General features: G+C 72.0%; 38 protein-coding genes and 5 tRNA genes. 34 read left to right on the top strand and 9 right to left on the bottom strand.

Going from position 1 to position 41,430, the window contains the following annotated elements; genetic code table 11:
• Positions 1-155 precede the first annotated feature (155 nt).
• From ACFY3N_RS34525 to ACFY3N_RS34500, 6 genes are all read left to right on the top strand, one after another.
• Positions 156-890 (top strand): HAD family hydrolase, encoded by a 735-nt coding sequence (locus ACFY3N_RS34525; RefSeq protein ID WP_390820753.1) that lies wholly within the window; start codon positions 156-158, stop codon positions 888-890.
• Between the two features lie 90 nt (positions 891-980).
• Positions 981-1,052: transfer RNA gene (locus tag ACFY3N_RS34520), tRNA-Gln, on the top strand.
• Between the two features lie 39 nt (positions 1,053-1,091).
• Positions 1,092-1,164, top strand: a tRNA-Glu gene (locus ACFY3N_RS34515).
• Positions 1,165-1,193: 29 nt separating this feature from the next.
• A tRNA-Glu gene (locus ACFY3N_RS34510) sits at positions 1,194-1,266 on the top strand.
• Between the two features lie 20 nt (positions 1,267-1,286).
• Positions 1,287-1,358 (top strand) — tRNA-Gln (locus tag ACFY3N_RS34505).
• A 27-nt stretch (positions 1,359-1,385) separates the two neighbouring features.
• A tRNA-Glu gene (locus ACFY3N_RS34500) sits at positions 1,386-1,458 on the top strand.
• 125 nt (positions 1,459-1,583) lie between these two features.
• Here the strand turns inward: ACFY3N_RS34500 and ndgR are convergent.
• Positions 1,584-2,297, bottom strand: coding sequence for an IclR family transcriptional regulator NdgR (gene ndgR, locus ACFY3N_RS34495; protein WP_030866220.1), 714 nt, complete (start codon positions 2,295-2,297; stop codon positions 1,584-1,586).
• Positions 2,298-2,492: 195 nt separating this feature from the next.
• Between ndgR and leuC the strand changes: the two genes are divergently transcribed.
• From leuC to ACFY3N_RS34475, 4 genes are all read left to right on the top strand, one after another.
• Complete coding sequence (gene leuC / locus ACFY3N_RS34490; protein WP_390820752.1) at positions 2,493-3,923, top strand: 3-isopropylmalate dehydratase large subunit; 1,431 nt, start codon at positions 2,493-2,495, stop codon at positions 3,921-3,923.
• Between the two features lie 6 nt (positions 3,924-3,929).
• The gene (leuD, locus tag ACFY3N_RS34485) at positions 3,930-4,523 is read left to right on the top strand and encodes a 3-isopropylmalate dehydratase small subunit (RefSeq protein WP_390820751.1); all 594 of its coding nucleotides are present in this window, start codon (positions 3,930-3,932) and stop codon (positions 4,521-4,523) included.
• 278 nt (positions 4,524-4,801) lie between these two features.
• Positions 4,802-5,032 (top strand): hypothetical protein, encoded by a 231-nt coding sequence (locus tag ACFY3N_RS34480; protein ID WP_390820750.1) that lies wholly within the window; start codon positions 4,802-4,804, stop codon positions 5,030-5,032.
• Positions 5,033-5,168: 136 nt separating this feature from the next.
• Entirely contained in the window at positions 5,169-5,813 is a 645-nt protein-coding gene (locus ACFY3N_RS34475; protein ID WP_390820749.1) for an HU family DNA-binding protein, read from the top strand.
• 101 nt (positions 5,814-5,914) lie between these two features.
• Here ACFY3N_RS34475 and ACFY3N_RS34470 read toward each other — a convergent pair whose 3' ends face one another.
• Positions 5,915-6,118, bottom strand: a complete 204-nt coding sequence (locus tag ACFY3N_RS34470; protein ID WP_390820748.1) for a hypothetical protein — start codon at positions 6,116-6,118, stop codon at positions 5,915-5,917.
• Positions 6,119-6,127: 9 nt separating this feature from the next.
• On the bottom strand, positions 6,128-6,766 hold the full coding sequence (cofC, locus tag ACFY3N_RS34465; RefSeq protein ID WP_390820747.1) for a 2-phospho-L-lactate guanylyltransferase: 639 nt from the start codon (positions 6,764-6,766) through the stop codon (positions 6,128-6,130).
• Between the two features lie 174 nt (positions 6,767-6,940).
• Between cofC and ACFY3N_RS34460 the strand changes: the two genes are divergently transcribed.
• The 3 genes from ACFY3N_RS34460 (at position 6,941) to ACFY3N_RS34450 (ending at position 9,997) form a co-directional block, all read left to right on the top strand.
• A complete protein-coding gene (locus ACFY3N_RS34460) occupies positions 6,941-7,750 on the top strand; it encodes a lysophospholipid acyltransferase family protein (RefSeq protein ID WP_390820746.1) in 810 nt (269 codons plus the stop codon).
• Positions 7,747-8,757, top strand: coding sequence for an NAD(P)H-dependent glycerol-3-phosphate dehydrogenase (locus ACFY3N_RS34455; protein ID WP_390820745.1), 1,011 nt, complete (start codon positions 7,747-7,749; stop codon positions 8,755-8,757). The genes ACFY3N_RS34460 and ACFY3N_RS34455 overlap by 4 nt, the downstream gene beginning before the upstream one ends.
• An 82-nt stretch (positions 8,758-8,839) precedes the next feature.
• A complete protein-coding gene (locus ACFY3N_RS34450) occupies positions 8,840-9,997 on the top strand; it encodes a D-alanine--D-alanine ligase family protein (RefSeq protein WP_390820744.1) in 1,158 nt (385 codons plus the stop codon).
• A gap of 16 nt (positions 9,998-10,013) precedes the next feature.
• Here ACFY3N_RS34450 and ACFY3N_RS34445 read toward each other — a convergent pair whose 3' ends face one another.
• Both ACFY3N_RS34445 and ACFY3N_RS34440 read right to left on the bottom strand, forming a co-directional pair.
• Complete coding sequence (locus ACFY3N_RS34445; RefSeq protein WP_390820743.1) at positions 10,014-10,511, bottom strand: DUF3515 domain-containing protein; 498 nt, start codon at positions 10,509-10,511, stop codon at positions 10,014-10,016.
• A 20-nt stretch (positions 10,512-10,531) separates the two neighbouring features.
• On the bottom strand, positions 10,532-10,765 hold the full coding sequence (locus tag ACFY3N_RS34440) for an Lrp/AsnC ligand binding domain-containing protein (RefSeq protein WP_326754920.1): 234 nt from the start codon (positions 10,763-10,765) through the stop codon (positions 10,532-10,534).
• A gap of 206 nt (positions 10,766-10,971) precedes the next feature.
• Here ACFY3N_RS34440 and ACFY3N_RS34435 point away from each other — a divergent pair, with 206 nt between their 5' ends.
• Together ACFY3N_RS34435 and thiD are read left to right on the top strand one after the other, a co-directional pair.
• Positions 10,972-11,937, top strand: a complete 966-nt coding sequence (locus tag ACFY3N_RS34435; RefSeq protein ID WP_390820742.1) for a thiamine-phosphate kinase — start codon at positions 10,972-10,974, stop codon at positions 11,935-11,937.
• Positions 11,934-12,731 carry a bifunctional hydroxymethylpyrimidine kinase/phosphomethylpyrimidine kinase gene (gene thiD / locus ACFY3N_RS34430; RefSeq protein WP_390820741.1) on the top strand — a complete coding sequence of 266 codons (798 nt, stop codon included), beginning with the start codon at positions 11,934-11,936 and terminating at the stop codon, positions 12,729-12,731. Before ACFY3N_RS34435 ends, thiD begins: the two co-directional genes overlap by 4 nt.
• Before the next feature lie 229 nt (positions 12,732-12,960).
• Here thiD and rpmB read toward each other — a convergent pair whose 3' ends face one another.
• A complete protein-coding gene (gene rpmB / locus ACFY3N_RS34425; RefSeq protein ID WP_004924906.1) occupies positions 12,961-13,146 on the bottom strand; it encodes a 50S ribosomal protein L28 in 186 nt (61 codons plus the stop codon).
• A gap of 267 nt (positions 13,147-13,413) precedes the next feature.
• Between rpmB and ACFY3N_RS34420 the strand changes: the two genes are divergently transcribed.
• The 9 genes from ACFY3N_RS34420 (at position 13,414) to mutM (ending at position 22,478) form a co-directional block, all read left to right on the top strand.
• Complete coding sequence (locus tag ACFY3N_RS34420; RefSeq protein ID WP_390820740.1) at positions 13,414-15,150, top strand: DAK2 domain-containing protein; 1,737 nt, start codon at positions 13,414-13,416, stop codon at positions 15,148-15,150.
• Positions 15,151-15,216: 66 nt separating this feature from the next.
• Complete coding sequence (recG, locus tag ACFY3N_RS34415) at positions 15,217-17,424, top strand: ATP-dependent DNA helicase RecG (protein WP_390820739.1); 2,208 nt, start codon at positions 15,217-15,219, stop codon at positions 17,422-17,424.
• A 49-nt stretch (positions 17,425-17,473) separates the two neighbouring features.
• The gene (gene rsmD, locus ACFY3N_RS34410; RefSeq protein ID WP_390820738.1) at positions 17,474-18,061 is read left to right on the top strand and encodes a 16S rRNA (guanine(966)-N(2))-methyltransferase RsmD; all 588 of its coding nucleotides are present in this window, start codon (positions 17,474-17,476) and stop codon (positions 18,059-18,061) included.
• 26 nt (positions 18,062-18,087) lie between these two features.
• Entirely contained in the window at positions 18,088-18,567 is a 480-nt protein-coding gene (gene coaD, locus ACFY3N_RS34405; protein ID WP_384706985.1) for a pantetheine-phosphate adenylyltransferase, read from the top strand.
• Positions 18,568-18,665: 98 nt separating this feature from the next.
• On the top strand, positions 18,666-19,751 hold the full coding sequence (locus ACFY3N_RS34400; protein WP_390820737.1) for an ATP synthase F0 subunit B: 1,086 nt from the start codon (positions 18,666-18,668) through the stop codon (positions 19,749-19,751).
• Between the two features lie 128 nt (positions 19,752-19,879).
• Entirely contained in the window at positions 19,880-20,524 is a 645-nt protein-coding gene (locus ACFY3N_RS34395; protein WP_390820736.1) for a YceD family protein, read from the top strand.
• 2 nt (positions 20,525-20,526) lie between these two features.
• On the top strand, positions 20,527-20,700 hold the full coding sequence (gene rpmF, locus ACFY3N_RS34390) for a 50S ribosomal protein L32 (protein ID WP_003951102.1): 174 nt from the start codon (positions 20,527-20,529) through the stop codon (positions 20,698-20,700).
• 19 nt (positions 20,701-20,719) lie between these two features.
• A complete protein-coding gene (gene rnc, locus ACFY3N_RS34385) occupies positions 20,720-21,538 on the top strand; it encodes a ribonuclease III (protein WP_390820755.1) in 819 nt (272 codons plus the stop codon).
• A gap of 79 nt (positions 21,539-21,617) precedes the next feature.
• Positions 21,618-22,478, top strand: a complete 861-nt coding sequence (gene mutM, locus ACFY3N_RS34380; protein ID WP_390820735.1) for a bifunctional DNA-formamidopyrimidine glycosylase/DNA-(apurinic or apyrimidinic site) lyase — start codon at positions 21,618-21,620, stop codon at positions 22,476-22,478.
• Here mutM and ACFY3N_RS34375 read toward each other — a convergent pair.
• Entirely contained in the window at positions 22,451-22,849 is a 399-nt protein-coding gene (locus ACFY3N_RS34375) for a winged helix-turn-helix transcriptional regulator (protein ID WP_390820734.1), read from the bottom strand. The two genes, mutM and ACFY3N_RS34375, sit on opposite strands and share 28 nt — an antisense overlap.
• Before the next feature lie 70 nt (positions 22,850-22,919).
• Positions 22,920-24,101: a CAP domain-containing protein gene (locus tag ACFY3N_RS34370; protein ID WP_390820733.1), complete on the bottom strand. Its 1,182-nt coding sequence runs from the start codon at positions 24,099-24,101 to the stop codon at positions 22,920-22,922.
• A 176-nt stretch (positions 24,102-24,277) separates the two neighbouring features.
• Between ACFY3N_RS34370 and ACFY3N_RS34365 the strand changes: the two genes are divergently transcribed.
• The 5 genes from ACFY3N_RS34365 to ftsY all read left to right on the top strand — a co-directional run bounded on the left by ACFY3N_RS34365 (position 24,278) and on the right by ftsY (position 32,221).
• A complete protein-coding gene (locus ACFY3N_RS34365) occupies positions 24,278-24,559 on the top strand; it encodes an acylphosphatase (protein WP_390820732.1) in 282 nt (93 codons plus the stop codon).
• A gap of 377 nt (positions 24,560-24,936) precedes the next feature.
• Positions 24,937-25,140: a hypothetical protein gene (locus ACFY3N_RS34360; protein WP_030824772.1), complete on the top strand. Its 204-nt coding sequence runs from the start codon at positions 24,937-24,939 to the stop codon at positions 25,138-25,140.
• A 287-nt stretch (positions 25,141-25,427) separates the two neighbouring features.
• Positions 25,428-29,072 (top strand): AAA family ATPase, encoded by a 3,645-nt coding sequence (locus tag ACFY3N_RS34355; protein ID WP_390820731.1) that lies wholly within the window; start codon positions 25,428-25,430, stop codon positions 29,070-29,072.
• 193 nt (positions 29,073-29,265) lie between these two features.
• Positions 29,266-30,684 (top strand): sugar porter family MFS transporter, encoded by a 1,419-nt coding sequence (locus tag ACFY3N_RS34350; RefSeq protein WP_390820730.1) that lies wholly within the window; start codon positions 29,266-29,268, stop codon positions 30,682-30,684.
• Positions 30,685-31,015: 331 nt separating this feature from the next.
• Entirely contained in the window at positions 31,016-32,221 is a 1,206-nt protein-coding gene (gene ftsY, locus ACFY3N_RS34345) for a signal recognition particle-docking protein FtsY (RefSeq protein WP_390820729.1), read from the top strand.
• 174 nt (positions 32,222-32,395) lie between these two features.
• Here the strand turns inward: ftsY and ACFY3N_RS34340 are convergent, their stop codons facing one another.
• Complete coding sequence (locus ACFY3N_RS34340) at positions 32,396-33,064, bottom strand: bifunctional DNA primase/polymerase (protein ID WP_390820728.1); 669 nt, start codon at positions 33,062-33,064, stop codon at positions 32,396-32,398.
• 447 nt (positions 33,065-33,511) lie between these two features.
• On the opposite strand from ACFY3N_RS34340, the gene ACFY3N_RS34335 reads away from it, so the two are divergent.
• From ACFY3N_RS34335 to ffh, 5 genes are all read left to right on the top strand, one after another.
• Positions 33,512-35,008, top strand: coding sequence for a hypothetical protein (locus ACFY3N_RS34335; RefSeq protein ID WP_390820727.1), 1,497 nt, complete (start codon positions 33,512-33,514; stop codon positions 35,006-35,008).
• 347 nt (positions 35,009-35,355) lie between these two features.
• Entirely contained in the window at positions 35,356-36,696 is a 1,341-nt protein-coding gene (locus ACFY3N_RS34330) for an ammonium transporter (protein ID WP_390820726.1), read from the top strand.
• On the top strand, positions 36,693-37,031 hold the full coding sequence (locus tag ACFY3N_RS34325) for a P-II family nitrogen regulator (protein ID WP_030231663.1): 339 nt from the start codon (positions 36,693-36,695) through the stop codon (positions 37,029-37,031). Before ACFY3N_RS34330 ends, ACFY3N_RS34325 begins: the two co-directional genes overlap by 4 nt.
• A gap of 43 nt (positions 37,032-37,074) precedes the next feature.
• Entirely contained in the window at positions 37,075-39,504 is a 2,430-nt protein-coding gene (locus ACFY3N_RS34320; RefSeq protein WP_390820754.1) for a [protein-PII] uridylyltransferase, read from the top strand.
• Between the two features lie 223 nt (positions 39,505-39,727).
• On the top strand, positions 39,728-41,278 hold the full coding sequence (gene ffh / locus ACFY3N_RS34315; RefSeq protein ID WP_390820725.1) for a signal recognition particle protein: 1,551 nt from the start codon (positions 39,728-39,730) through the stop codon (positions 41,276-41,278).
• Positions 41,279-41,430 lie beyond the last annotated feature (152 nt).

Raw genomic sequence — 41,430 nt, 5'->3', positions numbered from 1 at the left:
ACACTGCGTTCTTCGGGGGCAACCCCCGAGCCCCCGGCCGGTCCGGCTGTACCGTCGGTGGCATGGCGATCCGAGCAGTTGTCTGGGACGTGGACACTGCGTTCTTCGGGGGCAACCCCCGAGCCCCCGGCCGGTCCGGCTGTACCGTCGGTGGCATGGCGATCCGAGCAGTTGTCTGGGACGTGGACGACACACTCTTCGACTACACCACCGCCGACCGCGAGGGCATGCGGGCGCACCTGCTGGCCGAGGGGCTGCTGGACGGGTACGCCTCCGCGGAGGAGGCGCTGGAGCGCTGGCGGGAGATCACCGAGCAGCAGTGGGCGCGGTTCGCGGCGCGGGAGGTGGACTTCGAGACGCAGCGGCGCGACCGCACCCGGGTCTTCCTGGGCCGGCCGGAGCTGACGGACACCGAGGCCGACGACTGGTTCCGGCGGTACGTCACGCACTACGAGTCCGCCTGGAGCCTCTTCCCCGACGTGCTGCCCGTCCTCGACGCCCTCGCCACCAGCCACCGCCACGCGGTGCTCTCCAACTCCAGCCTCCACGTCCAGGACCGCAAGCTGCGCGCCCTCGGCGTCCACGACCGCTTCGAGGCCATCCTGTGCGCCGCCGAGCTGGGGGTCTCCAAGCCCGAGGCCGGCGCGTTCCTCGCCGCCTGCGACGCGCTGGCGCTGCCCCCGGACCAGGTGGCGTACGTCGGTGACCACCCGGAGATCGACGGCCGGGGCGCCGCGGAGGCGGGGCTGCTGTCGGTGTGGATCGACCGCGGGAAGGCGTGGGTGGCCGTCGAACCGCCCGTGGGGCAGCGCCGTATCGCTTCCCTCGCCGAACTCCCCGCGATCCTCGCCGCCGATACTCGTTTTGGAGCCCCGTCCACCTTCGGGTAATGTTCTTCCTGCGCCGCGGGGAGCGGGCCGGAAGGCCGGAGCCCCAAGCGTAGAACTAGAACAAGAACCCCCCAGGGGCTTGCGTTCCAGTGGCCTATGGTGTAATTGGCAGCACGACTGATTCTGGTTCAGTTAGTCTTGGTTCGAGTCCAGGTAGGCCAGCTCGCAGAGCTCATCTGCACCCGCGGATCACATCCGCGAGCCCCCGTTGTGTAGCGGCCTAGCACGCTGCCCTCTCAAGGCAGTAGCGCCGGTTCGAATCCGGTCGGGGGTACTGGTTCCGATCATCTCGGGACTGCTAGGGCCCCCGTTGTGTAGCGGCCTAGCACGCCGCCCTCTCAAGGCGGTAGCGCCGGTTCGAATCCGGTCGGGGGTACGACTGGTCTAAACCATCATTGGTCTATGGTGTAATTGGCAGCACGACTGATTCTGGTTCAGTTAGTCTTGGTTCGAGTCCAGGTAGACCAGCAGGATCTGCGGAAACGTGTGATCCATGCCCCCGTTGTGTAGCGGCCTAGCACGCCGCCCTCTCAAGGCGGTAGCGCCGGTTCGAATCCGGTCGGGGGTACATGGTGAGAGCCCTCCACCTCGGTGGAGGGCTCTCGGCGTTCCAGGACGCGTCGCCGGGGGCCGGGGGAGGGCCCGCCGCGGCGTTGGGGCGGGCTCGTTCCCACGGGGTGGTGCGGACGGGTTTCAGGAGCGGCGCAGTGCCTCCGAGAGGCGGCCGGCGGCGTCGATGACGGCCTGGGCGTGCATCCGGCCCGGGTGGCGGGACAGGCGCTCGATGGGGCCGGAGACCGAGACGGCGGCCACCACCCGGTTCGACGGCCCGCGCACCGGCGCAGAGACGGACGCCACACCCGGCTCGCGCTCACCGATCGACTGGGCCCAGCCCCGGCGCCGTACGCCCGAGAGGGCGGTCGCCGTGAACCGGGCGCCCTGCAGGCCCCGGTGCAGCCGCTCGGGCTCCTCCCAGGCCATCAGGATCTGTGCCGAGGAACCGGCCTTCATCGTGAGCGTGGAACCCACCGGCACCGTGTCCCGCAGTCCGGAGAGGCGCTCCGCCGCGGCGACGCAGATGCGCATGTCGCCCTGGCGGCGGTAGAGCTGGGCGCTCTCGCCGGTCACGTCGCGGAGATGCGTCAGCACCGGACCCGCCGTGGCGAGCAGCCGGTCCTCGCCCGCCGCCGCGGCCAGTTCGGCCAGGCGCGGGCCGAGAATGAAACGTCCCTGCATGTCGCGCGCCACCATGCGGTGGTGCTCCAGCGCCACGGCCAGGCGGTGGGCCGTGGGTCGTGCCAGTCCGGTCGCCCCGACCAACCCCGCGAGGGTGGCCGGACCGGACTCCAGAGCGCTCAGGACGAGGGCCGCCTTGTCCAGAACGCCGACGCCGCTACTGTTGTCCATGCAACGATACTTGCGTCTCACTCTGTGAAACGCAAGTTCAATTTTCCGTGGAACCCGCCACTCTGGAAGCACGGAAGCAACGCGGCCCGTGGACCACCGGGCCTGGCGGCGGACGCCCGGAAGCAGGGGTGCGGGCGCCGTCTCCCCACAGATCTAGTTGGACCGGCGCACCATGTGCCGGCCGGAGGGACAGCGATGGGTAGGACACTCGCGGAGAAGGTCTGGGACGACCACGTCGTCCGGCGCGCCGAGGGCGAGCCCGACCTCCTCTTCATCGATCTGCACCTGCTGCACGAGGTGACCAGCCCCCAGGCCTTCGACGGCCTCCGCAAGAACGGCCGCCAGGTGCGCCGTCTCGACCTCACCATCGCCACCGAGGACCACAACACCCCCACCCTCGACATCGACAAGCCCATCGCCGACCCGGTCTCCCGGGTCCAGCTGGAGACGCTGCGCAAGAACTGCGCCGAGTTCGGCGTCCGGCTGCACCCGCTGGGCGACGTCGAGCAGGGCGTCGTGCACGTCGTGGGCCCGCAGCTGGGGCTGACCCAGCCCGGCATGACCGTCGTCTGCGGCGACTCGCACACCTCCACGCACGGCGCCTTCGGCGGGCTCGCGTTCGGCATCGGCACCTCCCAGGTCGAGCACGTCCTGGCCACCCAGACGCTGCCGATGGCCCGCCCGAAGACCATGGCGATCACGGTCGACGGCGAACTGCCCGAGGGCGTCACGGCCAAGGACCTGATCCTGGCGATCATCGCGAAGATCGGTACGGGCGGCGGCCAGGGCTACGTCCTGGAGTACCGCGGCGAGGCCATCGAGAAGCTCTCGATGGAGGCCCGGATGACCATCTGCAACATGTCGATCGAGGCCGGCGCCCGTGCGGGCATGATCGCCCCCGACGAGACGACGTTCGCCTACCTCGAGGGCCGCCCGCACGCCCCGAAGGGCGAGGACTGGGACGCGGCCGTCGCCTACTGGAAGACGCTCAGGTCCGACGAGGACGCCGAGTTCGACGCCGAGGTGGTCATCGAGGCCGCCGAACTGTCGCCGTTCGTCACCTGGGGCACCAACCCGGGCCAGGGCGCCCCGCTTTCGTCCTCCGTCCCCGACCCGGCTTCGTACGAAGACGCCTCGGAGCGGCTCGCCGCCGAAAAGGCCCTGGAGTACATGGGGTTGGAGGCCGGCCAGGAGCTGCGCTCCATCGACGTGGACACCGTCTTCGTAGGTTCCTGCACCAACGGCCGCATCGAGGACCTGCGCGCCGCCGCGGACATCATCAAGGGCCGCAAAGTCGCCGACGGCGTGCGGATGCTGGTCGTCCCGGGCTCCGCGCGGGTGGGGCTGCAGGCGGTCTCCGAGGGCCTGGACGTGGTCTTCAAGGAGGCCGGCGCCGAATGGCGGCACGCGGGCTGCTCGATGTGCCTGGGCATGAACCCCGACCAGCTCGCCCCCGGCGAGCGCTCCGCCTCCACCTCCAACCGCAACTTCGAGGGCCGGCAGGGCAAGGGCGGCCGCACCCACCTGGTGTCCCCGCAGGTCGCGGCCGCCACCGCGGTCCTCGGCCACCTGGCCTCCCCGGCCGACCTCGCCGCCGCCGACGCCCGTACGCCCGCTGGAGTCTGATCAGTCATGGAAGCATTCACCACCCACACCGGCCGGGCCGTCCCGCTGCGCCGCAGCAACGTCGACACCGACCAGATCATCCCCGCCCACTGGCTCAAGAAGGTGACCCGGGACGGGTTCGAGGACGGGCTGTTCGAGGCCTGGCGCAAGGACGCGTCCTTCATCCTCAACCAGCCCGAGCGCGAGGGGGCGACCGTGCTGGTCGCCGGCCCCGACTTCGGCACCGGCTCCTCCCGCGAGCACGCCGTCTGGGCGCTGCAGAACTACGGCTTCAAGACCGTGATCTCCTCCCGCTTCGCCGACATCTTCCGCGGCAACTCGCTGAAGAACGGCCTGCTGACGGTGGTCCTCGACCAGAAGATCGTGGACGCGCTGTGGGAGCTCACCGAAGCCGACCCCACGGCGGAGATCACCGTCGACCTCCAGGCCCGCGAGGTGCGCGCCGAGGGCGTCACCGCCTCCTTCGAGCTCGACGAGAACTCCCGCTGGCGGCTGCTGAACGGGCTCGACGACATCTCCATCACGCTGCAGAGCGAGGCGGACATCGCCGCGTACGAGGCGAAGCGTCCGTCGTTCAAGCCGAGGACGCTCACGGCCTGACCCGCCCCGCGGCCGAAGTCCTCGTCAGAGGTCGACTTTCGGCCACCGGATCACCCCTCCCGTACCCCCGATCGCCCCGATCGGGGGTACGGGCACGTCTGCACCCGTTCGGCCCCGCGTGCCGCCTTGAGGGCCTTCAACTTGCCACGTTATGAAGGTGGTTGTTGGGGTACACGTGTCACGTGCCCGTGATCTTCCCGTGTGCCCGGACGGCCTTCCGGGTCGGTAGTTGCCCCCCTGCGCAGGCGACAACTCGCCCCAGATGGCACAATCTGTGCATGGAACGCGACGGCCAACTCCAGCTCTATGCGGCGGTCGCGGCCCGGCTCAAGGAAGCGCACGCAAGGGTGCGCGCACTGCAAGTCCCGGAGGGCGTACGGATGGCGCTGACCCGGAAGCTGCTGGTCATTACGGCCGCGGCCAAACATGATCTCGCCGGTGCGGCAGGGCGTCTGGAGCGGTTCACCGAGGACCTCGACGAGGGCCGATTCCCCGAAGAGGAACGCTGAACCAGTCGAGACAACCGAGTCCGTTGCGGCACAAGGGTGATTAGCCCGTTTCGTGTTTGATTTGCGGTATATATCTGCCTAACGTGCGAAAAAGCTTGAACACTTTCGTTCTGGCGATGTCTCCGAAGGGGAAGACGTGAACAAGGCGCAGCTCGTAGAAGCGATTGCCGACAAGGTGGGCGGCCGCCAGCAGGCCGCCGACGCCGTCGACCACGTACTGGACGCCATCGTCCGCGCGGTCGTCGCGGGTGAGCGGGTCTCGGTCACCGGCTTCGGTTCGTTCGAGAAGGTCGACCGCCCGGCCCGCTACGCCCGCAACCCCCAGACGGGCGAGCGGGTTCGGGTCAAGAAGACCTCCGTTCCGCGCTTCCGCGCGGGCCAGGGATTCAAGGACCTGGTCAGCGGCTCGAAGAAGCTGCCGCGCGGTGGTGAGGTCTCGGTCAAGAAGGCGCCCAAGGGCAGCCTGACCGGAGGTGCTTCGGCCACGGTCAAGAAGGCCGCCGCGAAGAAGACGACGGCGAAGAAGGCCGCCACCGCGAAGAAGACGACGGCCAAGAAGGCCGCCACCGCGAAGAAGGCCACCACCAAGACGGCGGCGGCCAAGAAGACCACGGCCACGAAGGCGCCCGCCAAGACCGCGGCGACGGCGAAGACCGCCGCCGCGAAGAAGACGACCGCCAAGAAGGCCCCGGCGAAGAAGGCGACGGCCACGAAGGCGCCCGCCAAGAAGTCGACCGCGCGCAAGACCACCGCAAAGAAGACCACCGCCCGCAAGAAGTAGCGGGCCGGGGGCCGTCCCTTCGGAAAGCGGCACTCACGCGCCGGGCCGGACTCCCTCGGGAGCCCGGCCCGCGGTGTGTTCCGGGACCGGTGACCGGGAGGTCAGAACGTCTGGAGCGTCACCAGCGTGATCCGCCGGGCCTCGCCCTCGCCCTCGGTCTCGATGCGCACCCGCTGCCCGGGACGCAGCAGCCGCAGGCCCCCCGCGTCGAACGCCGGGGCGTCGAAGGGCACCGGCGTGCCGTCGTCCAGGAGCACCTGACCGCTGCGGCTGTCGGGGTCGTAGGTGTACGCGGTGGCCTGCATGCCGGCAGCCTACTGCCCGGTGAGGAGCGACCGCGCGGCGACCGCGGCCGTGTGGGGACCCACGCCCAGCGCCAGCGCCGCCCGCAGGTCCTCGCCGGTGTCCACGTCCTGCCGTACCGAGTCCACGCCGTCGAGGCCCAGCTCCACGGCTCCGGACTCCCGGTGCCGGGCCCGGGAGCCGGGGCCGAAGAACGGGCGCAGTTCCCGGCCCCGGCTCGCGGCCAGCAACGTGGTGCCGAGCCCGGCGGCGTCGGCGAGGAACGCGCGCGGGAACGCGGCGGCCGCGTCGAGGACACGGGTCAGTTCCGGCGGGCGGAGCGCCGGAAGATCGGCGTTGAGGGCCGCGACGCAAGCCGCGCGGCGGGTGGCTCCCACCACCGCCGCGGCATGGGTGAGAGCCGCGTTGAGACCGCCGCGCGGCTCGTCCGGGATGGTCCCGGCACCCAGCGCGGCCAGCTCCCGGGAGGCGAGGGTGTCGTCCGTGACGACCACCACGTCCCGCACCGCCGGGCATTCCAGCGCGGCCGCCACCGTGTCCTGGGCGAAGGCGAGCGCGAGGCCCGGACGCAGGACGTCGTCCGCGGTGTCCGAGAGCCTGCTCTTGGCCCGGTCCAGCGGCTTCAGGGGTACCACCAAGGTCCACTGCACGAGTGTTACGTCCCTCTCTTGTCGCGGCCATTGTCACCCGGGGCAGCGGGCCGCGGACGGGTCGGGGCGTACGGTGTTCTCGACAGACCGGCGGCCCGGGGCGACACTTGTGCGGCCCGCCTGGCCTCCGGGTCCGGGCCCTGGGCCTGTCATTCGGAAGAGGAAGGTGTACTCGTGCCGCGCCGCAGAATCGGCTTCTGGTACCGCTTCGCCGCGGTTCTCTGCAAACCGCCGCTGGTGGTTCTGCTCAAGCGGGACTGGCGCGGAATGGAGAACATTCCGGCCGAGGGTGGATTTATCACCGCGGTGAACCACAATTCGCACATCGACCCCTTCGCCTACGCGCACTTTCAGTACAACACCGGACGTGTTCCGCGATTCCTGGCGAAGAGCGGACTTTTCAACAAGGGATTCATCGGCGCCGCGATGCGCGGCACCGGGCAGATCCCCGTCTACCGCGAGAGCACCGACGCGCTCAGCGCCTTCCGGGCCGCGATCGACGCCGTGGAGCGCGGCGAATGCGTCGCCTTCTACCCCGAGGGCACCCTCACCCGCGACCCGGACGGCTGGCCCATGACCGGCAAGACCGGTGCCGCGCGCGTCGCCCTGCAGACCAAGTGCCCGGTGATCCCGGTCGCCCAGTGGGGCGCCAACGAACTGCTGCCGCCGTACGCCAAGAAGCCCAGCCTGCTCCCGCGCAAGACCCACCGGGTGCTGGCCGGGCCGCCGGTGGACCTCGACCGCTTCTACGAGCGGGAGATGACCCCGGAGCTCCTCAAGGAGGCGACGGAGGCCATCATGGCGGCCGTCACGCGCCAGCTGGAGCAGATCCGCGGCGAGAAGGCCCCCGAGACACCGTACGACCCGCGCCGTGAGCGGGTCGAGCAGCGCCGCAGGACGCACGCGCAGCGGCGGGAGAACCGAGCGCAGGAGCGTGCGCGGGGCGGCAGGTCCACCGCGCGGGAAGAAGGGCTGAGCACGTGAGCGAGCCGGTCAAGGCGGCCGTCTTCGGCACCGGATCGTGGGGGACGGCCTTCGGCATGGTCCTCGCCGACGCGGGCTGCGACGTCGTGCTGTGGGGGCGGCGCCCCGAACTCGCCGAGGCGGTCAACTCCACCCGCACCAACCCCGACTACCTGCCCGGGATCGAACTCCCGGAGAACCTGCGGGCCACCGCGGACGCCGCCGAGGCCGCGCGCGACGCCGACTTCACCGTCCTCGCGGTCCCCTCGCAGACGCTGCGCGGCAACCTCGCCGACTGGGCGCCGCTGCTCGCGCCCGGCACGGTCCTGGTGTCGCTGATGAAGGGCGTCGAACTCGGCTCCGCGATGCGGATGAGCGAGGTGATCGACGACGTCGCCAAGGTCGGCGCCGACCGCATCGCCGTGGTCACCGGACCCAACCTGGCCCGGGAGATCGCCGCCCGGATGCCGGCCGCCGCCGTGGTGGCCTGCACCGACGAAGGCGTCGCCCGGCGGCTCCAGACCGCCTGCCACACGCCGTACTTCCGGCCGTACACCAACACCGACGTCGTCGGCTGCGAACTGGGCGGCGCGGTGAAGAACGTGATCGGGCTGGCCGTCGGCATCGCGGACGGCATGGGGCTCGGCGACAACGCCAAGGGCTCCCTCATCACCCGCGGCCTCGCCGAGACCACCCGGCTCGGAGTCGCGCTCGGCGCCGACCCGCTGACCTTCTCCGGACTCGCGGGCCTGGGCGACCTGGTCGCCACCTGCTCCTCGCCGCTGTCGCGCAACCACACCTTCGGCACCAACCTCGGCAAGGGCCTGACCCTGCAGGAGACCATCGCGGTCACCAAGCAGACCGCGGAGGGCGTCAAGTCCTGCGAGTCGGTGCTGGATCTGGCCCGCCGGTACGGCGTCGACATGCCGCTCACCGAGACGGTCGTCGGCATCGTGCACGAGGGCAAGCCCCCGGTGGTCGCCGTCAAGGAGCTGATGTCGCGCAGCGCGAAGCCCGAACGACGCTGAGCGACGACCCCCTCCGTTCGGCTCACGCACGGCGTTGCGGGCGCTGTATCCCGGTACCGCGGGCAGGTACTCTCATCGCGATATGAGCACCGAGAACCTCCCCCAGAGCCCCGAGCAGCCGTCCCGCAAGCCGCGTGTGGCCGTCGTGTTCGGCGGGCGCAGCTCCGAACACGGGATCTCCGTGGTCACCGCCGGCGCCGTCCTCAAGGCCATCGACCGGACCGTCTACGACGTCCTGCCGATCGGCATCACCCCCGGCGGCCGCTGGGCGCTCACCGTCGACGAGCCGGAACGCATGGCGATCAGCGACCGCCGTACGCCCAGCGTCGAGCAGCTCGCCGAGTCGACGGAGGGCGGCGTGGTGCTCCCCGTCGACCCCGCCAGCCGCGAAGTCGTCTACAGCGAGCCGGGTTCGGTGCCCAAGGCGCTCGGCGAGGTCGACGTGGTCTTCCCGGTGCTGCACGGCCCCTACGGCGAGGACGGCACCCTGCAGGGCCTCCTGGAGCTGTCCGGCGTCCCCTACGTGGGCTCGGGTGTGCTCGCCTCGGCCGTCGGCCAGGACAAGGAGTACATGAAGCGGGTGTTCACCTCCTTCGGGCTGAAGGTCGGCCCGTACCTGGTGATCCGGCCGCGCGAGTGGCAGCGGGACGAGTCCGCCGCCCGCGGGAGGATCGTCGACTTCGCCGGCGAGCACGGCTGGCCGCTGTTCGTGAAGCCCGCCCGGGCCGGCTCCTCGATCGGCATCACCAAGGTCGACGACCTGTCCGGCCTGGACGAGGCGATCGCCGAGGCCCGGCGCCACGACCCGAAGATCCTCGTCGAGGCGGCGCTGCGCGGCCGTGAGATCGAGTGCGGTGTGCTGGAGTTCGAGGACGGCCCGCGCGCCTCGCTGCCGGCCGAGATCCCGCCGCCCGACGCGCACGCGTACTACGACTTCGAGGCCAAGTACATCGACTCCACGCCCGGCATCGTGCCCGCGCCGCTGACCGACGAGCAGACGGCCGAGGTGCGGCGGCTCGCGGTGGACGCGTTCGACGCGGCCTCCTGCGAGGGGCTGGTCCGCGCGGACTTCTTCCTCACCGAGGACGGCGAGTTCGTGATCAACGAGATCAACACCATGCCCGGCTTCACGCCCATCTCGATGTACCCGCAGATGTGGCAGGCCACCGGGGTGAGCTACCCGGAACTGGTCGACCTGCTGGTGCGGGCGGCACTGCGCCGCCCGACCGGACTGCGCTGAGCCGCGCACGCACGCTTCAGGAGGCGATCCCGTCGGGGATCGCCTTCTTCAGGGCCGGGGCGAGATCGATCAGCACGCCCGTGCTGTCCCGTCCGTCGGCCACCTCGACCTCGACGTAGGCCTCGCGGTTGGCGGTGGTGAACCGCTGCACGTCGTCCGGCGTCTCCATCAGCCAGTCGACGCCGTTCACCCCGCCCGGCACCGCGTCGGCGTCGCTGCCGTTGGCCACCTTGGGGTCGGCCATCTTCGGCGGCCGCTCGACACCGCACCGCAGTATGATCGCCACGCCGCCCCAGCCCGCGGTCAGTTCGGACGCGGGTTCGGGATCGTCGCGACTCTCACCGTCCACCTTCGCCGGCAGGGCCTCGTCCAGGTTCTGACACAGTTCGGTGACCTTCGCGTCCGGGCGGGGAACCGCCACGGACGCGCTGTCGTCTGCCGGGGAGCAGCCCGCGGCGGTGATCAGCACCGCGAGCGCGGACAGGACGGTGTGCCGGTGACGGGAAGAGTTCACGGGCACAGGGTAGACGGGGGCTACAGATGGACGACCGGGCAGGTCAGGGTGCGGGTGATGCCGTCCACTTGCTGGACTTTGGCGACCACCATGCGGCCCAGGTCGTCGACGGTGTCGGCCTGGGCGCGCACGATCACGTCATAGGGTCCGGTCACGTCCTCGGCCTGGACGACTCCGGGGATCTTGCCGATCAGTTCGGCGACGGTCGACGCCTTGCCGACCTCCGTCTGGATCAGGATGTACGCCTGTACCACGGAACCTCCAGGGCGGCCACGAGGATCATGTGGGGAAAAGGAACGCCACGGTATCGCGTCGCCGCTCCTCGCGGGGAGACCCGCGGGAACCGGGCCTTGCGCGCCGGGGTACAGACACGAGAGAAGTTGACGGTCACTTCGACCGTAGCGAGGACTCCAACGGCTCGCGACCGGACACGGACAGGGATAGAAGGGTCGAAAGGGAAATGAAGGGCACTGTTGGTGAGCTCGGGGAGTTCGGGCTCATCAGGGAGCTCACCTCCCGTCTCACCACCACCCCGGCGGTCCGGGTCGGCCCCGGCGACGACGCCGCCGTGGTCTCCGCGCCCGACCGCAGGGTCGTGGCCAGCACCGACATCCTGCTGGAGGGCCGGCACTTCCGCCGCGACTGGTCCACGGCCTACGACGTCGGCCGCAAGGCCGCCGCGCAGAACCTCGCCGACATCGCCGCCATGGGCGCCGTCCCGACCGCGCTGCTGCTCGGCCTCGTCGTCCCGGCGGAACTGCCGGTGACCTGGCCCAGCGAGCTGATGGACGGCCTGCGCGACGAGTGCCAGGTGGCCGGCGCCGCGGTGGTCGGCGGCGATGTCGTGCGCGGCGACACGATCATGGTGTCGATCACCGCGCTCGGCGATCTGCGCAACCAGGAGCCCGTGACCCGGGGCGGCGCGCAGCCGGGCGACCTCGTCGCGGTGACCGGCTGGCTGGGCTGGTCCGCGGCCGGGCACGCGGTGCTCTCCCGCGGTTTCCGCTCGCCGCGCGCCTTCGTCGAGGCGCACCGGCGCCCCGAACCGCCGTACCACGCGGGGCCCGCGGCCGCCGGTCTCGGCGCCACCGCGATGTGCGACGTGAGCGACGGGCTGATCGCCGACCTCGGGCACATCGCCGAGGCCAGCAAGGTCCGCATCGACATCCGCTCCGGCGCGATCGACATCCCCTCGCAGATGAACGACATCGGCCAGGCCGTCGGCGTCGACCCGATGCAGTGGGTGCTGACCGGGGGAGAGGACCACGCGATCGTGGCGACCTTCCCGCCGGACGTGAAGCTGCCCGCCCGCTGGAAGGTGATCGGCGAGGTGCTCAACCCCTCGGCGCTGCCCCAGGTGACGGTCGACGGGGCGCCCTGGACGACCCAGGGCGGCTGGGACCACTTCGCGGACATCGAGTCATGAGCGCGCCGCCCGGGGTGCTCACCGTGGCCGGCTCCGACTCGGGCGGCGGCGCCGGCGTCCAGGCCGATCTGAAGACGATGCTGGCGCTCGGGGTGCACGGCATGAGCGTGCTCACCGCGGTGACCGCGCAGAACTCCCTGGGCGTGCAGGGCGCCTGGGAGCTCCCGGTGGAGGCGGTGCGGGCCCAGTACCGGAGCGTCGTCGACGACATCGGGGTGCGGGCGGTCAAGACCGGCATGCTGTCCTCCGCCGAACTCGTCGAAACGGTGGCCGACTTGATCGCCGGCACGGACGCGCCGGCGGTCGTCGATCCGGTGGGGGTCTCCAAGCACGGGGACCCGCTGCTCAAGGCCTCCGCGCTGGACTCCGTACGGACGAGGCTGCTGCCGGTGGCGACCGTGGCCACCCCGAACCTGGACGAGGTGGCGCAACTCACGGACGTACGGGTCGGGTCGGAGTCCGACATGCGCCGGGCGGCCCGGGCGGTGCTGGCGTTCGGGCCGCGCTGGGTGGTGATCAAGGGCGGCCACCTCTCCGGTGACGCCGTGGACCTGCTCACCGACGGGTCCGAGGAGCACTGGCTGCGGGCGCCGAGGCACGACAACCGCCACACCCACGGCACCGGCTGCACACTGGCGTCGGCGATCGCATCGGAGTTGGCGAAGGGCCGATCGGTACCGGAGGCGGTGAAGGCGGCCAAGGAGTACGTCACCGGAGCAATAGCATCCGGCTTCGCGCTGGGCGCGGGCATCGGCCCGGTGAACCACGCCTGGAACCTCGGCCCGCCGCGCTAGCCGGGGCAGCCGCACGCCGCCGTTCCCGCAGGCAGTCGTGCCTCCCCCAGTGCCCGAAGGGCCTGGGAGGCACCCCGTGAGCGCCGGGCTGCGCGCCCCACCCCCGGCGCGCTCCGGCCCAGGGCGCCTTGCAGGTCACCGGCCCGGACCACAGCAAAAAGCCGGCCCACCCGAGGTGGACCGGCTAAGTGCGGCGAAACCGACTGTGGCCGCGCGCTCAGCGAAAGCGTCAGCGCGAGACCTTGCCGGCCTTGATGCACGAGGTGCAGGCGTTCACGCGCTTCGGCGTCCCGCCGACCACGGTACGCACACGCTGGATGTTCGGGTTCCAGCGACGGGGCGTACGGCGGTGCGAGTGCGAGATGTTGTTGCCGAAGCCCGGCCCCTTGCCGCAGACGTCGCAGTTGGCAGCCACGGGTCACTCCAAAGACTTCAGATGCACTTACGGTTGATCCCGGCATGCCGGGATCGAAATTCCGAGCTCCAGGAGCCCAGTGGAATCTGAGTGGCGTTACCGGGTGAGAGGCCCGATCGGATCGGGCAACCGGAGCAGCATACAACGGCTGCATCCGTAGAACGAAACTACCACGGCAGCTCAGGAGCCCGCCCCCGGCCCTTCTCCGGTGGGCGGCGTCCCACGGTCTACGCTGCCTGCCACGGCCGGCAGCTCAGGGAGGCGCAGGTGGCGCAGGTGCCGCAGACATTCTTCGATGCTCTCGCGGTGCGTGCCTGGTGCGGTCTCGCGCTCGAGGCGCTGGGGCGGGCCCGTGAGGAGATCGACGCGATCAACGTCTACCCGGTGGCGGACGGGGACACCGGCACGAATCTCTACCTGACCGTCGAGTCGGCGGCCGCGGCGGTGGAGGCCGTGTTCGAGGGGCACGGGGCCGACGGGGGCCGGCGGCCGGCGCTGGCCGACGCCGTACGGGCGATGGCGCACGGGGCGCTGATCGGCGCCCGCGGCAACTCCGGGACGATCCTGGCGCAGCTGCTGCGCGGCATGGCCCAGGTGCTGGCCGGGGACGGGGCCCCGGCCCACGCCGACGGGGAGGGGCTGCGGACCGCGCTGCGGCACGCGGCCGACTCCGCGCGCCAGGCGGTCGCGCATCCCGTCGAGGGCACGGTGCTCACCGTCGCCGCGGCCGCCGCCGACGCGGCCGGCCGGGCGGAGGGCGACTGCGGGGCGGTGGCGCGGGCGGCCCACGAGGGGGCCCGCGCGGCACTCGCCGAGACCCCGGCCCGGCTGGCCGTCCTCCGGCACGCCGGGGTGGTCGACGCGGGCGGCAAGGGGCTGGTGACGGTGCTCGCGGCACTGGTGGAGGCGTGCACGGGGGAGGCGCCGCGGGGCATGCCGGCGGTGGGCGGCCCGTGGAGCGGCTCCGTACGCGTCACCGGCCTCGGACTGCACGCGCGCGTGCGGGAGGTCGGCGGTCCCGGTGGGTGCGCGGACGGCGGTGCCGCGCCGGGGCCGGGGCCGGAACAGGAGCCCGGAGGACCCGCCTTCGAGGTGATCTACCTGCTGGAGGCCGACGACGCGGCCGTCGCGCGGCTGCGCGGCCGGCTCGACGCGCTGGGCGACTCGCTCGTGGTGGTCGGCGGGGACGGACTGTGGAACGTCCATGTGCACGTCGACGACGCGGGCGCCGCCGTGGAGGCCGGGGTCGAGGCCGGCCGGCCGTACCGGATCCGGATCACCCACTTCGGCGCGGGGGACGTCCACACGGCCGGGGCCGAGCCGACGGTGCCCGGGGAACGCGTGCAGCGGGCCGTCGTGGCCGTGGTGCCCGGCGAGGGCCTGGCGGGTCTGTACACCGGGGCGGGCGCGACCACCGTGCTCGCCCGTCCCGGGGAGCCGCCCGCGAGCGGTGAACTCGTCGAGGCGGTACGGCGTGCGCACGCGCGGGAGGTGGTGCTGCTGCCCAACGACGCCGACCTGCGCCACACCGCCGCCGCGGCGGCCGAGCAGGTCCGGGCGGAGGGCGTCCGGGTGGCGCTCATCCCGACCCGCTCCGCGGTCCAGGGCATCGCGGCGCTCGCGGTGCACGAGCCGGAGCGCCGCTTCGACGAGGACGTGGTGTCGATGACGTCGGCGGCGGGCGCGACCCGCTACGCCGAGGTCACCGTCGCCGAGCGCCAGTCCTGGACCATGGCGGGCATCTGCCAGGCCGGGGACGTGCTCGGCCTGGTCGACGGGGACGTGGCCGTGATCGGGCAGGACCTCACGGCCACCGCCGAGGCCGTCCTCGACCGCATGCTCGCGGCCGGCGGCGAACTGGTCACCCTGGTCCTCGGCGACGAGGCCCCCGAATCCGTCGCCGCCCACCTGGAGACCCGCGTCCGAGAGGGCTACCTCGCCGTCGACACGGTGGTGTACCACGGCGGCAGACAGGGCGCCCTGCTGCTCATCGGGGTGGAGTGACCCCGGCGGGACCTCCGCGAGGAGCCCGGACCCGGCACCCGCGTGTTGTCAGTGTTGTGGTGTGCAATGGATCCCGTGCCCGCACTCGACGAACCACTGAAGAAGGTGCTCGGCCCCGCCACCGCGAAGGTGATGGCCGAGCACCTCGGCCTGCACACCGTCGGCGACCTCCTGCACCACTACCCGCGCAGATACGAGGAGCGCGGCCAGCTCACCCACCTCGCCGACCTCCCCATGGACGAGCACGTCACGGTGGTCGCCCAGGTCGCCGACGCCCGCCTGCACACCTTCGCCTCCGCCAAGGCCCCGCGCGGCAAGGGCCAGCGCCTCGAGGTGACCATCACGGACGGCAGCGGCCGGCTGCAACTGGTCTTCTTCGGCGCCGGTGTCCACAAACCGCACAAGGAACTTCTGCCGGGCACCCGCGCGATGTTCGCCGGCAAGGTCTCCGTCTTCAACCGTCGCCTCCAACTCGCCCACCCCGCGTACGAGTTGCTGCGAGGTGACGCCGAGGAGACGGTCGAGACGTGGGCCGGCGCCCTCATCCCGATCTACCCCGCCACCGCCAAGCTGGAGTCCTGGAAGATCGGCAAGGCGCTCCAGACGGTCCTGCCCAGCGCCCGGGAGGCCGCCGACCCCCTCCCGGAGTCCCTCCGCGCGGGCCGCGGACTGGTCACCCTCCCCGAGGCACTCCTCAAGATCCACCGCCCGCACACCAAGGCGGACATCGAGGACGCCCGCGCCCGCCTCAAGTGGGACGAGGCCTTCGTCCTCCAGGTCGCCCTCGCCCGCCGCCGCCACGCCGACGCGCAGCTCCCCGCCGTGGCCCGCCGTCCCAGGCCGGACGGCCTCCTCACCGCCTTCGACGACCGCCTCCCCTTCACCCTCACCGAGGGCCAGCGGAAGGTCTCCGCCGAGATCTTCACCGACCTCGCCACCGAACACCCCATGCACCGCCTGCTCCAGGGCGAGGTCGGCAGCGGGAAGACCCTCGTCGCCCTGCGCGCCATGCTCGCCGTCGTCGACGCGGGCGGACAGGCGGCGATGCTCGCGCCCACCGAGGTGCTCGCCCAGCAGCACCACCGGTCGGTCACCGAGATGATGGGGGAGCTGGCCGAGGGAGGAATGCTCGGCGGAGCGGACGACGCCACCAAGGTGGTGCTGCTCACCGGGTCCATGGGGGCGGCGGCGCGGCGCCACGCGCTGCTCGACCTGGCCACCGGCGAGGCCGGCGTCGTCATCGGCACGCACGCGCTGATCGAGGACAAGGTGCAGTTCCACGACCTGGGTCTGGTCGTGGTCGACGAACAGCACCGCTTCGGGGTGGAGCAGCGCGACGCCCTGCGCGGCAAGGGCAAGCAGCCCCCGCACCTGCTCGTCATGACCGCCACCCCCATCCCGCGCACGGTCGCGATGACGGTCTTCGGCGACCTGGAGACCTCCGTCCTCGACCAGCTCCCGGCCGGCCGCTCGCCCATCGCCAGCCACGTCGTCCCGGCCGCCGACAAGCCGCACTTCCTCGCCCGCGCCTGGGAGCGCGTCCGCGAGGAGGTCGCGAACGGGCACCAGGCGTACGTGGTCTGCCCGCGCATCGGCGACGAGGAGGACGACCCGAAGAAGGCCGGCAAGAGGAAGTCCGCCGAGGACGAGGCGGAGAAGCGGCCCCCGCTCGCCGTCCTGGACATCGCCGACCAGCTCGCGAAGGGGCCCCTGCGAGGGCTCCGGGTCGAGGTCCTGCACGGACGCATGCAGCCCGACGACAAGGACGCCGTCATGCGCCGCTTCGCCGCCGGCGAGGCCGACGTCCTGGTCGCCACGACCGTCATCGAGGTCGGGGTCAACGTCCCCAACGCCACCGCGATGGTGATCATGGACGCCGACCGCTTCGGCGTCTCCCAGCTCCACCAGCTGCGCGGCCGGGTCGGCCGCGGCTCGGCCCCGGGCCTGTGCCTGCTGGTCACCGAGATGCCCGAGGCGAGCGCGGCCCGGCAGCGGCTGAACGCCGTCGCCTCCACCCTCGACGGCTTCGAACTCTCCCGCATCGACCTGGAGCAGCGCCGTGAGGGCGACGTCCTGGGCCAGGCCCAGTCCGGCACCCGCTCCAGCCTGCGCGTGCTCGCCGTCATCGACGACGAGGAGATCATCGCCGAGGCGAGGGAGGAGGCGGCGGCGGTGGTGGCCGCCGACCCGGACCTGACGGACCTGCCCGCCCTGCGCACGGCGCTGGACGCCCTGCTGGACGAGGAGCGGGAGCAGTACCTGGAGAAGGGCTGACAGACTGGGAACGGCCACCGATCAGCACCCACCGACAAGGACCGAGGACATGACTCGCGTGATCGCCGGCGCGGCCGGCGGACGCCGCCTGGCCGTTCCGCCGGGACAGGGGACCCGCCCGACCTCCGACCGCGCGCGGGAGGGCCTCCTCTCCACCTGGCAGTCCCTGCTCGGTGGCCCGCTGGACGGCGAACGCGTCCTCGACCTGTACGCCGGTTCCGGCGCCGTCGGCCTGGAGGCCCTGTCCCGCGGCGCCGGGCACGTCCTGCTCGTGGAGGCCGACGCCCGCGCCGTCCGCACGGTCCGGGAGAACGTGAGATCGCTCGGTCTCCCCGGCGCCGAGGTCGGATCCGGCAAAGCGGAACAGATCATCCGCGCCGCGCCCCCGCCGGAGCCGTACGACATCGTCTTCCTCGACCCGCCCTACGCCGTCCCGGACGACGATCTCCGCGAGATCCTGCTCACACTCCGCTCGCAGGGCTGGCTCGCCGAAGAAGCCCTCGTCACCGTGGAGCGCAGCACCCGAGGCGGAGAATTCGCCTGGCCGTCCGGCTTCGAGGCGATCCGGGCCCGCCGCTACGGCGAGGGAACGTTTTGGTACGGTCGCGCCGCCTCTACGTGCGAAGACGCACGATGACCGGACCGGAGAGCGAGGGATCACAAGTGCGCCGCGCCGTATGCCCCGGGTCGTTCGACCCGATCACCAACGGACACCTCGACATCATCGCCCGGGCCTCCCGGCTGTACGACGAGGTCTACGTCGCGGTGATGATCAACCAGTCCAAGAAGGGCCTGTTCGAGATCGAGGAGCGGATCGACCTGATCCGCCGGGTCACCGCCGAGTACGGCAACGTCCGCGTCGAGGCCTTCCACGGCCTGCTCGTCGACTTCTGCAAGCAGCGCGACATCCCCGCCATCGTCAAGGGCCTGCGCGCGGTCAGCGACTTCGACTACGAGCTGCAGATGGCCCAGATGAACAACGGCCTCTCGGGCGTGGAGACCCTCTTCGTCCCCACCAACCCCACCTACAGCTTCCTGTCCTCCTCGCTCGTCAAGGAGGTCGCGGCCTGGGGCGGCGACGTCGCCCACCTGGTGCCGCCGGAGGTCCTGACGGCCCTCACCGAACGCCTGCGCAAGGACTGACCGTTCCCGTACGGCGGTCCGGTGTCCGCCGGACGCCCCAGGGCCGTACAGTCGTCCCGTCCGTCTCCAACACAGCTGCAGGGAGTGGCGAGCACACGGTGGACGTGCAGAAGAAGCTCGATGAGATCGTCGCCACGGTCTCCAGTGCCCGGTCGATGCCCATGTCGGCCTCGTGCGTGGTCAACCGCGCCGAACTGCTCTCGATGCTCGAAGAGGTGCGCGCGGCGCTCCCCGACTCCCTCGCCCAGGCCGAGGAGCTGATCGGCGGCCGGGAGCAGATGGTCGAGCAGGCCCGCCAGGAGGCCGAGCGGATCATCGAGGGCGCGCACGCCCAGCGCGGTTCCCTGATCTCCGACACCGAGATCGCCCGCCGTTCCCAGTCCGAGGCCGACCGGATCCTCACCGAGGCCCGCAAGGAGGCCGAGGAGATCCGCGCGGAGGCCGACGACTACGTCGACTCCAAGCTGGCCAACTTCGAGGTCGTCCTCACCAAGACGCTCGGCTCGGTCGGCCGTGGCCGCGAGAAGCTGCTCGGCACCGGCCCCGGCCTCGACGAGCAGGGCTACGAGGACGAGGACGCCCCTGAGCGCAGCCACGACCCGGAGACCCTGCGCCGCTCCGCCGACGAGTACGTCGACGTCAAGCTCGGCGCCTTCGAGGCGGTCCTCGCCAAGACCCTGGAGGCGGTGGGGCGGGGCCGCCAGAAGCTGCACGGCCGGATCGCCACCGACGACCTCGGCGCCCTCGCCGACGACCCGACCACCGTCCAGCACTCCAGCGACGCCGACTACCTCGCCGACCTCGCGTCCCTCGCCGAGCAGGACGCCGCCCCGGCCAAGCGGCCCGAGCCGCAGCAGCAGGCATACGCCCAGCCGGAGCCCGCCTACGGCTATCAGCAGCAGCCCGACCCGTACGCCGGCTACCAGCAGCAGTACGGCGGACAGCAGGACGCCTACGCCCCCGCCTCCGGCTACGCCCCGGCGGGAGACGCCTCCGCCCAGCAGGCCGACCCGTACGCCGCGTACCAGGGCTACGACGCGCAGGGGCAGGCGTACGACCCGAACCAGGGGCAGCGGGCCGGGCACGACCAGCAGGGCTACGCCCTGGACGAGACCAGCCTCTTCGACACCAGCATGATCACGCCCGAACAGCTGCGGGCCTACGAGCGCGAGCGGGGTCTGTAGGGGCGGATTGGGCCGAGAGCGAAAGGTCCAGTATCCTGGCTCTTCGGTCGCGCTTACGTCCGCGATCCACGCTGCCCGGGAACATCGCGGGGCAGCGGTACCTCTGAGCTCGAAGACCGAAAGCAGGAATGGCCCTGAACGCCCGCCTCGACCACCGCAACCCCCTCGTGTTCGACACGCACGAGCTGGGGCGGCGGCCCGGTGCGCTGCAGCGCCTGACCCGTACGGTCGACGCTCCCAAGGACTTCGGTATCAAGGGGGTCATCGGAGTGCCGGAAGGCGCCCCGGTGGAGCTCGAGCTCCGGCTCGAGTCGGTCATGGAAGGGGTGCTCGTCACAGGCACCGCCCGTGCCGAGGCCGAGGGGGAGTGCGTAAGGTGTCTGGAGCCGCTGGAGCAGCAGCTCGAAGCGGACTTCCAGGAGATGTTCTCGTACCCTGACGCCGACGACCGGGGCCGCGTGATCGCGGAACCGGGCGACGACGCCGAGGACGACGAGGACAGGCTCTTCATCGAGGACGGCCTGTTCGACCTCGAGCCCGTGCTGCGTGACGCGGTGGTGCTCGCACTGCCGATGCAGCCGGTGTGCCGGGAAGACTGCCCGGGTCTGTGCTCCGAGTGCGGAGCACGGCTCGCCGACGACCCGGACCACCACCACGACGCCGTCGACATCCGTTGGGCGGCTTTGCAGGGACTCGCCGGCACCATCAAGGACGGCGAGAAGGACGAGATGAGCGGCGCCGAACCGGGCGTCGACGAGAAGCAGGAGAAGTAGCCGTGGCTGTTCCGAAGCGGAAGATGTCGCGCAGCAACACGCGCCACCGCCGGTCGCAGTGGAAGGCTGCGGTCCCCACCCTGGTTGCGTGCGAGCGCTGCCACGAGCCCAAGCAGCAGCACATCGCGTGCCCGTCTTGCGGCACTTACAACAAGCGCCAGGTCCTCGAGGTCTGAGCGGCCGGTGAGAGGCACTGTGTCCACGCCGAAGAAGAACTCAGCGGACAACCAGGCCTCGTCCCACACGCTTCTGGAAGGGCGGCTCGGCTACCGGCTCGAGTCCGCCCTTCTGGTGCGTGCGCTGACCCACCGTTCCTACGCGTACGAGAACGGCGGCCTGCCGACGAACGAGCGGCTGGAGTTCCTCGGGGACTCCGTGCTCGGCCTCGTCGTCACGGACACGCTGTACCGCACCCACCCCGACCTGCCCGAAGGCCAGCTGGCCAAGCTGCGGGCCGCGGTGGTCAACTCGCGTGCGCTGGCGGAGGTGGGCCGAGGGCTCGAACTGGGCTCCTTCATCCGGCTCGGCCGCGGTGAAGAGGGCACGGGCGGCCGGGACAAGGCGTCCATCCTCGCCGACACCCTGGAAGCGGTGATCGGCGCGGTCTACCTCGACCAGGGCCTGGACTCGGCGGCGGAGCTGGTGCACCGCCTGTTCGACCCCCTGATCGAGAAGTCCTCGAACCTCGGTGCCGGCCTGGACTGGAAGACCAGTCTCCAGGAGCTCACCGCGACCGAAGGACTCGGCGTGCCCGAGTACCTGGTCACGGAGACCGGCCCGGACCACGAGAAGACCTTCACTGCTGCCGCCCGCGTCGGAGGCGTCTCGTACGGCACCGGCACCGGCCGCAGCAAGAAGGAGGCGGAGCAGCAGGCCGCCGAGTCCGCGTGGCGGTCCATCCGGGCCGCGGCGGACGAGCGCGCCAAGGCGGCGGCCGAGGCCGAGGAGGTCGTCCGGACCGCCGAAGCCGACGCCTCCGGGAAGAGCGCCGACGCCCCGTCGGCCTCCGCCTGACGAACCACGCGACCCGAGCGCCCGCCCCGCACCGGGGCGGGCGCTCGGTGTTCGTCCACCGGTCCTGGGAGGGGACACCATGCCCGAGCTGCCCGAGGTCGAGGTCGTACGGCGCGGACTCGAGAGGTGGGTCGCCCACCGGACCGTCGCCGACGCCGAGGTGCTGCACCCGCGCGCGGTACGCCGTCACGTCGCCGGCGCCGACGACTTCGCGCACCGGCTCGAGGGGCACCGCATCGGCGTCCCCGGCCGCCGAGGCAAGTACCTGTGGCTGCCCCTGGAGGACACCGGCCAGTCGGTCCTGGCCCACCTCGGCATGAGCGGCCAGCTCCTGGTCCAGCCGCACACGGCGCCGGACGAGAAGCACCTGCGCATCCGCGTCCGCTTCACCGACGCCCTGGACACCGAACTCCGCTTCGTCGACCAGCGCACCTTCGGCGGTCTGTCGCTGCACGACACCACCCCCGACGGACTGCCCGACGTCATCGCGCACATCGCCCGGGACCCTCTCGACCCGCTCTTCGACGAGGAGGCGTTCCACCGCGCGCTGCGCCGCAAGCGGACCACCATCAAGCGGGCCCTGCTCGACCAGTCACTGATCAGCGGCGTCGGCAACATCTACGCCGACGAGGCGCTGTGGCGGGCCCGCATCCACTACGAGCGCCCGACGGCCGGCTTCACCCGCCCGCGCACCCTGCTCCTGCTGGGCCATGTCCGGGACGTCATGAACGCCGCGCTCGCGGTGGGCGGCACCAGCTTCGACAGTCTCTACGTCAACGTCAACGGGGAGTCCGGCTACTTCGACCGGTCCCTGGACGCCTACGGCCGTGAAGGGCTGCCCTGCCGCCGCTGCGGTACGCCGATGCGCCGGCGGGCGTGGATGAACCGGTCCAGCTACTTCTGCCCGAGGTGTCAGCGGGCGCCGCGCGTCTCGTCGTAGCGCTCACGGGCCTCGAGCACGGCGTCCATGCTGCCCTCGACGCACTGGATGAGGGAGAGCAGGCGCCGGGTGACCTCGTGGCCCAGCGGGGTCAGTTCGTAGTCCACGCGGGGCGGGTTGGTGGGCTGGGCCTCACGGTGCACCAGCCCGTCGCGCTCCAGCGCGTGCAGCGTCTGGGAGAGCATCTTCTCGCTCACCCCGTCGACCCGGCGGCGCAGCTCGTTGAACCGCAACGAGCCCTCGTGGAGCGCGCCGAGGGTCAGCGCGCCCCAGCGCCCGGTCACATGCTCCAGCGTGCCGCGGGACGGGCACGCCCTGGCGAACACGTTGAAGGGGAGCTCCCGCTCCTCCGGTCGCCGCGCGGTCGTCATGGCACAAGCCTACGGCAGAGCAGCGCTGACCCACGGGTTGCGCTGACCCGCGGATTGCGCTGACCGGAGGTCAGTAGCCGAAGTTCTGGGTCCACCACGGGCCGCCCGACCCCATGTGGACCCCCACGCCCAGCGTCTTGAAGTCGCAGTTCAGTATGTTCGCCTTGTGGCCGGGGCTGTCCATCCAGGACTGCATCACGGCCTCGGCGTCGGCCTGGCCCCGGGCGATGTTCTCGCCGCCCAGGTTGCTTATGCCGGCCGCCTTGGCCCTGTCCCACGGGGTGTCGCCGTCGGGGTCGGTGTGGTCGAAGAAGCCCCGGGCGGCCATGTCGTCGCTGAACGCCGTGGCCAGATCGGTCAGCGTGCTGCTCGCGGTGACCGGGCTGCACCCCGCCTTGGCCCGCTCGGCGTTGACCAGCCGGAGCACCTCGGCACCGGCGACGGCCTCCGCCGACCCGGCCACCGGAGTGCTCGTCTTCTTCTCCGGCTCCGGCGTCGCCTTGCGGGACGGCGTCTTCTCCGCGGTCTCCTCGGGGGCCGCCGCGGTCTCCTTCTTCTCCGGAGTCCTCTTCTCCGGGGTCTTCGTCGGCGCGGCCGACGTGGAGGCCGACGCGGACGGCTCGGGCGAGGCGGAGCGCTCGGCGTCACGGCTCGCCGGGGCGCCGGCGTCGCGGCTCGGGTTCTCCGGAGTGCCGGACGTGCCGCCCTGCCCGCTGGGCGAGTTGGTCGGCGCGTCCCCGGCCTGCACGCTGTCACCGGAGGCGCTGTCGCCGCCGAGCCGGTAGTTCTCCAGACCGGGCACCGCGCCGGTGGCCACCGCCACCGTGCCGAGGGCCACCGCGGCGGAGACACCGAGCAGGCCGGTACGGACCGGGGCCGCGGCCTTCTTCTTCCGGCGCCGGTGTCCGCCGGTGCGGGGGGCGTCGTCGGGCCCGGGGCCGTCACCGGCGAAGGCGTGGCCGATCCGGTCCGGTCCCGTCGAGAAGTCGGCGCCCGGGAAACCGCCGCGGGTGAAGTCGCCGCCCCCGGCTGGGGCTCCGGCGCCGTCCGTCGCGTAGAGATAGGCCTCGCTCTTCGCGTACGTCTCGGCGTACGCCTGCGGGTTGAGGTACGGCGCGGTGCCCATCGTGGGCGGGCCGTTCCGCCGGTCGTCCCTCGGAAGCGGGCCGTCGGCGCAGGGGTCGTCGTGAGTGACCCCGGTGGCGCGACCCGTGGCGGCGCGGCCGGCGGCGGAGCGTCGGTGGCGTCCCATGTCCTGGCCTTCCTCGTCCTTGCGGTCGACTCGTGCTGGCGACCAACCCGAAACTCAACGATCACGAAACTCACACGAACGAGTGAGTTTCATATGAGATTCATGGGTGGGGACGCTACCGCATGGCGCAAGGGCGAGGTGTGCCCCCGGAGACATTGACCGGTTAGGTTGCAGCCATGAGCGAGGATGTGCGACTGGTCGCCTGGGTGCGCGGACGTGTCCAGGGCGTGGGTTTCCGCTGGTTCACGAGGGCCAAGGCGCTGGAGATCGGCGGCCTGCGTGGTTTTGCTCTCAATCTGGGGGACGGCAGGGTCCAAGTGGTCGCCGAGGGCGCCCGCGAACGCTGCGAGGGGCTGCTCGACTGGCTCCAGGCCGGCGACACGCCCGGACGCGTGGACGGAGTCACCGAGATCTGGGACACACCGCGCGGCGGCTACGAGGGCTTCGCCGTCCGCTGATCCCGCCCGCCCCGGCGGCCCCGAAGGCCGTGGACGGCCGGTGCGACGGGCCCTCCCCGACGAAAAAGTCCTGGTGATTGCCGAGAAGGGCTTGCCGTGGGCGGCGCCGGCCGCCAAGATGATCGCCACGTCCCGAGGACCCGTGAGACTCGCGCCGCCGTTGTCCGCCGGCCGTGCGCACCCGGTTGTCCACCCATACGGGGCGTGATCGTGTTGACCCTCAAACTTTTTGGTGAGACGCTGAAAGCCCCGCGCACCTTAGCTGTTTGGCATGGCTGAACGGCAGTACAACTCCAGGCCTGCCAAGCACCGCGGGTGCGAATCCCTCACGACCCACACCGCATCGGTCGGTCACTCATTGTGGAGGACCATCCATCATGGCAAAGGCGCTTCTCGGTTACGTCGGCGGCTCCGACCCGCGACTCCTCGCCGAGATGCGACGGCTCCAGCAGCGCGTCCAGGACCTGGAATCCGAGCTCGTACGGATCCAGGCGGAGAAGGACGCGCTGGCGGCTGCCGCTTCTCACGACAGGATCATGGAGAGCGTTGACGCACACCAGGCGGAGCCTGCGCTCACCTGATCACTGCACAGCTCCACGAACGGCACAGCAGTGGTCGGGCCCGCCCGTCATCACCGCCGAGCAGTCTGAATGGCAAGGGACGCCCCGGCGTCCCTTCTTTCTTTCCTGCCTCCGCGACCTCGCCCCAGCACCCACGCCCCCGCGCACGGCGCTCCGCACTCGCTGTCCCGCGCATCCTTTCACCGTCTTCAACGTCTGATGTGCCCTGAGCGTTCACCCGCGAAACCGTGCGTTCACGGAGTGGGATCAGCCCGGTGGGCGAAGTCCGGCGGGTAAAGTCCGGCGGCGTGCACCTCAAGGCCCTGACCCTCCGCGGCTTCAAGTCGTTCGCCTCCGCGACCACGCTCCGGTTCGAGCCGGGGATCACCTGCGTCGTGGGTCCGAACGGCTCGGGCAAGTCCAATGTCGTGGACGCGCTCAGCTGGGTCATGGGCGAGCAGGGCGCCAAGTCGCTGCGCGGCGGCAAGATGGAGGACGTCATCTTCGCCGGCACCACCGGCCGCCCCCCGCTGGGCCGTGCCGAGGTGTCCCTGACCATGGACAACTCCGACGGCGCCCTCCCCATCGAGTACGCCGAGGTCACCATCACGCGGATCATGTTCCGCAACGGCGGCAGCGAGTACCAGATCAACGGCGACACCTGCCGTCTCCTCGACATCCAGGAACTGCTCTCCGACTCCGGCATCGGACGTGAGATGCACGTCATCGTCGGCCAGGGCCGGCTCGACTCCGTCCTGCACGCCGACCCCACGGGTCGCCGCGCCTTCATCGAGGAGGCCGCCGGCGTCCTCAAGCACCGCAAGCGCAAGGAGAAGGCGCTGCGGAAGCTGGACGCGATGCAGGCCAACCTCGCCCGCGTGCAGGACCTCACCGACGAGCTGCGGCGCCGGCTCAAGCCGCTCGGCCGCCAGGCCGCCGTCGCCCGGCGGGCCGCCGTCATCCAGGCCGACCTGCGCGACGCCCGGCTGCGGCTGCTCGCCGACGACCTCGTACGGCTGCGCGAGGCACTGCAGGCCGAGATCGCCGACGAGGCCGCCCTCAAGGAGCGCAGGGAGGCGGCCGAGGCCGAGCTGGGGAAGGCCCTCCGGCGCGAGGCCCACCTGGAGGACGAGGTGCGCCGGCTCACTCCGCGGCTGCAGAACGCCCAGCAGACCTGGTACGAGCTCTCCCAGCTCGCCGAGCGGGTGCGCGGCACCGTCTCGCTGGCCGACGCGCGCGTGCAGAGCGCGACCTCCGCGCCCCCCGAGGAGCGGCGCGGCCGGGACCCCGAGGACATGGAGCGCGAGGCCGCCCGCATCCGCGAGCAGGAGGCCGAGCTGGAGGCCGCCCTGGAAGCGGCCGAACGCGCGCTGGAGGACACGGTCGCCCACCGCGCGGAGCTGGAACGCGAACTCGTCCAGGAGGAACGGCGGCTGAAGGACGCCGCACGGGCCATCGCCGACCGGCGTGAGGGGCTCGCCCGGCTCAAGGGACAGGTGGGCGCGGCCCGTTCGCGCGCCGCCGCCGCCCGGGCCGAGATCGAACGGCTGGCCGCCGCCCGCGACGAGGCCCGGGAGCGGGCCACCGCCGCGCAGGAGGAGTACGAGGCGCTCCGGGCCGAGGTCGACGGCCTCGACGCGGGGGACGCCGAACTCGCCGAGCGGCACGACGAGGCCGGGCGGCGGCTCGCGGAGGCCGAGACCGCCCTCACCGCCGCCCGCGAGGCGCTCACCGCGGCGGAACGAAAGCGCGCCGCTACCCAGGCCCGCCACGAGGCACTGGCGCTCGGCCTGCGCCGCAAGGACGGCACCGGCGCCCTGCTGGGCGCGAAGGACCGCCTCACGGGGCTGCTGGGCCCGGCCGCGGAGCTGCTGACGGTGACGGCCGGCTACGAGGTACCGCTCGCGGCCGCGTTCGGCACGGCGGCCGACGCCCTCGCGGTGACCTCGCCGTCCGCCGCGGCCGACGCGATCCGTCTGCTGCGCGCACAGGACGCGGGCCGGGCGACCCTGCTCCTGGCGAAAGCCCCGGAGGGGAGCTCCGCCTCCCCCCTCCCCGCCGGCCCGGCAACGCCCCGGGGGGACGCGGGGAACGGCGCGGCCGGCCACGACGCACCCGCGGCCGCCGGACCGTCCGCCCCTCCCTTCCCCGAGGCGCGTCCCGCCGCGGACCTCGTCAGCGGGCCCGCCGAGCTCATGCCGGCCGTCCGACGGCTGCTGCACCGCGTCGTCGTCGTCGGCACCCTGGAGGACGCCGAGGAACTCGTCGGCGCCCACCCCGACCTCACCGCCGTCACCGCCGGAGGGGATCTGCTCGGCGCCCACTTCGCCCAGGGCGGTTCGGCGGGCGCCCCCAGCCTGCTGGAGGTGCAGGCGTCCGTGGACGAGGCCGCCGCCGAGCTGGAGGAGCTGGCCGTGCGGTGCGCGGAGCTGGCCGGGGCGCAGGAGGCGGCGGCCGGGCGGCGCCGGGAGTGCGCGGCCCTCGTGGAGGAACTCGGGGAGCGGCGCCGGGCCGCGGACCGGGAGAAGTCCTCCGTCGCCCAGCAGCTCGGCCGGCTCGCGGGACAGGCGCGCGGCGCCGCCGGGGAGGCCGAGCGGGCCGGCGCCGCCGCGGCCAGGGCACAGGAAGCACACGACAAGGCGCTCATCGACGTCGAGGAACTCGCCGAGCGGCTCGCCGTCGCCGAGGAGACGCCGTTCGAGGAGGAGCCCGACACCGCCGTGCGCGACCGGCTCGCCGCCGACGGGGCCAACGCCCGCCAGACCGAGATGGAGGCCCGCCTCCAGGTCCGTACGCACGAGGAACGGGTCAAGGGGCTCACCGGACGGGCCGACTCCCTGGACCGCGCCGCCCGCGCGGAACGCGAGGCACGCGCGCGTGCCGAACAGCGCCGGGCCCGGCTGCGGCACGAGGCCGCCGTCGCCGGCGCCGTCGCCGCGGGCGCCCGGCAGCTCCTCGCGCACGTCGAGGTCTCCCTCGCCCGTGCCGACCGGGAGCGCACCGCCGCCGACACGGCCAAGGCCCGCCGCGAGCAGGAACTCGCCCGTGCCCGCACCGAGGGGCGCGACCTCAAGGCGGTACTCGACACATTGACGGATTCGGTTCACCGGGGTGAGGTACTCGGCGCCGAGAAACGGCTGCGGATGGAGCAGCTGGAGACCAGGGCGCTGGAGGAACTCGGTGTGGAACCGGCCGGGCTGGTGTCGGAGTACGGCCCGCACCAGCCGGTGCCGCCCTCGCCCCCCGCCGAGGGCGAACAGCTGCCGGAGGATCCGCAGCACCCGCGCAACAGGCCCCGTCCCTTCGTGCGGGCCGAGCAGGAGAAGCGCCTGAAGGCCGCCGAGCGCGCCTACCAGCAGCTCGGCAAGGTGAACCCGCTCGCCCTGGAGGAGTTCGCGGCTCTCGAGGAACGCCACCGGTTCCTCAGCGAGCAGCTGGAGGACCTGAAGAAGACCCGCGCGGACCTGCTCCGGGTCGTCAAGGAGGTCGACGAACGCGTCGAGCAGGTCTTCACCGAGGCCTACCGGGACACCGCCCGCGAGTTCGAGGGCGTCTTCTCCCGGCTGTTCCCGGGCGGTGAGGGGCGCCTGGTGCTGACCGACCCCGACAACATGCTCACCACGGGCGTGGACGTCGAGGCGCGTCCGCCCGGCAAGAAGGTCAAGCGCCTGTCGCTGCTGTCGGGCGGCGAGCGGTCCCTGACCGCCGTGGCGCTGCTCGTGTCGATCTTCAAGGCGCGGCCCAGCCCGTTCTACGTCATGGACGAGGTCGAGGCCGCCCTCGACGACACCAACCTCCAGCGGCTGATCCGGATCATGCAGGAGCTGCAGGAGGCCTCGCAGCTGATCGTGATCACGCACCAGAAGCGCACCATGGAGGTCGCCGACGCGCTGTACGGCGTGTCCATGCAGGGAGACGGCGTGTCCAAGGTCATCAGCCAGCGTCTGCGCTAGACCGGCACACAACATTCAAGTTCTGAACGATCTTCACTCTGTCGCGTCTAAAAACTCACAGCACATGACCTATTGACTTCAAAAGTTGAAGGCATAGTCTCTGCAATGTTGTTTTTACCTTCAGGTACCTTCAGCTGGACCTCGAAGGGCTGACCCCCATCCGGCGATGTTGCCGGTGGCCCGAGGAGTACACGTGACCAGCACCACGCAGGCACAGAAATCAGGAGCCGGGACGGCTCACCCCGAACATCTCGGGCACGTCATCTTCATCGCGGCGGCGGCCGCCATGGGCGGTTTCCTGTTCGGCTACGACAGCTCCGTGATCAACGGCGCCGTCGAGGCCATCCGCGACCGCTACGACATCGGCTCCGCCGCGCTCGCGCAGGTCATCGCCGTCGCCCTGATCGGGTGTGCCATCGGCGCCGCGACCGCCGGCCGCATAGCCGACCGCATCGGCCGCATCCGGTGCATGCAGATCGCCGCGGTCCTGTTCACCATCAGCGCCGTCGGCTCCGCGCTGCCCTTCGCGCTGTGGGACCTCGCCTTCTGGCGGATCGTCGGCGGCTTCGCCATCGGCATGGCCTCCGTCATCGGCCCGGCCTACATCGCCGAGGTCGCCCCGCCCGCCTACCGCGGCCGGCTCGGCTCCTTCCAGCAGGCCGCGATCGTCGTCGGCATCGCCGTGTCGCAGCTGGTCAACTGGGGCATCCTGAACGCCGCCGACGGCGACCAGCGCGGTGAGCTGATGGGCCTGGAGGCCTGGCAGGTCATGCTCGGCGTCATGGTGATCCCGGCCGTCCTCTACGGCCTGCTCTCCTTCGCCATCCCCGAGTCCCCGCGCTACCTGATCTCCGTCGGCAAGCACGAGCGCGCCCGGCAGATCCTCGAAGAGGTCGAGGGCAAGGACATCGACCTGACCGCCCGCGTCACCGAGATCGAGTCGGCGATGCACCGCGAGGAGAAGTCCAGCTTCAAGGACCTGCTCGGCGGCAGCTTCTTCTTCAAGCCGATCGTCTGGATCGGCATCGGCCTGTCGGTGTTCCAGCAGTTCGTCGGCATCAACGTCGCGTTCTACTACTCCTCGACGCTGTGGCAGTCGGTCGGCGTCGACCCGACGGACTCGTTCTTCTACTCGTTCACCACGTCGATCATCAACATCGTCGGCACCGTCATCGCGATGATCTTCGTCGACCGCGTCGGCCGCAGGCCGCTCGCGATCATCGGCTCCGTCGGCATGGTGATCGGCCTCGCGCTGGAGGCCTGGGCCTTCTCGTCCGACCTCGTCGACGGAGCGCTGCCCGCCACCCAGGGCTGGGTCGCCCTGATCGCCGCGCACGTCTTCGTCCTCTTCTTCGCCCTGTCGTGGGGCGTGGTGGTCTGGGTCATGCTCGGCGAGATGTTCCCCAACCGGATCCGCGCCGCCGCCCTCGGCGTCGCCGCCGCCGCGCAGTGGATCGCCAACTGGGCCATCACCGCGAGCTTCCCCTCGCTGGCCGACTGGAACCTGTCGGTCACCTACGTGATCTACACGGTCTTCGCCGCGCTCTCCATCCCGTTCGTCCTGAAGTTCGTGAAGGAGACGAAGGGCAAGGCGCTGGAGGAGATGGGCTGAGCACAGCCCCCCGAGTCCGGGGAGAAGGGCTCAAGTCCCCGCCGTCCCTCTCCCCGCACCCTCACCGCCGCCCTCGCCCCGGTCCTCCGGGCGAGGGCGGCGGCGTGTTCTCCCCGGAGACCGGAGACCGGAGACCGGAGACCGGGCCTCACGCGTGCGCCTTCGCGGACCCGCGCGTCCCGTCCGATACTGGACGCGCCGCGACCCCGCTCCCGAAGGCCTCCCGCCCGGCACGAGGCCGGGCGGCGGGCCCGGTCCGGCCCGGCGGGGCCGAGGACCCCGCGCGTACAGCGAACGGCCTTGCGGGAGGTCACGCCATACTGGGGCTGTTATGGACATCGTCATCCTTGCTGTAGTCATCGCCGTGGTCGTGCTCGGCGCGCTCGGCGGGCTCATCGTCGGCAGCCGGCGCAGGAAGCCGCTGCCCCCGCCGCCGCCCGCCGCGCCCGACATCACCGCCCCTCCGGCCGAGCCGCACGTCGGCGAAGAGGCCGAGACGCCGCGGGAGGAACCGCGGCGCACCATAGAGGAGGTTGATCTTCCGGCGGGCGCCGGTCCCGTCGTCATCGAGGAACCGCCCGCCGCCGTCGAGGCTCCCGAGATCGAGATCCCGGAGCCCACCGCCGGCCGTCTGGTCCGGCTGCGCGCCCGTCTCTCCCGTTCGCAGAACGCCCTGGGCAAGGGCCTGCTCATCCTGCTGTCCCGCGAGCACCTCGACGAGGACACCTGGGAGGAGATCGAGGACACCCTGCTCACCGCCGACGTCGGTGTGCAGCCCACCCAGGAACTGGTCGAGCGGCTGCGCGAGCGCGTGAAGGTGCTCGGCACCCGCACCCCCGAGGAGCTGCGCGGGCTGCTCCGCGAGGAGCTGATCGCACTGGTCGGTCCCGAGATGGACCGCACCGTGCACACCGAGAACGCGGCCGGCGGCCCCGGCATCGTGATGGTCGTCGGCGTCAACGGCACCGGCAAGACCACCACTACCGGCAAGCTCGCCCGCGTCCTGGTCGCCGACGGCAACACCGTCGTGCTCGGTGCCGCCGACACCTTCCGCGCCGCCGCCGCCGACCAGCTGCAGACCTGGGGCGAGCGGGTCGGCGCCCACACCGTGCGCGGCCCGGAGGGCGGCGACCCCGCCTCCGTCGCGTTCGACGCGGTCAAGGAGGGCAAGGAGATGGCCGCCGACGCCGTGCTCATCGACACCGCCGGCCGGCTGCACACCAAGACCGGTCTCATGGACGAGCTCGGCAAGGTCAAGCGGGTCGTGGAGAAGCAGGCCCCGCTGGACGAGGTGCTGCTCGTGCTCGACGCCACCACCGGTCAGAACGGTCTGGTCCAGGCCCGGGTCTTCGCCGAGGTCGTCGACATCACCGGCATCGTGCTCACCAAGCTGGACGGCACGGCCAAGGGCGGCATCGTGATCGCCGTGCAGCGCGAGCTGGGCGTGCCGGTCAAGCTGGTCGGACTCGGCGAGGGCGCGGACGATCTGGCGCCGTTCGAGCCGGACGCGTTCGTGGACGCCCTCATCGGGGAGTGACGTCCGGCACCCGAGGAGAACCCGGCAGACGCGAAGAAGCGCCCGCCCCCGAGCCGGTCGGGGGACGGGCGCTTCGCCGTGTCCGGGGCGCGGACGTCCGCTCCGCCGGCCGCGCCCCGGCGCCCCGCCCGGGTGTCGTCCGGGGGCGGGCCTCCGGGTGGTGGCCGGGTGGCGCTAGGCACCCGACCGGTGCGCCACGTACGCCAGCGTGCCCAGCAGCAGACGGGCCTCGGGCGGGCGGCGGGACGCCGAGTCCAGGGCGGGGGAGCGGAGCCAGCGCACCGGGCCCAGGGTGCCCCGGTCGGACGGCGGTGCCGTGATGTGCGTACCGGGCCCGAGGCCGCGCAGGTCCAGGGCGGCCGGGTCGTCCCAGCCCATGCGGTAGAGCAGCTCGGGCAGTGCGGCGGCGGCGCCGGCGGCGACGAAGAAGTGGGCGCGGCCGTCCGGGGTGGCGGCGACCGGGCCGACCGGCAGGCCCATGCGCTCCAGCCGGGCCAGGGCGTGGCGCCCGGCGGCCTCCGCGACCTCGATCACGTCGAACGCCCGCCCGACCGGCAGCATCAGCGAGGCCCCCGGGAACTCCGACCAGACCGCGGTCACCTCGTCCAGCGGGGCCCCGGCACGGATCACCGGCGCCCGGTCCAGCGGATGCGCGCCCGGTGCCCGGCACCCGGCGTGACCGCAGGAGCAGGCGCCCGCGGCGGCCCGGACGCCCGGCACCACGTCCCAGCCCCACAGTCCGGTGTACTCCGCCACGACGGTGCCGTCCGAGGAGCGGCTCCGGCGACGCGAGCCGGACCGGATGTCGCGGATGCCCCGGCTGATACCGATCGTGAAGCCCATGCCCCCTCCAACGGGTCCGACGTACCGACGGTCACGCAACGAACGCGGAAAGTGACTCTCTGTTTCCGACTTCCCGATGACGCTCCACTCAACCGGCGCTTCGAAGCGCCCGGGGGTGGTGCGTCCGGAGATGCGCGCCCCTCGGTGCATCGCCGCATCCACTTTTGGCTGTCCCGTGTCAAGTGAATCGTGGGATGGCAACGGTGAGTTCATTCGAAGGGGTGGCGAATGGTGGCGATTGTGGTTCCGCCATGGTGAGGCGGGTGATCGTAGGGTTACTTTGTGTGCACGGCTTCTTGGGGCACATGCACTCGTGGGTATGCCGGAGGCAACTCGGCTCTCCGTTCGAAGGGTGACAACCGTCGGACGGGCGGCCCCGACAACCGGCATTCTGATAGGGTTTGGCGCACTCGGCGACAAGTGGTCTTCAGGGATGGGGGCGTTCCAGTGAGCGGCAACGGCGGTGGCGGGACGAACGCTGCGAGCGCGGAGAAGCGCCCGAACGAGCTGCTCGCGTCGTGGTTCGTCCGCAGCGGCTGGTCCAAGGGCGAGCTCGCCCGCCAAGTCAACCGCAGGGCACGCCAGTTGGGCGCCAACCACATCTCCACCGACACCTCGCGCGTGCGCCGCTGGCTGGACGGTGAGAACCCGCGCGAGCCGATCCCCAGGATCCTGTCCGAGCTGTTCTCCGAGCGCTTCGGTGTCGTCGTCTCCGTCGAGGACCTGGGCCTGCGCACCGTCCGCCCGGCACCCTCCGCGACCGGCGTCGACCTGCCCTGGACGGGCCCGCAGACCGTGGCCCTGCTCAGCGAGTTCTCGCGCAGCGACCTGATGCTGGCGCGGCGCGGCTTCCTCGGGAGCTCGCTGGCCCTCTCCGCGGGCCCGTCCCTCATCGAGCCCATGCAGCGCTGGCTCGTCCCCTCCCCGCCGGCCCCGCCGGCCCGGCCCGACGCCGACCCGGTGTCCTCCTCCGCGCGCGCCCGCGGCCGGCTCTCCAAGCCGGAGCTGGACCTGCTGGAGACCACCACCGTGATGTTCCGGCAGTGGGACGCCCAGTGCGGCGGCGGTCTGCGCCGCAAGGCGGTCGTCGGACAGCTGCACGAGGTGACCGACCTGCTCCAGGAACCCCAGCCCGAGGCCACCACCCGACGCCTGTTCAAGGTCGCCGCCGAACTCGCCGAACTGGCCGGCTGGATGTCGTACGACGTGGGGCTCCAGCCCACCGCGCAGAAGTACTTCGTGCTCGCCCTGCACGCCGCCAAGGAGGCCGGCGACCGGCCGCTCGGCTCGTACGTGCTCTCCAGCATGAGCAGGCAGATGATCCACCTCGGTCGGCCCGAGGACGCCCTGGAGCTGATCCACCTCGCCCAGTACGGCAGCCGGGACTGCGCGAGCCCGCGCACCCAGTCCATGCTGTATGCGATGGAGGCCCGCGCCTACGCCAACATGGGCCAGCCCGGCCGGTGCAAGCGGGCGGTGCGGATGGCCGAGGACACCTTCGCCGAGGCCGAGGAGTGGGACGAGCCCGACCCCGACTGGATCCGCTTCTTCTCCGAGGCCGAGCTGCACGCGGAGAACTCCCACTCCTACCGCGACCTCGCCTACGTCGCCGGCCGCAGCCCCACCTACGCCTCGCTCGCCGAGCCGCTGATGCGGCGGGCCGTGGAGCTGTTCGGCCGGGAGGGCGGCGAACACCAGCGCTCCTACGCCCTCAACCTGATCGGCATGGCCACCGTCCACCTGCTGCAGAACGAGCCCGAGCAGAGCGCGGTTCTCGCCACCGACGCCATCAAGGCGGCCAAGAAGGTCCGTTCCGAGCGCGTCAACACTCGTATCCGAAAGACGGTCGACACCGCCGTCCGCGACTTCGGGGACCTCGCCGAAGTCGTCGAACTCGGCGAGCGGCTCGCGATCGAGCTGCCCGAGACCGCGGACGCGGTCTAAGACCCCGAGGTACCGCCAGGCCCCGGCCGCGGCCGGCCCTCCCGAACTGCCCGACTCGGCTCCCCCATGCCAGGTCATTCGGAGGCCGGCCGCGGCCGGTCGTGTGTCTCCCCGGCCACGGCTCACCGCCGTACACCGAAGGTTGCGTCACGATAACGATCGGCACGCCCCGGATCCGGCAGTTCATCGACCCGTAACACGTCGGGTGCCTTCGTCACGGCGGCGAAACAACGAGGGGCCTCCACCGAAACGGCGCTGCGCGAATCTCATGGCGCATAACCGGCCCACCCCTCCATCCGCCCAAGGCTTCGCCCGCACGGGGCCGTACCAACGACGAGGAGACGCCGATGGCACCAGCCATCACCCTGGCCGCAGACGCGCCCACGCTGTCCGCCGCCAACACAGGGTTCATGCTCATCTGTTCCGCCCTGGTGATGCTCATGACCCCGGGTCTGGCCTTCTTCTACGGAGGCATGGTCCGCGTCAAGAGCACCCTGAACATGCTGATGATGAGCTTCATCAGCCTCGGCATCGTCACCGTCCTGTGGGTGCTGTACGGCTTCTCCATGGCGTTCGGCACCGACTCCGGCAGCGTCATCGGCTGGAACTCCGACTGGGTCGGCCTGAGCGACATCGGCCTGACCGAACTCTGGGACGGCTACACCATCCCGGTCTTCGTCTTCCTGGTCTTCCAGCTGATGTTCGCCGTCCTCACGCCCGCGCTGATCAGCGGAGCGCTCGCGGACCGCGTGAAGTTCACCGCGTGGGCCCTGTTCGTCGCCCTGTGGGCCACCGTCGTCTACTTCCCGGTCGCGCACTGGGTCTGGGGCGCCGGCGGCTGGGCCTTCGAGCTGGGCGTCATCGACTTCGCCGGCGGAACGGCCGTCCACATCAACGCCGGTGCCGCCGCGCTCGGTGTGATCCTGGTGATCGGCAAGCGCATCGGCTTCAAGAAGGACCCGATGCGCCCGCACAGCCTCCCGCTGGTCATGCTCGGCGCCGGGCTGCTGTGGTTCGGCTGGTTCGGCTTCAACGCCGGCTCCTGGCTCGGCAACGACGACGGCGTCGGCGCCCTGATGTTCGTCAACACCCAGGTCGCCACCGGCGCCGCGGTCCTCGGCTGGCTCGCCTACGAGAAGATCCGCCACGGCGCGTTCACCACGCTGGGCGCCGCCTCCGGCGCGGTCTCCGGTCTGGTCGCGATCACCCCGGCCGGCGGCGCGGTCTCCCCGCTCGGCGCGATCGCCGTCGGCCTCATCGCCGGTGTGCTGTGCGCCATGGCCGTCGGCCTCAAGTACAAGTTCGGCTACGACGACTCCCTCGACGTCGTCGGGGTCCACCTCGTCGGCGGCATCCTCGGCTCCCTGCTCATCGGCTTCTTCGCCACCGGCAAGGGCCAGTCCGACGTCGCGGGCCTCTTCTACGGCGGCGGCCTGGACCAGTTCTGGAAGCAGTGCGCCGGCGTCTTCGGTGTCCTCGCCTACTCCCTGGTCGTCTCCGCGGTCCTCGCCCTCCTCCTCGACAAGACCATCGGTATGCGAGTCTCCGAGGACGACGAGGTGGCCGGCATCGACCAGGCCGAGCACGCCGAGACCGCATACGACTTCAGCGGCGCCGGCGGCGGCGCGGCCCGCACCGCGGCCACCGCCCCCGTCGCCCCGGCCGAGAGCAAGAAGGTGGACGCATGAAGCTCATCACCGCCGTCGTCAAGCCGCACCGGCTCGACGAGATCAAGGAGGCCCTCCAGGCCTTCGGAGTGCACGGACTGACCGTCACCGAGGCCAGCGGCTACGGCCGCCAGCGCGGCCACACCGAGGTCTACCGCGGTGCCGAGTACACCGTCGACCTGGTGCCCAAGATCCGCATCGAGGTGCTGGTCGAGGACGACGACGCCGAGCAGCTGATCGACGTCGTGGTCAAGGCGGCCCGCACCGGCAAGATCGGCGACGGCAAGGTCTGGTCGATCCCGGTCGAGACGGCCGTACGGGTGCGGACCGGCGAGCGCGGCCCGGACGCGCTCTGACAGCGGACGGACGAACAGGAGTCGCTGGGTGACGGGGACGGACATGCACAACGAGGCAGAGGACTCGGGACCCAGCGGCTACGCGGCGGCCCGGCTGCACCTTCTCACCGAGGAGGCGCGGTCCGGGCCGCCGCGCCGCACCGCCCTCGCGGACCTCACCGACGACTGGCTCGGCGGACTGTTCGCGGCGGGCGCGGCGGGCGCGCGCGGGGTGTCCCTGGTCGCCGTGGGCGGCTACGGGCGCGCGGAGCTCTCCCCGCGCAGCGACCTCGACCTCCTCCTGCTGCACGACGGCGGCGACCCCGAGGCGGTCGCCGCCCTCGCGGACCGCCTCTGGTACCCCGTCTGGGACCTGGGCCTCGCCCTCGACCACTCCGTCCGCACCCCGGCCGAGGCCCGCAGAACTGCGGGCGAGGACCTCAAGGTGCAGCTCGGACTGCTGGACGCCCGGCACATCGCCGGCGACCTCGGCCTCACCACCGCCCTGCGCACGGCGGTGCTCGCCGACTGGCGCAACCAGGCCCCGAAACGCCTCCCCGCCCTGCGGGAGCTGTGCGAGGAACGCGCCGAACGCCAGGGCGAACTGCAGTACCTCCTGGAACCCGACCTCAAGGAGGCCCGCGGCGGACTGCGCGACGCCACCGCCCTGCGCGCCGTCGCCGCCTCCTGGCTCGCCGACGCCCCGCGCGAGGGCCTCGCCGACGCCCGCCGCCGGCTCCTCGACGTACGGGACGCCCTGCACCTGACGACCGGGCGTGCCACCGACCGGCTCGCGCTCCAGGAACAGGACCAGGTCGCGGCCGAACTGGGCGTGCTCGACGCGGACGTGCTGCTGCGGCAGGTCTACGAGGCCGCGCGCGTCATCGCCTACGCCGGTGACGTCACCTGGCGCGAAGTGGGACGCGTACTGCGCTCCCGCGCGGTACGGCCCCGGCTGCGCGCCATGCTGGGCGGGGGCGGGAAGCCGGGCGCCGAGCGCTCCCCGCTGGCCGAAGGGGTCGTGGAACAGGACGGCGAGGTGGTGCTCGCCCGCGCCGCGCGCCCCGACCGCGATCCCGTGCTTCCCCTGCGTGCCGCGGCCGCCGCCGCACAGGCCGGACTCCCGCTCTCCCTGCACGCCGCACGGCGCATGGCGACCGGCGCGCGCCCCCTGCCCACGCCGTGGCCCGCCGAGGCCCGCGAACAGCTCGTCACCCTGCTGGGTTCCGGCCGCCCCACCGTCGAGGCCTGGGAGGCGCTGGAGGCGGAGGGCCTGGTCAGCCTGCTGCTGCCGGACTGGGACAGGGTCCGCTGCCGTCCGCAGCGCAACGCCGTGCACATCTGGACCGTCGACCGGCACCTCATCGAGACCGCCGTGCGCGCCTCCGCGTTCACCCGCCGCGTCAGCCGCCCCGACCTGCTGCTGGTCGCCGCGCTGCTGCACGACATCGGCAAGGGCTGGCCCGGCGACCACTCGGTGGCCGGCGAGGTCATCGCCAGGGACGTGGCCGCCCGCATCGGCTTCGACCAGCACGACGTCACCGTGATCGCCACCCTCGTACGCCACCACCTGCTGCTCGTCGAGACCGCCACCCGGCGCGACCTGGAGGATCCCGCCACCGTACGGGCGGTCGCCGACGCCGTGGGCGCCCAGGGCACCCTCGAACTGCTGCACGCCCTCACCGAGGCGGACGCCCTCGCCACCGGGCCGGCCGCCTGGTCGTCCTGGCGCGCCTCGCTCGTCGCCGACCTGGTCGGACGGGTCTCCGCCGTGCTGTCCGGAGACGCCCCGGAGGGACCCGAGGAAGCCGCGCCCACCGCGGAACAGGAGCGACTGGCGATCGAGGCCGTCGCCACGGGCGCGCCGGTGCTGTCCCTGCGGGCCCGGGCCGAGCCGCCCACCGAGCCCACCGACGATCCCGAGCCGCTGGGCGTGGAACTGCGCATCGCGGTGCCCGACCAGGCGGGTGTGCTGCCCGCCGTGGCCGGGGTGCTCGCCATGCACCGGCTGACCGTGCGGACCGCGGAGCTGCGGTCGGTGGACCTCCCGGACGGTGTGGAGGGCTCCGTGCTGCTGCTGGACTGGCGGGTCGCCGCCGAGTACGGCTCCCTGCCCCAGGCCGCCCGGCTCCGCGCCGACCTCGTACGCGCCCTCGACGGCACCCTGGACATCGCCGGCCGCCTCGCCGAACGGGACGCCGCGTACCCGAGGCGGCGGGGCGTGGTCGCGCCGCCGCCGCGCGTGACCGTCGCCCCGGCGGCCTCCCGGCACGCCACGGTGATCGAGGTCCGCGCGCAGGACGCGCCGGGCCTGCTGTTCCGGATCGGGCGGGCGCTGGAGGACGCGGCGCTACGGGTGCGCAGCGCGCACGTCTCCACGCTCGGCGCGAACGCCGTGGACGCTTTCTACGTGACGCAGGAGCAGGGTGTCCCCCTGCCGGGCGACGAGGCGGTGGCCGTGGCCCGGAAGCTGGAGGAGGCACTGCGGGCCTGACCTCCCGGTCATGTCGTGCGTGCACGGGACGTGCTCCCCGCCACCGCGGGGACGGTCCCGGGCGGGACGCGTGCCGCGTCACCGGGCCCGACCGCTCCTCGCCGACGCGGGGTCCCCGTCCCCCCGCCCGCCGACCCCGGCGGGTGGGGACGATTTGCCTGCCGGGCCGGATACCCTGGAGGGCAGCCCAGTTCCGCCCCCGACCCCGAGGACCGACGCCGCCGTGTTCGATACTCTCTCCGACCGCCTCAGCGCGACTTTCAAAAACCTCCGCGGAAAAGGCCGGCTGAGCGAAGCGGACATCGACGCCACGGCGCGTGAGATCCGCATCGCGCTCCTGGAAGCGGACGTGGCCCTGCCGGTCGTCCGCACGTTCATCAAGAACGTCAAGGAGCGCGCGCTCGGCGCCGAGGTCTCCAAGGCGCTGAACCCCGCCCAGCAGGTACTGAAGATCGTGAACGACGAGCTCGTCACGATCCTGGGCGGCGAGACCCGCCGGCTGCGCTTCGCCAAGCAGCCGCCGACCGTGATCATGCTGGCCGGTCTGCAGGGTGCCGGTAAGACCACCCTCGCGGGCAAGCTCGGCCGCTGGCTGAAGGAGCAGGGCCACTCGCCGGTGCTGGTCGCCGCCGACCTCCAGCGCCCGAACGCGGTCAACCAGCTCAGCGTCGTCGCCGAGCGCGCGGGCGTGGCCGTCTACGCGCCGGAGCCGGGCAACGGCGTGGGCGACCCGGTGAAGGTCGCCAAGGACTCCATCGACTTCGCGCGGACCAAGGTCCACGACATCGTGATCGTGGACACCGCCGGCCGCCTGGGCATCGACCAGGAGATGATGCAGCAGGCCGCGGACATCCGCGACGCCGTCCGGCCCGACGAGATCCTGTTCGTCGTCGACGCGATGATCGGCCAGGACGCCGTCAACACCGCCGAGGCCTTCCGCGACGGCGTCGGCTTCGACGGCGTGGTGCTCTCCAAGCTCGACGGCGACGCCCGCGGTGGCGCCGCCCTGTCGATCCGGCAGATCACCGGCAAGCCGATCATGTTCGCGTCGAACGGCGAGAAGCTCGACGACTTCGACGCCTTCCACCCGGACCGGATGGCCTCCCGCATCCTCGACATGGGTGACCTGCTCACCCTGATCGAGCAGGCGGAGAAGACGTTCAGCCAGGAAGAGGCCGAGAAGATGGCCTCCAAGCTGGCGTCGAAGAAGGGCCAGGACTTCACCCTGGACGACTTCCTGGCCCAGATGGAGCAGGTCCGGAAGATGGGCAGCATCAGCAAGCTGCTCGGCATGCTCCCGGGCATGGGCCAGATCAAGGACCAGATCAACAACCTCGACGAGCGCGACGTCGACCGTACGGCCGCGATCATCAAGTCGATGACCCCGGCCGAGCGCCAGGAGCCCACGATCATCAACGGCTCGCGCCGTGCCCGTATCGCCAAGGGCTCCGGTGTCGAGGTCAGCGCGGTGAAGAACCTGGTCGAGCGGTTCTTCGAGGCCCGGAAGATGATGTCCCGCATGGCTCAGGGCGGCGGCATGCCGGGGATGCCCGGGATGCCGGGCATGGGCGGCGGTCCGGGCCGGCAGAAGAAGAAGCAGAAGCAGGCCAAGGGCAAGCAGCGCTCCGGCAACCCGATGAAGCGCAAGCAGCAGGAGCAGGAGGAGGCCGCGCGCCGCGCCGCCGCCGCGGAGGGCGCCGGCGCCTTCGGGCTGCCGCAGCAGGGCGGCAAGGACTTCGAGCTGCCCGACGAGTTCAAGAAGTTCATGGGCTGAGAACCCGTCGTACGGCGCCGGGGGGGCCCCCCCCCCCCCGGGGGGCCCCCCCGCCCCGGGGGGGGGGGGCCCCGGGGGCCCGGGGCCCCCCCCCCGGGGGCCACCCCCCCCCCCCCCCCCCCCCCCCCCCCCCCCCCCCCCCCCCCCCCCCC

It is taken from the genome of Streptomyces sp. NPDC000348 (assembly GCF_042898795.1).
Lineage (GTDB): Bacteria > Actinomycetota > Actinomycetes > Streptomycetales > Streptomycetaceae > Streptomyces.
Note: the sequence above shows the minus strand (reverse complement) of the source record. Positions and strands in the feature narration are given on the sequence as shown.

Coding starts and splice junctions, on each gene's coding strand:
- ACFY3N_RS34525 (WP_390820753.1), top strand. CDS start 156: ATGGCGATCCGAGCAGTTGTCTGGGACGTGGACGACACACTCTTCGAC.
- ndgR (WP_030866220.1), bottom strand. CDS start 2,297: ATGGACAACAGTAGCGGCGTCGGCGTTCTGGACAAGGCGGCCCTCGTC.
- leuC (WP_390820752.1), top strand. CDS start 2,493: ATGGGTAGGACACTCGCGGAGAAGGTCTGGGACGACCACGTCGTCCGG.
- leuD (WP_390820751.1), top strand. CDS start 3,930: ATGGAAGCATTCACCACCCACACCGGCCGGGCCGTCCCGCTGCGCCGC.
- ACFY3N_RS34480 (WP_390820750.1), top strand. CDS start 4,802: ATGGAACGCGACGGCCAACTCCAGCTCTATGCGGCGGTCGCGGCCCGG.
- ACFY3N_RS34470 (WP_390820748.1), bottom strand. CDS start 6,118: ATGCAGGCCACCGCGTACACCTACGACCCCGACAGCCGCAGCGGTCAG.
- ACFY3N_RS34450 (WP_390820744.1), top strand. CDS start 8,840: ATGAGCACCGAGAACCTCCCCCAGAGCCCCGAGCAGCCGTCCCGCAAG.
- ACFY3N_RS34435 (WP_390820742.1), top strand. CDS start 10,972: ATGAAGGGCACTGTTGGTGAGCTCGGGGAGTTCGGGCTCATCAGGGAG.
- thiD (WP_390820741.1), top strand. CDS start 11,934: ATGAGCGCGCCGCCCGGGGTGCTCACCGTGGCCGGCTCCGACTCGGGC.
- recG (WP_390820739.1), top strand. CDS start 15,217: ATGGATCCCGTGCCCGCACTCGACGAACCACTGAAGAAGGTGCTCGGC.
- rsmD (WP_390820738.1), top strand. CDS start 17,474: ATGACTCGCGTGATCGCCGGCGCGGCCGGCGGACGCCGCCTGGCCGTT.
- ACFY3N_RS34395 (WP_390820736.1), top strand. CDS start 19,880: ATGGCCCTGAACGCCCGCCTCGACCACCGCAACCCCCTCGTGTTCGAC.
- mutM (WP_390820735.1), top strand. CDS start 21,618: ATGCCCGAGCTGCCCGAGGTCGAGGTCGTACGGCGCGGACTCGAGAGG.
- ACFY3N_RS34375 (WP_390820734.1), bottom strand. CDS start 22,849: ATGACGACCGCGCGGCGACCGGAGGAGCGGGAGCTCCCCTTCAACGTG.
- ACFY3N_RS34370 (WP_390820733.1), bottom strand. CDS start 24,101: ATGGGACGCCACCGACGCTCCGCCGCCGGCCGCGCCGCCACGGGTCGC.
- ACFY3N_RS34365 (WP_390820732.1), top strand. CDS start 24,278: ATGAGCGAGGATGTGCGACTGGTCGCCTGGGTGCGCGGACGTGTCCAG.
- ACFY3N_RS34360 (WP_030824772.1), top strand. CDS start 24,937: ATGGCAAAGGCGCTTCTCGGTTACGTCGGCGGCTCCGACCCGCGACTC.
- ftsY (WP_390820729.1), top strand. CDS start 31,016: ATGGACATCGTCATCCTTGCTGTAGTCATCGCCGTGGTCGTGCTCGGC.
- ACFY3N_RS34340 (WP_390820728.1), bottom strand. CDS start 33,064: ATGGGCTTCACGATCGGTATCAGCCGGGGCATCCGCGACATCCGGTCC.
- ACFY3N_RS34330 (WP_390820726.1), top strand. CDS start 35,356: ATGGCACCAGCCATCACCCTGGCCGCAGACGCGCCCACGCTGTCCGCC.
- ACFY3N_RS34325 (WP_030231663.1), top strand. CDS start 36,693: ATGAAGCTCATCACCGCCGTCGTCAAGCCGCACCGGCTCGACGAGATC.
- ACFY3N_RS34320 (WP_390820754.1), top strand. CDS start 37,075: ATGCACAACGAGGCAGAGGACTCGGGACCCAGCGGCTACGCGGCGGCC.